Annotated in this window: 47 protein-coding genes, 2 tRNA genes and 2 riboswitches (2 of these 51 running past the window's edge); of the genes, 14 read left to right on the top strand and 35 right to left on the bottom strand. The window is 61.4% G+C overall.

The genetic code is table 11. The features are described 5' to 3' along the window. From FMF02_RS07160 to FMF02_RS07220, 13 genes are all read right to left on the bottom strand, one after another. Positions 1–1,119 carry the 5' portion of a hypothetical protein gene (locus tag FMF02_RS07160; RefSeq protein WP_141412637.1) on the bottom strand. 567 nt of this gene lie to the left of the window's left edge, so only the first 1,119 of its 1,686 coding nucleotides appear in the window; its start codon is at positions 1,117–1,119; its stop codon lies off the left edge, out of view. A 28-nt stretch (positions 1,120–1,147) separates the two neighbouring features. Further along, on the bottom strand, positions 1,148–2,728 hold the full coding sequence (locus FMF02_RS07165; protein ID WP_141412638.1) for a calcineurin-like phosphoesterase C-terminal domain-containing protein: 1,581 nt from the start codon (positions 2,726–2,728) through the stop codon (positions 1,148–1,150). A gap of 19 nt (positions 2,729–2,747) precedes the next feature. After that, entirely contained in the window at positions 2,748–4,550 is a 1,803-nt protein-coding gene (locus tag FMF02_RS07170) for a RagB/SusD family nutrient uptake outer membrane protein (protein ID WP_019130459.1), read from the bottom strand. Between the two features lie 14 nt (positions 4,551–4,564). Beyond that, positions 4,565–7,654 carry a SusC/RagA family TonB-linked outer membrane protein gene (locus tag FMF02_RS07175; protein WP_141412639.1) on the bottom strand — a complete coding sequence of 1,030 codons (3,090 nt, stop codon included), beginning with the start codon at positions 7,652–7,654 and terminating at the stop codon, positions 4,565–4,567. 628 nt (positions 7,655–8,282) lie between these two features. Next, positions 8,283–9,470: a PHP domain-containing protein gene (locus FMF02_RS07180; protein ID WP_141412640.1), complete on the bottom strand. Its 1,188-nt coding sequence runs from the start codon at positions 9,468–9,470 to the stop codon at positions 8,283–8,285. A 394-nt stretch (positions 9,471–9,864) separates the two neighbouring features. Then, the gene (gene tpiA, locus FMF02_RS07185; RefSeq protein WP_141412641.1) at positions 9,865–10,623 is read right to left on the bottom strand and encodes a triose-phosphate isomerase; all 759 of its coding nucleotides are present in this window, start codon (positions 10,621–10,623) and stop codon (positions 9,865–9,867) included. Then, positions 10,620–11,000, bottom strand: coding sequence for a hypothetical protein (locus tag FMF02_RS07190; RefSeq protein WP_019130454.1), 381 nt, complete (start codon positions 10,998–11,000; stop codon positions 10,620–10,622). Before FMF02_RS07190 ends, tpiA begins: the two co-directional genes overlap by 4 nt. A 15-nt stretch (positions 11,001–11,015) precedes the next feature. After that, on the bottom strand, positions 11,016–12,746 hold the full coding sequence (gene lysS / locus FMF02_RS07195; protein ID WP_019130453.1) for a lysine--tRNA ligase: 1,731 nt from the start codon (positions 12,744–12,746) through the stop codon (positions 11,016–11,018). A gap of 117 nt (positions 12,747–12,863) precedes the next feature. Continuing rightward, entirely contained in the window at positions 12,864–13,544 is a 681-nt protein-coding gene (locus FMF02_RS07200; RefSeq protein ID WP_141412642.1) for a phosphatase PAP2 family protein, read from the bottom strand. Positions 13,545–13,551: 7 nt separating this feature from the next. Next, complete coding sequence (locus FMF02_RS07205; RefSeq protein WP_141412643.1) at positions 13,552–15,051, bottom strand: MBOAT family O-acyltransferase; 1,500 nt, start codon at positions 15,049–15,051, stop codon at positions 13,552–13,554. A gap of 4 nt (positions 15,052–15,055) precedes the next feature. Then, positions 15,056–16,672 carry a GDSL-type esterase/lipase family protein gene (locus FMF02_RS07210; protein ID WP_141412644.1) on the bottom strand — a complete coding sequence of 539 codons (1,617 nt, stop codon included), beginning with the start codon at positions 16,670–16,672 and terminating at the stop codon, positions 15,056–15,058. After that, positions 16,673–17,443: a zinc metallopeptidase gene (locus tag FMF02_RS07215; RefSeq protein WP_019130448.1), complete on the bottom strand. Its 771-nt coding sequence runs from the start codon at positions 17,441–17,443 to the stop codon at positions 16,673–16,675. Between the two features lie 13 nt (positions 17,444–17,456). Further along, the gene (locus tag FMF02_RS07220; protein ID WP_141412645.1) at positions 17,457–18,203 is read right to left on the bottom strand and encodes an SDR family NAD(P)-dependent oxidoreductase; all 747 of its coding nucleotides are present in this window, start codon (positions 18,201–18,203) and stop codon (positions 17,457–17,459) included. A 78-nt stretch (positions 18,204–18,281) separates the two neighbouring features. Between FMF02_RS07220 and FMF02_RS07225 the strand changes: the two genes are divergently transcribed. From FMF02_RS07225 to FMF02_RS07245, 5 genes are all read left to right on the top strand, one after another. Further along, positions 18,282–19,523 carry an FtsX-like permease family protein gene (locus tag FMF02_RS07225; protein ID WP_141413599.1) on the top strand — a complete coding sequence of 414 codons (1,242 nt, stop codon included), beginning with the start codon at positions 18,282–18,284 and terminating at the stop codon, positions 19,521–19,523. Positions 19,524–19,525: 2 nt separating this feature from the next. Beyond that, a complete protein-coding gene (ubiE, locus tag FMF02_RS07230) occupies positions 19,526–20,245 on the top strand; it encodes a bifunctional demethylmenaquinone methyltransferase/2-methoxy-6-polyprenyl-1,4-benzoquinol methylase UbiE (RefSeq protein ID WP_019130445.1) in 720 nt (239 codons plus the stop codon). Further along, positions 20,239–20,736, top strand: coding sequence for a hypothetical protein (locus tag FMF02_RS07235; protein WP_141412646.1), 498 nt, complete (start codon positions 20,239–20,241; stop codon positions 20,734–20,736). The genes ubiE and FMF02_RS07235 overlap by 7 nt, the downstream gene beginning before the upstream one ends. Further along, on the top strand, positions 20,733–21,269 hold the full coding sequence (locus FMF02_RS07240) for a hypothetical protein (protein WP_179952754.1): 537 nt from the start codon (positions 20,733–20,735) through the stop codon (positions 21,267–21,269). The genes FMF02_RS07235 and FMF02_RS07240 overlap by 4 nt, the downstream gene beginning before the upstream one ends. 545 nt (positions 21,270–21,814) lie before the next feature. Further along, positions 21,815–22,030, top strand: coding sequence for a hypothetical protein (locus FMF02_RS07245; protein ID WP_141412647.1), 216 nt, complete (start codon positions 21,815–21,817; stop codon positions 22,028–22,030). Between the two features lie 206 nt (positions 22,031–22,236). Here the strand turns inward: FMF02_RS07245 and ribH are convergent, their stop codons facing one another. Further along, positions 22,237–22,761: a 6,7-dimethyl-8-ribityllumazine synthase gene (gene ribH, locus FMF02_RS07250; RefSeq protein WP_019130441.1), complete on the bottom strand. Its 525-nt coding sequence runs from the start codon at positions 22,759–22,761 to the stop codon at positions 22,237–22,239. 6 nt (positions 22,762–22,767) lie between these two features. After that, positions 22,768–23,457, bottom strand: a complete 690-nt coding sequence (locus FMF02_RS07255) for a tetratricopeptide repeat protein (RefSeq protein WP_019130440.1) — start codon at positions 23,455–23,457, stop codon at positions 22,768–22,770. A 178-nt stretch (positions 23,458–23,635) separates the two neighbouring features. Here FMF02_RS07255 and recF point away from each other — a divergent pair, with 178 nt between their 5' ends. Together recF and FMF02_RS07265 are read left to right on the top strand one after the other, a co-directional pair. Beyond that, positions 23,636–24,724: a DNA replication/repair protein RecF gene (gene recF / locus FMF02_RS07260; protein ID WP_141412648.1), complete on the top strand. Its 1,089-nt coding sequence runs from the start codon at positions 23,636–23,638 to the stop codon at positions 24,722–24,724. Between the two features lie 342 nt (positions 24,725–25,066). Next, positions 25,067–25,357, top strand: a complete 291-nt coding sequence (locus tag FMF02_RS07265; protein ID WP_244611548.1) for a DciA family protein — start codon at positions 25,067–25,069, stop codon at positions 25,355–25,357. Positions 25,358–25,595: 238 nt separating this feature from the next. On the opposite strand, the gene FMF02_RS14010 is transcribed toward FMF02_RS07265, so the two are convergent. The 3 genes from FMF02_RS14010 to FMF02_RS07280 form a co-directional block, all read right to left on the bottom strand. Further along, positions 25,596–26,810, bottom strand: a complete 1,215-nt coding sequence (locus tag FMF02_RS14010) for an OmpA family protein (RefSeq protein ID WP_270480701.1) — start codon at positions 26,808–26,810, stop codon at positions 25,596–25,598. A 473-nt stretch (positions 26,811–27,283) separates the two neighbouring features. After that, positions 27,284–29,836, bottom strand: coding sequence for an adenosylcobalamin-dependent ribonucleoside-diphosphate reductase (locus FMF02_RS07275; protein ID WP_141412649.1), 2,553 nt, complete (start codon positions 29,834–29,836; stop codon positions 27,284–27,286). A gap of 193 nt (positions 29,837–30,029) precedes the next feature. Then, the gene (locus FMF02_RS07280; RefSeq protein ID WP_162502283.1) at positions 30,030–30,494 is read right to left on the bottom strand and encodes an META domain-containing protein; all 465 of its coding nucleotides are present in this window, start codon (positions 30,492–30,494) and stop codon (positions 30,030–30,032) included. Positions 30,495–30,765: 271 nt separating this feature from the next. On the opposite strand from FMF02_RS07280, the gene FMF02_RS07285 reads away from it, so the two are divergent. The 3 genes from FMF02_RS07285 to FMF02_RS07295 all read left to right on the top strand — a co-directional run bounded on the left by FMF02_RS07285 (position 30,766) and on the right by FMF02_RS07295 (position 34,463). Further along, a complete protein-coding gene (locus FMF02_RS07285) occupies positions 30,766–31,146 on the top strand; it encodes a RidA family protein (protein ID WP_141412651.1) in 381 nt (126 codons plus the stop codon). A 267-nt stretch (positions 31,147–31,413) separates the two neighbouring features. Beyond that, complete coding sequence (locus tag FMF02_RS07290) at positions 31,414–33,075, top strand: sulfatase (RefSeq protein WP_162851448.1); 1,662 nt, start codon at positions 31,414–31,416, stop codon at positions 33,073–33,075. 121 nt (positions 33,076–33,196) lie between these two features. Next, positions 33,197–33,421: riboswitch (cobalamin riboswitch) on the top strand. A 652-nt stretch (positions 33,422–34,073) separates the two neighbouring features. Beyond that, a complete protein-coding gene (locus tag FMF02_RS07295; protein ID WP_141412652.1) occupies positions 34,074–34,463 on the top strand; it encodes a DUF4186 domain-containing protein in 390 nt (129 codons plus the stop codon). Between the two features lie 262 nt (positions 34,464–34,725). Here FMF02_RS07295 and FMF02_RS13950 read toward each other — a convergent pair whose 3' ends face one another. The 6 genes from FMF02_RS13950 to FMF02_RS07320 form a co-directional block, all read right to left on the bottom strand. Further along, a complete protein-coding gene (locus FMF02_RS13950; RefSeq protein ID WP_019130430.1) occupies positions 34,726–34,860 on the bottom strand; it encodes a hypothetical protein in 135 nt (44 codons plus the stop codon). A 66-nt stretch (positions 34,861–34,926) separates the two neighbouring features. Further along, positions 34,927–35,511 (bottom strand): RNA polymerase sigma factor, encoded by a 585-nt coding sequence (locus FMF02_RS07300; RefSeq protein ID WP_141412653.1) that lies wholly within the window; start codon positions 35,509–35,511, stop codon positions 34,927–34,929. A gap of 396 nt (positions 35,512–35,907) precedes the next feature. Beyond that, the gene (locus FMF02_RS07305; protein WP_019130428.1) at positions 35,908–36,831 is read right to left on the bottom strand and encodes a cation diffusion facilitator family transporter; all 924 of its coding nucleotides are present in this window, start codon (positions 36,829–36,831) and stop codon (positions 35,908–35,910) included. Positions 36,832–36,922: 91 nt separating this feature from the next. Continuing rightward, a complete protein-coding gene (proS, locus tag FMF02_RS07310) occupies positions 36,923–38,407 on the bottom strand; it encodes a proline--tRNA ligase (protein WP_141412654.1) in 1,485 nt (494 codons plus the stop codon). A 307-nt stretch (positions 38,408–38,714) separates the two neighbouring features. Then, positions 38,715–40,409: an OmpP1/FadL family transporter gene (locus FMF02_RS07315; RefSeq protein WP_141412655.1), complete on the bottom strand. Its 1,695-nt coding sequence runs from the start codon at positions 40,407–40,409 to the stop codon at positions 38,715–38,717. Between the two features lie 30 nt (positions 40,410–40,439). Next, positions 40,440–41,561: a hypothetical protein gene (locus FMF02_RS07320; protein WP_141412656.1), complete on the bottom strand. Its 1,122-nt coding sequence runs from the start codon at positions 41,559–41,561 to the stop codon at positions 40,440–40,442. 314 nt (positions 41,562–41,875) lie between these two features. On the opposite strand from FMF02_RS07320, the gene FMF02_RS07325 reads away from it, so the two are divergent. Continuing rightward, a tRNA-Ser gene (locus tag FMF02_RS07325) sits at positions 41,876–41,962 on the top strand. A 45-nt stretch (positions 41,963–42,007) separates the two neighbouring features. Further along, positions 42,008–42,095, top strand: a tRNA-Ser gene (locus FMF02_RS07330). Positions 42,096–42,161: 66 nt separating this feature from the next. Here FMF02_RS07330 and FMF02_RS07335 read toward each other — a convergent pair. The 3 genes from FMF02_RS07335 to FMF02_RS07345 form a co-directional block, all read right to left on the bottom strand. Continuing rightward, positions 42,162–42,374: a hypothetical protein gene (locus FMF02_RS07335; RefSeq protein WP_141412657.1), complete on the bottom strand. Its 213-nt coding sequence runs from the start codon at positions 42,372–42,374 to the stop codon at positions 42,162–42,164. After that, complete coding sequence (locus FMF02_RS07340; protein WP_141412658.1) at positions 42,371–42,730, bottom strand: DUF488 domain-containing protein; 360 nt, start codon at positions 42,728–42,730, stop codon at positions 42,371–42,373. The genes FMF02_RS07335 and FMF02_RS07340 overlap by 4 nt, the downstream gene beginning before the upstream one ends. A gap of 91 nt (positions 42,731–42,821) precedes the next feature. Further along, positions 42,822–44,174, bottom strand: a complete 1,353-nt coding sequence (locus FMF02_RS07345) for a mechanosensitive ion channel family protein (protein WP_141412659.1) — start codon at positions 44,172–44,174, stop codon at positions 42,822–42,824. Positions 44,175–44,379: 205 nt separating this feature from the next. Between FMF02_RS07345 and FMF02_RS07350 the strand changes: the two genes are divergently transcribed. After that, a complete protein-coding gene (locus FMF02_RS07350) occupies positions 44,380–44,976 on the top strand; it encodes a flavin reductase family protein (RefSeq protein WP_141412660.1) in 597 nt (198 codons plus the stop codon). A 178-nt stretch (positions 44,977–45,154) separates the two neighbouring features. Here the strand turns inward: FMF02_RS07350 and FMF02_RS07355 are convergent, their stop codons facing one another. The 8 genes from FMF02_RS07355 to FMF02_RS07390 all read right to left on the bottom strand — a co-directional run bounded on the left by FMF02_RS07355 (position 45,155) and on the right by FMF02_RS07390 (position 55,557). Beyond that, positions 45,155–46,300, bottom strand: a complete 1,146-nt coding sequence (locus tag FMF02_RS07355) for a cytochrome d ubiquinol oxidase subunit II (protein WP_141412661.1) — start codon at positions 46,298–46,300, stop codon at positions 45,155–45,157. 5 nt (positions 46,301–46,305) lie between these two features. After that, positions 46,306–47,868: a cytochrome ubiquinol oxidase subunit I gene (locus tag FMF02_RS07360; RefSeq protein ID WP_141412662.1), complete on the bottom strand. Its 1,563-nt coding sequence runs from the start codon at positions 47,866–47,868 to the stop codon at positions 46,306–46,308. 7 nt (positions 47,869–47,875) lie between these two features. Beyond that, positions 47,876–48,115 carry a DUF4492 domain-containing protein gene (locus FMF02_RS07365; protein WP_162851449.1) on the bottom strand — a complete coding sequence of 80 codons (240 nt, stop codon included), beginning with the start codon at positions 48,113–48,115 and terminating at the stop codon, positions 47,876–47,878. Between the two features lie 147 nt (positions 48,116–48,262). Continuing rightward, a complete protein-coding gene (locus FMF02_RS07370; protein ID WP_141412664.1) occupies positions 48,263–49,402 on the bottom strand; it encodes an ABC transporter substrate-binding protein in 1,140 nt (379 codons plus the stop codon). After that, positions 49,399–51,441, bottom strand: a complete 2,043-nt coding sequence (locus FMF02_RS07375; RefSeq protein WP_141412665.1) for a TonB-dependent receptor — start codon at positions 51,439–51,441, stop codon at positions 49,399–49,401. Before FMF02_RS07375 ends, FMF02_RS07370 begins: the two co-directional genes overlap by 4 nt. 3 nt (positions 51,442–51,444) lie before the next feature. Beyond that, the gene (locus FMF02_RS07380; protein WP_141412666.1) at positions 51,445–53,148 is read right to left on the bottom strand and encodes a PKD-like domain-containing protein; all 1,704 of its coding nucleotides are present in this window, start codon (positions 53,146–53,148) and stop codon (positions 51,445–51,447) included. Between the two features lie 9 nt (positions 53,149–53,157). Then, positions 53,158–54,279: a DUF5074 domain-containing protein gene (locus FMF02_RS07385; RefSeq protein ID WP_232044745.1), complete on the bottom strand. Its 1,122-nt coding sequence runs from the start codon at positions 54,277–54,279 to the stop codon at positions 53,158–53,160. Between the two features lie 128 nt (positions 54,280–54,407). Next, positions 54,408–54,628: riboswitch (cobalamin riboswitch) on the bottom strand. A 104-nt stretch (positions 54,629–54,732) separates the two neighbouring features. Continuing rightward, entirely contained in the window at positions 54,733–55,557 is an 825-nt protein-coding gene (locus tag FMF02_RS07390; protein ID WP_141412667.1) for a DUF134 domain-containing protein, read from the bottom strand. Positions 55,558–55,766: 209 nt separating this feature from the next. Between FMF02_RS07390 and FMF02_RS07395 the strand changes: the two genes are divergently transcribed. Further along, positions 55,767–57,671, top strand: the 5' portion of a protein-coding gene (locus FMF02_RS07395) for a triple tyrosine motif-containing protein (RefSeq protein WP_141412668.1). Its footprint extends 945 nt past the window's final position; only the first 1,905 of its 2,850 coding nucleotides appear in the window; it begins with the start codon at positions 55,767–55,769; its stop codon lies beyond the right edge, outside the window.

A 57,671-nucleotide genomic window follows, 5' to 3' on the forward strand; every position in this document is an offset into this window, starting at 1 on the left:
ACCGTCGATCAGAGCCGTGTCGGTCGATTGCCCCATACGACCGCTTTTGGCGTTCTTGCCGGCCTGGATCCAGTCGCCGCCGTAGACCATCAGGTCGAAATATTGGGCCAGTATCAACGCGGGATCATCGGCTTCGACGAGTTGCAGGTCGTAGCGGAACGGATCCTGCGTGCAGTCGATGCGCAGGTCGATTCGGGCGTCGGCCGTCAGATTGATCCAGAACTTGTTGAGCGGATCGGAGGCCATGCGGCCCAGGCTGCGGCGAACGTAGTATTCGGCTGCGGGATAGGTGTAGAAGGGGACGCATGCCCGATCGTTGTTGACCGTACCCACGCCGCCGTTGCCGCTGTACGACAGGAAGCCGTAGGGAACGTTCTCGACGAGTATCTCGAACGAATCGGCGGCGCTGACGGAGACCGTCCCCGTGTAGATCTTCGCTTCGCTTTCGGTCAGTTCGAACAGTTCGCCGTTGCTCTTGCGAACCCAGACGCCCTCCGAGGTGTCGACGAGCTGGAAGGTGAGGCTTACCGGTTCCGAATCATTCGAGTCGGGCAGTTGTCCGACGGCGTACATCGTGAAGCGGATCGGCTCTTCGGCGCTGAGACCCTTCTGCGTGACGGAGAGCACGTCGGCGCCGACCTCTGTGAACGATGCGGCTTCGCCGAACTTGTAGGCGTAGCCCGCAGCGCCCTTGACGGCCGGCCACGAGACGACGACGCTGCCGATCTCGTCGCCCTTGACGTAGGTGGGCGCGGGTTGCGGAAGCGTGGGATCGATCTCGAAGTCGATCGTCCGCTCGGCCGAATCGGTCGTGTGGTCGAGATCGCCGACGGCTTTGAGTCGGAAGGTGTGGCCGCCCTCCGCAAGTGCAGTAAGCGTTACGGTGGTCGTGGCTGCGTCGACCGAAGTATAGTCCGCGGCGCCGTCCAGTGCATAGGCGTAGCCGGCGGTCTTCGCGACGGCGTCCCACGTGACGGTCGCCGTCGCCAGTTCGGTGGTGACTTTCAGTTTCGGGCTGGCCAGTTCGATGACTCCCCATCCGTCGTCATCGCTGGAAGAACATCCCCCTCCTGCCAGAAATGCCGCGGCGAGGAGCGTAAGAAACAGATACTTTTTCATAGGTGTGTAGGTTTCGTCGGTTTGAATGTTAGAAATCGGCATGGAAATCGCCGGGGTGCTCCGCCGGATCGGTGAAGACCGTCTGTTCGTACTTGTTGCCGAAGCGGTCGATCGCCTCGACGCGCACGGCCGCAGCGGGGTTTTTGAGCGTGTAGTGGAACATGTGGTCGGACGACTTGCGGTAGCTGTCCGTGTTGTTCAGCAACCCGATATGGTAGGCTACGGTCCATGCGTCGATGTCGGAGTTGCGTGTCATCTGGCCGCTCAGTACGTCGTTTTCGTAGACGTTGACCGTCCACGAGGGATCCCAGTTCCAGATGTTGGCTACGATCTGGTCGGCGCCCGTCTGTTTGAAACGGTATTTGGCACCGCCGACGAAGGTGTCGGAGGCGCGGTAGAGGCGGATCTGGAACTGTTCGTCGTGACGAACCGAACGGTAGGCCCACTCCTCCATGCGGTTGCCGTCGATCCGGTAGAGGCCGAATCCGATGGGCGTACCCTCGGTGCAGACGGTCGAACGCCACCATGCGCCGCATGTGGTGCCCGTGACATGCTCGAAGATCTCCTTGCCGTTCTTTCGGTGGATGTAGTTGATGTTCGAGTGGGTGTGGGCCGACATGATCGCCGCATATTCGTACTGCGACAGCAGATCCAGCACCTCGTCGTAGTATTTGTCCGCATCGGCGTGCGCGCTGTTCGTGCCCCAGCCGCCGCGGAACGGAATATGTACGCAGAGGATCACCATCTTGTCCTTCGGCACGAAACTCAGATCCTGTTTGAGCCACGCGTACTGTGCGGCGGTGAATCCGCCTTCGTAGTCGGCGCTGGCCTTGCAGCTGTGGATGACGTTGTCCATCGAGACCACGTGTACGTCGCCGCGGTTGAACGAGTAGTCGACCGGCCCGAAATAACTCTCGTATTTCGCCCGTGCCGCCTTTTCGTCGGCCGTCGGGAATTCGTGGTCGTGGTTTCCGATCGTGGCGAAGACGGGCACTCCCGTCTGCTCCGGTTGCAGGGCGACGACCATGTTGGTGAACAGCGTCCATTTGTTGTTGACGTGGTCGCCCAGCGTGATGCCGTAGCAGGGAACGCCGGCCGAGGCCGCATATTCGCGGATCTCTCTTCCGGCCTCCTCCTTGAAACGCACGGCATGCGACGCCTCGTTGATCTGGGGATCGCCGATGCAGATCAGGTCGAACCGCTTTTCGGGTGCGGCGAGCGCTTCGAGCGTGAAGTCGTAGCGCGCCGTTCCGGCTTGGAGCCGGGCGAAGAAGCGGGGGAGTTTGTAGGTCTTGTCGACGCTCACCTTGTAAGCCGACGGCAGCGAATAGAAGACGAAGCCCGCGTCGGCGTTGCGCGTGAGTGCGTAACGCCCTTCGGCGTCGGTGGCCGTACAGGAGTATCCGTCGCTTACGACCACCCCTTCGACGGAATTGCCGTTCGTATCCTTGATGTAGCCGTAGGTGTCGCCGTCGGCGGGCGTTTCGGTATTGCCGTCGTCGCCATTGCCGTTCGATTCGTTTCCGCCCTCGTTGTCTGAGCAGGCGGCGAAAGCGGCGAGCAGCAGCACGAGCAATGCGCGGTTCAGGTATTTCAGTATCGAAGTCATATCAGCATGTTTGAATCGGTTATTCCGCTGCGAAACCCGCGTAGCCGGGGTTTTGCGTGATCTGCGGCAGGGCGATGCGCTCGCTTTCGGGAATCGGCCACAGGTAGTCCTTCATCGGGTCGAAGGCCATGTCGATGAATTTGCGCAGGTTGATCTTCTTTCCGTCGAAGGTATCGCCCTTGTAGGTCACGTGCCAGTTTTCGTCGATCGTAGGAATGGCGTTCGACATCGAACCGTCCGATGCCGGAGCGTAGAGCGTTCCCGAAATCACCTCTTCGGCAATGCCCCAGCGTCGGATGTCGAACCAGCGGAATCCTTCGTTGCACAACTCGACCATGCGCTCGTAACGCAGTGCCGAACGCAGCCCGTTGCGGTCCGATACCGTCAGTACGGGCATGTGGGCGCGGCCGCGGATGGTCTCGATGTCGGCTTTGGCGACGCCCAGATCGCCGCCCGCCCATTCGATGTTGGCCTCGGCGCGGATCAGGTACAATTCGGCCAGACGCATGAGCGGATAGCTCAGCGTGCAGACCGACTTGGTGCCGAATCCGTTGTTGGTCCTGTACTCCTCGATGTCGAGGTATTTGCGCCACAGATAGCCGCAGGGGCCCTTCGATCCGTTGGCGCCGTACTCCGACTTGGTGCCGTAGGCCTCCGAATTGGCCACCAGCACACCCTCCTCCTTGTCGTTGTAGTTCATGATCTTCTGAACCGAGGGGTTGGTTTCGAACTGCATTCCCAGCACGCGCGAACCCGGCCGCACGCAGAAGAGGTCGAGACGGGGATCGCGGTTTTTCCAGGGCTCCTTGTAGTCGAACAGCGGCGATTCGGCGATCGATTTGCCGTCGGTGCACTGGATCGCGTCGATGAACATCTGCGTGGGGCTGAAATAAGAGCAGCCTCCGGCGATGCGCGGTGCGGCGTAGTATCCGGCGTTGTGCTGGTTGCCCGATATCATGGCGTTGTACTGCAAGGCCCAGATCCATTCGTCGCTGTTGGCGTGGCCGCTCAGGCCGAAGAGGTTCGTCGCACTGGGTTCGCCCTTGGTGTAGTCTTCGCCGCAGAAGCGCGTATCGTAGGGTTCGAGGGCGTAGCCGGCATCCTTGGCCAGCGTGAGCGCCTTGTCGGCATATTTGGCGGCCTCTTCGAAGAATCCCCAGTTCAGGCAGATGCGGGCTTTGAGTCCGTAGGCGCCCACGCGGCCCAGACGGGTCGAGCCGTAGGTCGCCTTGTTGTGCCGCAGCGGCAGGAAGTCGAGCATCTCGTCTTTGAGATCCTCGTTGAGAATCTTGTCGATGACTTCGGCGCGCGGCGTGCGGGTATAGCTGTCGCCCAGCCCCAGCACGTGATCGATGTAGGGAATGTCGCCGTAGAGCTGGCAGCCCCATTCGTAGACGTAGGCGCGCGTGAGCAGCAGTTCGGCCTTGTACATGTTGTACTCCTGTTCGCTCATCAGATCGCGCACCTTGTCGATGCCGTCGAGCACGAGGTTGGCGCGGGCCGCGGTCTTGTAGATGTTGTTGTAGACCTTTTCGACCCATGCGTTGTCGGTGGGAAGTTTCGACTGCTGCTGGTAGTTGTAGTTGGCGGCGTTGAGACGCGATGCGCCGATGTCGCTGGCGTTGTCCTGGATGCCGGGGAAGGGCGTCGAGGAGGCGTCGATCAGCGTCAGACCCTTGTAGGCGGCGAATACGCCCGCCTCCACCTCCGCTTTGGATGCGGGGAAGGTCAATGCGTTCGGGCCGTTGAGATAGCTCTTGTCGAGCGAGCAGCCTGCGGCGAGGAGTCCGCACAGCGCTGCACCTAATATGATCTTTTTCATGGTTGGTTTCCGCATTAGAATTTGAGATCGAGTCCGATCGTGACGAGTTTTACCTGGGGATAGTTGTTCGCCGAACCGAGTTTGACGAGGTCGAAATCGCCGCTGGCGTCGCCGTCGTAACCCACTTCGGGATCGTAACCGTCCCAGAAATTGGTAGCCGTGAAGAGGTTCTGCGCGTTGACGTAGACGTAGGCCGATTTGAGTCCGATCTTGCGCATCCAGCTTTTGGGCAGGTCGTAGCCGAGCTGGATGTTTTTCAGACGCAGGTAGGCGGCGCTCTTCATCCAGAACGACGAGTCGTACCAGTTGTTCTTGTTGGCGCTCGTCAGACGGGGCGTCACGCCGCCGGGATTCGCGGCGCAGGCGAAGTCGATGTGCTCCTTGCGGAACGTACCGCCCTGGTTGCTCGGCATGACGTAGTAGGTGTTCAGATAACCGTCCGTCTTGCCGACGCCCTGGAACAGCATGCTCAGGCGAAGCCCCTTCCAGCCGAAGTCGAGATTGAGACTGTACGTGTAGCGGGGGATCGTGCTGCCGACGATGGTCTTGTCGTTTTCGTCGATCGTGTTGCTGCCGTCGATGTCGGCATAACGGATGTCGCCGATCTGAACCGTCTCCTTGAATTGCGGGCAGTTGGCGTTAACCCAGTCGGCCTCCTCCTGCGTGCGGATGATACCGAGGCTTTCGAGGGCGTAGATGCTGCCGATCGAATAGCCCTCCTGATTGCGCAGTACGCCGCTGGTCGAGGTTTTGCCGCGCATGTCGACGATCTCGTTCTTGACGTCCGAGACGTTGGCCTGTACGCCGAAGGTGAAGTCGCGCCAGCGGTTGTTGTACCCGATGCTGAGTTCCCAGCCGGTGTTGCGTACCTTGCCGGCGTTCTGGTAGGGGGCGTTCAGACCCACGCCGGCCGGAATGTCGAGTTTCATCAGGATGTCGTCGGTGTTCTTGCGGTACCAGTCGGCCGTGATGTTGAGTTTCGAGAAGAGCGTGACGTCGACGCCCACGTCGAGCATCGTCGTGGTCTCCCACTTGATGTCGGGGTTGGCCAGCGTGTTGAGCGTTACGAGCGACGCCGGCGTGCCGTTCATCGAAATATGCCCCAGCGCGAGGTTCGGCGTGGTGGGATAGTAGCTGGCCGCATCGCCGCCGGCGAGGTTCTGGTTACCCAGCGTTCCGTAGGATGCACGGATTTTCAACCCGTCGAGGATGTGCTTGGCGTTCTCCATGAACGGCTCCTCCGAGATGCGCCAGGCGCCCGATACCGACGGGAAGTAGCCCCAGCGGTTGGATTTGCTGAAACGCGACGAACCGTCGATACGCAGGTTGGCTTCGAGCAGGTAGCGCTCCTTGAAGTTGTAGTTCAGACGGCCGAAGTAGGATTGGATGGCCCATTCGTAGCGGTGGCCGCTGTTGTCCATGTTCTCGATCTCGCCCACGTCGATCTGATCGTAGTCGGGGTAGTTGAAGACCTGTCGGTAGGCCGAAAGGTACTTGTAGTCGTAGGTGTTGCGTTCGGCGCCGAGGATGAGTTTCAGGTCATGGCCGCTGAAATTCTTCTTGAAGGTCATCAGGAAGTTGTAGTTGCCGTAGAAGGCGCGCGATCCCGATTCGGTGAGCGTGGCGTAGGGAGTGGAGGTGAGCGTGGCCGTACCCTCCATGTCCTGATAGGTCGTGACGGGCTTCTTCCAGTTGTGTTTGTTGGTGGTCGCGTAGCGCGGCGCCAGCATTCCTTGCAGCGAGAGCCATTCGACCGGTTCGTAGGTCAGCGTGATCGCCCCCGACAGACGCAGTGTATTGTTCTTGTTCTGGCCGCCTTCGAGCATCAGCGCTACGGGGTTGTTGCCTTGCAGGCCCAGGCCGTTGTAGAGTCCCGTCGAGAACTGGTTGGGGATGTCGGCCGAACGGGTGTTCATGTAGTTGAAGATCGTTCCCTGGTAGGGCGACGAGCGGCGGTCGCCGTTCGAGAACGAGAGATCGAGTTTCATCGACAGCTTGTCGTTGAACTTGACGTCGGCGTTGTTGCGGAACGTGTAGCGCTGGAAATCGGTAGTCTCGATGATACCGTTCTGATCGACATAGCCCAGCGTGGTGAGCATCCGCACGCGTTCGCTGCCGATGCCGAGCGAAACGGTGTGGCTGTGCGAGAGGCCCGAGCCGGTGAGGACGGCATCCTGCCAGTCGGTATTGGGATAGAGGTCGGGATCCTTGCCCATGTTCTTGCGGTAAAGCGCCATCGACTCGTCGTCGTAGGTCGGGGCGTTGCCGTCTTGCAGGTTCATGGCGTTGGTCAGCTCGCGGTATTCGAGTGCGTTGACCGTTTCGGGCAGGTCGGTAGGCGACTGCCAGCCGACGGTTCCCTTGTAGGTGACGGTGAAGCGTTCGGTCGAGCTGCGTTTGGTCGTCACCAGAATGACGCCGTTGGCCGCGCGCGAACCGTAGATCGACGACGACGCTGCGTCTTTGAGGATGGAGATGGATTCGATGAGTACGGGATCGACGCTGTCCAGACTGCCCTCGATCCCGTCGATGAGCACCAGCGGGGCGGTCGAGCTGCCGCCGAACGAATTGATACCGCGGATGCGGATGGCACCACCGTCGGCACCCGGGGCGCCCGACGGCGTGGTGACGGTCACGCCCGGAGCCATACCCTGCAAGGCGACCGATGCCGAAACGACCGGACGCTTTTCGAAGGTCGAGGCATCGATCGTCGATACCGAACCCGTGACGTTGACTTTTTTCTGGGTGCCGTAACCGACGACGACGACATCGTCGATCTGTTCGCTGTCGCTTTGAAGAGCGATCTCGTAAAAGGTTTTCGAGGTGACCTCTACGGTCGCTTCCCGATACCCGATGTAGGAAACCGCCAGTTGTTGGCCTTGGGAGGCGTTTACGGTAAATTTACCTTCGGTGTTGGTCGTAGTTCCCCCCCCCTCGGGCCGGGCATTCTGCATGACGATTACGGTCGCTCCGACCAGCGGCGCCCCTTCCGCATCGGTGACGATTCCGTTCACGGCGGTCTTTTGGGCGAATGCGACTACACTGAATGCAGAGAGACCGACTGCCAGCAGCAGTCTCGTTAACGGGTGTAGCAGTTTTTTCATTGGTGTAAGGTTAAATGGTAAGTGTTTAAGTTGGATTTCTTTCGTCCGTTTCTCGCCATGGCATAGCTCGCGCAAGCGCGGCTCTGCCCATTCGGCTTAGCGAAAACGTTGAATTTCTTTCGTCCATTTCTCGCCTCGGCAATTCGAGCAGGCTCGATTGCACTCGGCTTAACGAAATGGTTGGGTTGTCGTTCGAACAAGTGGGTCGAGAAGCGATCCGGCCGGGCTGCCCGACCCTCGGATCAGAGATTCATGCGGTGGTTCATTCGTCGGGTTTCGTTTTTTTGAAAGTTTTAGGTTTGGTTGTCTACGGCCGTTTTTCCGCCTCGGCATAGCCCGAATTTCACTTGGTTTTGCGTTCGGCTTAACGAAAACGTCGTTAATGTTAACAAAAATAAATAAAGAATTTGTTTGTTGCAATACTTATCGAAAGAAAAAGATCATTTTCTATCTTTTTCGGAGTCGGGTATTTGGTTTTGATCGGAAACGGAATTCGTCCGGAGCGGCACGAGCCGTGGCGGGAAATGCGGAAAAATGAATAATGAAATCAGGGTTGCGAGCAGCCGGAAAGAACACGGGCGGCGAGGTGTCGCCGCGCCGCCCGCTTTGCCGCCGTCGGACAGACGGATTACAGCGTCAGCTCGATCTGCGGATGGTCCTGTTCGGAGTACCACATGTTCTCGACGGTCAGGCGCAGCGGCCTGTTCTGCGCAACGGTGGTCGTGACGGTCGAGAAGGGGTTGAGGATAAACGGATTCTGGCCCGGAAGCCGCAGAACGTACTGCACCGAGCTGTTGTTCGTCAGGCTCACCGTGCGGCGTCCCTTCGCATCGGTGTGGAGCACGCTCGTGCGCACCGATGCCGTGAAGAGGTCTTTCAGCAGTTGTTCGTCGCCGGCGATCGTACCGAACGAGTAGGCCAGCGTGCGGCGCGCCTCGATGGCTTCGCGCAGCGCTTCGAGCGTGTTCTCCTTGGCGAAGATCAGCGTCATGTTGCGGCGGTGTCCCTGTGCGCGATAGGTTTCGGTCGCCGAGTCGTGGATGTCGGTGTTGGCCGAGACGAAGAGGTTTTTGGCGTGCGCCCGCGAAATGGCCTTGGGGTAGAACTCGCCGCCGTTCATGATCTCGATGCCGTCGATCAGCCCTTCGCCGTAGGCCGCGACCTCGAATTCGGGGTGTTCGAGACTTTTGCGGCGCCAGCCCGGGTGGTTGTGCATCACCAGCGCCCCCTGCGCCTTGGCGTTGCGCAACGATTGCAGGGCGTCGGCGGCGTAGATCGCGTTGTTGTCGGTGGTGAAAAGCGCGTTGTAGTGGCCGTAGGCGATCGGTTCGCGGGTGATTTCCGCGCCCGGAATGATCGTGATGCCGTACTTCGCGGCCGTCTCCTGCGCCAGCTTTACCGGGAAGTTCAGGTCGGACCGGATTCCCTGCTCGTCGGCCGGTTTGGCGATGATGTTGTAATTGACAGGTTCGGTGCCTTCCGGAACGTAACCTTTGAGGAAGTTGAGCATCTTGCCCTCGTGGCGGCGGTACTCCACGTGTTCGGTGATGGCCAGCACGTCCAGACCGTCGTACCACGCTTCGCGGACGCGGAATTCGGGCGTGCAGTCGCCGTCCGAGTAGATCGAATGGGTGTGCAGGTCGGCCTTGTAGACGGTGTAGCCGCCTACTTCGGGCAGTACGAACTCGACGCGCTGCGGGGCGATGCGCAGCGAGTGGCGCGTGATGTCGGGATTGGCGGAGTCGGTGTAATAGTGTTGTCCGGTCGCGGTGAACGTCGCCGTCAGGGCAGCGCAGAAGAAGAGAAGTTTTTTCATGGCATAGTAGTTATGGGTTGTTCTTTGCAAAGATAAGAAAAAATTCGAAACGATCCGGATTCCGGATCGTTTCGAATGGGAATGAGAAAGGTCTCTCTGCGATTTCCGTCTTTTCGTCCCCTATCCGCAGGGCGGCGGTTCATCGCCGTGTACGGCGGAACGCATCTCTTCGAGACGTGTACGGCGGCTCCGGCCGGCGGCGGGTCGCGGGCCGGGGCGAATCGTTGGAACCATTTCGTTAAACCGAGCGCAGAACTGAACGCAGTTCGGGCTATGGCGAGGCGAGAAATGGACGAAAAAAATTCAAGGATATTCGTCTCCGGTGGGATTCATGAAACAGGGGAGTATCCGCGTCGCGGATACTCCCCTGTTTTTGCGTATTCGGGGCTCGGAACTACTTCGCGAAGCCCTTGCCGATGGCCAGAAAATCTTCGGCTTTGAGCGCTGCGCCGCCGATCAGACCTCCGTCGACGTCCTCCTTGGCGAAGATCTCGGCTGCGTTGGACGGTTTGCACGACCCGCCGTAGAGGATCGGGCACTCCTCGGCCGCTGCGCCGAACTTGGCGGCCAGCACCTTGCGGATGTAGGCGTGGATCTCCTGCGCCTGCTCGGCCGTCGCGGTCTTGCCCGTGCCGATGGCCCATACGGGTTCGTAGGCGATGACCAGCTTGCCGAACTGTTCCGGCGTGAGGTTGTAAACCACCTCTTCGATCTGCGCCTTCACCACGTCGAAATGTTTGCCGGCCTCGCGTTCGTCGAGGTTCTCGCCTACGCAGTAGATCGGAACGAGGTTGTTGGCATAGGCCTGCTCCATCTTGCGGTTGAGCGTCCCGGAGGTCTCTCCGTAGTACTGGCGGCGCTCCGAGTGGCCCAGGATCACGTACTTGCAGCCCAGCGCCGCGATCATCGACGCGGCTACTTCGCCCGTGTAGGCCCCTTTGGCCTCGGCGGCGCAGTTCTGGGCGCCGACGGCGATTCCCGTCCCTTCGAGCGTCTTGCTCACCTCCGACAGGTGCGTGAAGGGAGGACATACGATGAACGACACGCAGTCGCATACGGTGTGCTTGCCTGCTGCGACCTGCTTGGCCAGTTCTACGCCTTCGGCAGGCAGGGTATTCATTTTCCAGTTGCCTGCTACGATCTTCTTTCTCATTGCTGTGATTTTTTAAGTTTATGATTGTAACGGATGATTGTCAGGTATCCCGCCAGCGCCGAGACGACGATGAAGAGCAGCAGCGATCCCCACACCCGCCGTTCGAACGGCGCGCCGTACCAGAGCAGGACGGCGCCGGTCACGGCCGGCAGGATCGGGAAGCTGTTGACCCACCATGTCACGGCGAAGGCGTTGAGCACCTTCGTGCGCTTGATGACGTCGACGGGCAGGACGATGAAGCGGACCCAGTACCACCCCAGCAGTGCCAGCAGCACCCAGCGTGCCGTCGCCGGTGCGATCCAGCCCCGCAGGGCCAGCAGCGTGGCGGCGACCGCCGCGGCGGCCAGTGCGAGCAGGAGTTTGCGTGTACGGTCCATCGTCGGCTCGCGCGGTTATTCTGCGGCGGGGGCGCACCAAGCCTTCACCTCCTCGATCGAGGGGGCTTTCAGTCCCAGTTTGTTCTTTTTGTTGAAGCCGCACAGATCGTTGAAAAACTTCCCTGCCGGCAGCTTGCGCAGCGCGTCGACGGTCAGGTAGCCCATCTTCTGAATGACGGGAATCCACTCGGCCGGCACGCCGATGGCGGCGTAGGCTTCGTCGGGGTCGCGCTGCACCTTCTTTTCGGGGCGCATCTGCGGGAAGAAGAGCACGTCCTGAATCGACGACTGTCCGGTGAGGAACATCGTCAGGCGATCGATTCCGATGCCCATGCCCGAACACGACGGCATACCGTATTCCAGAGCGCGCACGAAATCCATGTCGATGAACATCGCCTCGTCGTCGCCCTTCTCCAACAGCCGCAGCTGTTCCTGAAAACGTTCCAGCTGGTCGATCGGATCGTTCAGCTCCGAGTAGGCGTTGCACAGCTCCTTGCCGTTGACGAAGAGTTCGAACCGCTCCGTCAGATCGGGGTTGTCGCGGTGGCGCTTGCACAGGGGCGACATCTCGATCGGATAGTCGCAGACGAACGTCGGCTGGATGAGCTCCTCCTCGCAGTACTGGCCGAAGATGGCGTCGATGAGCTTGCCTTTGCCCATCGTCTCGTCGACTTCGACGCCCAGCCGCCTGCACGCTTCGCGCAGCTGCTCCTCGGACTGGCCGGTGATGTCGTAGCCGGTCTTTTCGCGGATGGCTTCGGTCATCGTCACGCGGCGGAACGGCGCCTTGAACGAGACGGCCTTGCCGTCGATCGTAAGGTCGGTCGTCCCGTTGGCGGCCAGCGCCACATGTTCGAGCATCTGCTCGGTGAACTCCATCATCCACAGGTAGTCCTTGTAGGCGACGTAGATCTCCATGCAGGTGAATTCGGGGTTGTGCGTGCGGTCCATGCCCTCGTTGCGGAAGTTCTTGCCGAACTCGTAGACCCCTTCGAAACCGCCCACGATGAGTTTTTTGAGGTAGAGCTCCGTGGCGATGCGAAGGTAGAGGTCGACGTCGAGCGAGTTGTGGTGCGTGATGAACGGCCGCGCCGAGGCGCCGCCCGGAATGGGTTGCAGAATCGGCGTTTCGACTTCGAGATACCCCTTCGCGTTGAAGAACTCGCGCATGGCCGCCATGATCTTCGAGCGCTTGACGAAGACTTCGCGCACCTGCGGGTTGACCGCCAGATCGACATAACGCTGGCGGTAGCGCACTTCGGGATCGGTGAAGGCGTCGAACGTCTGCCCGTCCTTCTCCTTGACTACCGGCAGCGGCCGCAGCGACTTGGAGATGACGGTCAGCCGCCGGCAGTGTACCGACGTTTCGCCCGTCTTGGTGACGAAGGCGAAGCCCTCGATCCCCACGAAATCGCCGATGTCGAGCAGTTTCTTGAAGACGGTGTTGTAGAGCGTCGGGTCGCCCTCGGGGCAGATGTCGTCGCGGCGGATGTAAACCTGGATGCGGCCCGTGTGATCCTGCAATTCGAAGAACGAGACGCTGCCCATGATGCGGCGCGACATGATGCGGCCGGCGATGCGCACGTCGGCGAAATTCCCCTTCGCCTCGTCGTATCCGTCGAGAATTTCCCGTGCCGTGGCCGTGACGTCGAAGCGTGCGGCGGGGTAGGGGTCGATGCCCAGTTCCCGCAGTGCGGCCAGCGACTGGCGGCGCAGTTGCTCCTGTTCGCTGAGTTCGATTGCCATATTCTGTTTCGATTTTGTTTTACCTGTATTAAATACCCTACAAAGTTACGAAAAATATTCGGAATTGTTCCGTTCCGCGTCGCAGGGGTTTCGGTCCTCGGTTCCGTGCGGCGGCTTTTATGCCCGCCTCCGCCTCTTTTCCGGGAGGGGCGGCCGGCGGATCCGCCCGATGCAGCGGTATACCCGCAGCATCGCCCAGCCGGTGAGCGCCCCTACGGCCGCTCCCAGCAGCAGGTCGACGGGGAAGTGCTTGGCCAGATAGATGCGCGAATAACAGATCAGCAGCGTCGCCGCGACCATCAGGAACGTGAACCACCGTCGGCGGATCTCCGCTGCCGAAAGCACCAGCAGTGCCACGACGGTGGCGGCGTGCGACGACACGGTGCCGAATTTCCCGCCCAGCGCCCCTTCGGGGACGTGGACGATGCCGGGCGTCGCATGGCCTTCGAAACGCCAGCGCATCAGTGTGTCGGGTGCGATCTCCAACCCTTCGAGCGAGGGGGTGAACATCGGCCGCCAGCGGGGCGGGAAATCGGCCCACAGCCCTTTGAGCGGGCCGGAATGCTTGAAGATGCCGGCCGCCATGTCCGCCAGCACGATCGCCAGCACGATCGCCGCGGCGAAGAGCAGCGTGCGGCGCCACCCTTCCCGCCGCCAGACGAGCCAGAGAATCAACGCATAGAGCGGCAGCCACATCGCGGTGCCCGAAACGAGGGTCATCAGACGGTCCATCACGGGGCCGCCGTCGAAATTGAGCGCCAGGAAGAGCGCGTGGTCGAAGGTGTAGAGCGGAATCATCGCAGGATCAGAATTGGAAGTAGATGAAGGGTTGGATGCTGCTCGACTGGATCTGCATGACGCCCCATGCCACGGAGGCGAGCAGCAACACCTGCACCCAGAAGGGCGAGGCGACCACCGCGCGGCGTGCCGCGGCGTCGGCGCGGCCGGGGAGCATGTGCAGCAGATAACCCAGCCCCACGAGGGCGAAGACGCCGCCGTAACCGGCGAGCATCTGGGGCAGCAGCTGCAAGTGGAAATTGTCGGTGATCTGATGCAGCATCAGCTGCACGGTGCGCATCGAATCGGCGCGGAAGAGCAGCCAGCCGAAGCAGACCAGGTGGAAAGTCACGAGGATACCGGCTAGTCGGCTGAGCGGGTGCATCTGGTATCCCGAGACTTTGGCGCCGGGGACGACCGAGAGCCAGAGCTTGTGCAGCGCCAGCGCTACGCCGTGCAGCGTCCCCCACAGTACGAAACGGATCGCCGCGCCGTGCCACAGCCCGCCGAGAACCATGGTGACGAGCAGGTTGAAATAGGTGCGCAGGCGCCCCTTGCGGTTGCCGCCCAGCGAGATGTAGAGATAGTCGCGGAGCCACATCGAGAGCGAGATGTGCCACCGCCGCCAGAATTCGGTGATCGTGGCCGAGTGGTAGGGGGCGTCGAAGTTCTTCGGGAAGCGGAAGCCCAGCAGCAGTGCCAGGCCGATGGCCATGTCCGAATAACCCGAGAAGTCGCAGTAGATTTGAAGGGCATAGCCGTAGACGGCTGCCAGACACTCCATGCCCGAATAGAGCGCAGGGTCGTCGAAGATGCGGTCGACGAAGTTGAGCGAGATATAGTCCGAGATGACGGCCTTCTTGAACAGACCGATGGCGATGAGATAGATGCCCGTGCCGAACATCTCGCGCGAGACGGTGATCGGGTTCTGACGGATCTGCACCAGAAAGTCGCGGGCGCGGACGATCGGGCCTGCGACCAGCTGCGGAAAGAACGAGAGGTAGAAGAGGTAGTCGCCCCAGCGGTCGACGGGTTTGAGCGAACCGCGGTAGATGTCGATCGTGTAGCTGAGCGACTGGAACAGGAAGAACGAGATGCCGACGGGCAGGAAGATGTTCTGGAATTCGAGGAATCCCGCGCCGAAGAGGTCGCGGGTGATCTCGATGAAGAAATTGGTGTACTTGAAGTAACCCAGCACGGCCAGATCGGCCGCGATGCTCAGCGCCACGAGCGCCCGTTGGGCGTGCCGCGAGCTCACGTGCGCGATAGCCCGCCCGATCCAGAAATCGCTGACGGAGACCCCGACGAGCAGCAGCAGGTAGATGCCGCTCGACTTGTAGTAGAAGTAGAGCGAGAAGGCGATGACGTACCAGATGCGCAGCGCCGGCGTACGCCGCATGAAGCCGTAGAAGAAGGCGAACGCGGAGAAGAGAAAGAGGAAGAGCCCGCTGCTGAAAAGCATCGGAGCCTGCGGATCGTAGCTCAGCAGCGGCAGGACGCGGTCGATTATCTCGCGGAGGCTCTCCATCGGTTCAACGGGGTTCGATCGGTTGCGGGCGGAGGTTCATCGTCTCGTCGAGCGCTGCGATTTTCGAGCTGTCGAGCACCGGTTCGGGCAGTGCGGCCTGTTGCCGCTGGCGCAGGATCGCGGCTACGCGGGCATCCAGCGCATCGACCAGCGCATAGGCCACCTGACGGCCGCCGGCGTAGTTGATATGGGTATAGTCCTTGCCCGCCCAGCCGTTGGCGACGAAACGTTCCATGCCGCCCTGCGCCCGCATGGCGTCGTAGACCGACCAGAAAGCGGCGCCTGTGGCACGGGCTGCGCGGCGTTGCCAGTCGACCATCGCCGGCGCCGACGACATCGGGGCGAATCCCGTGTCGGACTTCACCGAACGGTCGCTGGTCGAGAGCACCAGCACCGCCGCCTCGGGGAAACAGCTGCGCACGAAGGCGATCATCTTCTCCACGCGGGCGGCGTAGGCCGAGTAGTTGGTGACCCCCTCCTGCATGATGTTCAGTCCGTATTGCAGGATGACCAGATCGTACTCCGCGAAGGCGTCGATCTGGGCGTTGACCGAGGGGTTTGTGCCGAAAAGCGCCTGTCCGTTGTTGCTGCGGATCGAGTAGTTGTCGACCGTCACGCCCGCCGCGTCCTCGAACTGTACGCCGTAACCGGTGAATCCAGCTCCGCCCCGTACGACGCGGAGGGCGAGCGATGCGACCGGCGCCCGTACGACGATCTGACGGAGGGCTTCCGACGCCGGTATGTCGAAGGTGCGGTGCAGCGAATCGTTGAGCGTGAGTTCCAGCCGGCTCGGCTCTCGGCTGATGAAGAGCAGCCGCGCCACGCCGCAACGGTCGAGGCGGCGGCGGAAGTCGCTGCCCGTCCAGCGCACCGTCGCACCGTCGGCGGGGCGGCAGAGCCAGCCCGAAACGGAGTAGTCGCCGCGCAGCGCCTCGGGCGTAGTGCGGCGCTGCATGATGTTGTAGGAGTTCCATCCCGCCGAACGGGTGCCTACCGTGCGGCGGTAGCCTGTCAGGGGCGAGGACATCGGCGCGAAACCGCAGCCGCGGCCGCCGTAGCGCAGTTGCAGCTGTTCGCGCAGGTCGGCCGTGAGGATGTCGCCCTCGATGAACGAGTCGCCCAGTACGGCGATGCGCACGGGTGTGCGGCGGGCGGTGTCGGCCAGTCGCGCGCAGAAGCGGTACAGGGGGCCGTCGGCGAGCGTATCGAAATCTTCGATCGGGGTGAGCGTCGTCAATAACCGTGCGGTATCGCCCGTAGGAGGCTCCGTCGGCGGTTCGCTGTCGGCGGGCGTCCATTCGAAAGCGAGCTGCGGTGCGGCGGACAGCGTGTCGGCGGCAGGCGGCTCCGCTGCGATCGAATCGGCCGGCAGGGGCGCTTCGCCGGCGTCGAGCTGCCCCGCGAAGCGGTGGAAGTCGCCCGAGAACTCGTCGTCGAGCTCCGGCAACGTCTCGTCCACTGCTTCCTTGTCGTCGAAACGGAGGACGTCCGAGAGGATGTTGGCCCGGCGGAGCGGAATGCCGCAGATCGTCTGCGGCGGGATGAAGGCGACGCAGACGAGCACTGCGATCAGTGCGGCGGCCGCCTGGAAACTGCGTCGGGTGTAATCCTGCGGGGCCATTCAGTCGCGGTTGTTGCCTCGTCCGAGAATCAGCATGGCGTAGTAGAGCACCGTGGCGATGGCGCTCAGCGCGGCGACGAGATAGGTGCGTGCCGCCCACGTCAGCGCTTCGCGCGCCTGCGCCAGTTCCGCGCCCTGCATCGTGCGGCTCGATTCGAGCCATGCCAGCGCACGCTCCGAAGCGTTGTACTCGACCGGAAGCGTCACGATCGAGAAGAGCGCCGATACGGCGATCAGTCCCACGCCGATCCAGCAGACCCACGCATTGTCGGTCGTGGCGAGCAGGATCATGCCCGCGATGAGGACGAACGTCGCGGCGCGGGCCGAGAAGTTGACGATCGGAACCAGTTGCGAACGCAGTTCGAGCGGAGCGTATCCCCGCGCATGCTGCACGGCGTGGCCGCATTCGTGGGCCGCGACGGCCGCCGCCGCGACGCTGCGCGAGGCGTAGACCGAGTCGCTCAGATTGACGGTCATCGTCTGCGGATTGAAATGGTCGGTCAGGTGACCCGCCACATGGGTGACCTTCACGTTGCGGATACCGTTGTCGCGCAACATCTTTTCGGCTACCTCGGCGCCCGTCAGCCCGCCCGGGAAGGGCACCCGGGCGTATTTGGCGAAGACCGACTGCAAACGGGCCTGTACGATCCAGCCCACGATGCCGATCACGATAATGAGAATCCACGAACCCATCGTTCCGGCCGACATGCCGTAGAAGAATCCGCTCGGGTGGCCGTAGTATCCGGCCTGGATAAGGTGTGCGAGTAACATTTTTTTCGGTTTTTTAGGATTTGCGATGAACGTAGTACTGGCACGCCTGCTGCGAGGGCATCAGTACGATTTCATTAACGTTCATATGCGCCGGTAATTGTGCGATCCATGCGATCGCTTCGGCTATGTCGTCGCCCGTGAGGGGCTCGACGCCCCGATAGACGTTGTCGGCAGCCGTGCGGTCGCCGTGGAAGCGCACCACCGAGAATTCGGTCTCGACCATGCCGGGACGCACTTCGCTCACCTTGATGCCGTGCGAGAGCAGGTCGGCGCGCATCGACTGCGAAATGGCGTGCACGGCGTGCTTGGTGGCGCAGTAGACGGCGCCGTTCTCGTAGGGTTCGGTGCCGGCGATCGAGCCGATGTTGACGATGTGCCCGCCGCCCGCGGCGATCATCTTGCGCGCGACGATCTGCGAGACGTAGAGCAGCCCCTTGACGTTGGTGTCGATCATGGCGTTCCAGTCGGCCGTCGACCCGCGGTCGAGGTGCTCGAATCCGGCGGCCAGACCGGCGTTGTTGACCAGCAGGTCGATCCGCTCCAACCCGTCGAGCGCCGCATGGCACGCCGCTTCGTCGCGGATGTCGAACGCGAGCGTGCGGCACCCGCCGCCCGCCGCCTCGATTTCGCGGCGCAGCGCGTCGAGCCGTTCGGCGCGGCGGCCGGTGGCCGCGACGTCCCACCCGTCGGCCGAAAGCCGCAGGGCCGTGGCGCGTCCGATGCCCGAAGTCGCGCCCGTGATGAGTGCCTGTTTTTTCATATAACGCGGTATGTTGCTGCAAAAATAGGAAAAATTGTGTTACTTTGCATGAAATTTAACCGTGAAGATCGCTGTCGTTTGAACCTCGAATTTTTCATAGCGCGCCGCACCGCCCGCACCTCACCGGAGAACCGGCCCGGGGTGATGTCGCGCATCGCCGTGGTTTCGGTGGCCGTATCGGTGGCCGTGATGCTCGTGGCGCTGGCCGTGATCCTCGGTTTCAAACGCGAAGTGACGGCCCGCATGGTGGGCTTTTCGGCGCCGGTCGAGGTGATCGACGGCGCCGGGATCTACGCCGCGGAGTCGCGGCCCGTCGCGGCGACTGCTCGGTTCGAAGCGTTGCTGCGCGCCGTCGACGGCGTGCAGCGGGCGACGCCCTATGCCGTCAAGAGCGGGATCGTGCGCACGCGCGATGCCATGGAGGGCGTGGCGCTCAAAGGGGTGGACGGCTCCTACGACTGGTCGTTTTTCGCCGGCCGGCTCACCGAAGGGAGGCTGCCGCGCGTAGGCGATTCGCTGCGTACGAAGGAGCTGCTGCTTTCCGCACGCACGGCGCGCCTGCTGGGCGTACATGCGGGCGACAAGGTGGAGATGCTCTTCGTCGCCGGCGACGAGAGGCCCCGCCGCGACCGGTTCAAGGTGTCGGGACTCTATTCGACGGGGATGGAGGAGTTGGAGCGCACGGCGCTGACCGACCTGCGCAACGTGCAGCGGTTGTCGGGGTGGTCGTCCGGCGAGGTTTCGGGATACGACCTCTTCCTCGGCGACGTGCGGCAGGCAGACCGGCTGGCCGAAGCGGTCAACGACGCCCTGCTGCGTTCGGATCTGCCGGAGACCGACGGCGTCGTGGCCGTGAGCGTCGGCGAACGCTATCCGGCGGTCTTCGACTGGTTGAAGGCGCACGACGTCAATGCGGCGGTCGTCATCGCGGTGATGGTGGCCGTGGCGTTTTTCAACATGGCTTCGGCGCTGCTGATCCTGGTGCTGGAGCGCACGCGGATGATCGGGCTGTTGAAGGCCATGGGGATGGAGAACCGCCGCATCCGCCGCATTTTCCTCTACCGCGCGGCCTTCATCGTGGGGCGCGGCCTGTTGTGGGGCAATCTGGCGGCGGGTTTGCTGTGCTGGCTCCAGGCGCGTTTCCACCTGCTCCGGCTCGATCCGGCGGGATACATGCTCTCGGAGGTTCCCGTGGCGGTGAGCGCGGGATGGTGGCTGGCAGTCGACGTCGCGGCGGCGGGAGCGATTCTCGCGCTGTTGCTCGTCCCCGCTGCGTTCGTGGCCCGTATCCGCCCCGACGAAGCGATCAAAACCGATTGATTATGAAACCGTACGATACCGAACTGAGTAAAAAGGAGGAGGTGCGGGCGATGTTCGACAACATCGCACCGGCCTACGACCGCCTGAACCATACCCTTTCGCTGAGCGTCGACCGCATCTGGCGGCGGCGCGTGGTGCGCATCGTCGGGCGGCTGCATCCGCGCCGCGTGCTCGACATGGCCACCGGTACGGGCGATCTGGCGGTGATGATGGCGCGCAGCATTCCGGAGGCCCATATCAAGGGCGTCGACCTGTCGGAGGGGATGCTCGACGTGGCGCGCCGCAAGGTCGCCGCGCGGGGATTGGAAGAGCGCGTGACGCTCGAAGCGGGCGACGCCGAGACGGCGGTGGCGGCGGCCGGATCGGTCGATGTGGTGACCGTGGCCTTCGGCGTGCGCAACTTCGGGGATCTCGGGCGGGGGCTCGCCGAGCTGTCGCGGGCGCTGCGGCCGGGCGGGCGGATCGTCATTCTGGAGTTTTCGACGCCCACGATGCCGGTTTTCGGACGGCTCTACGACTGGTATTCGCATCGGGTGCTGCCCCGTATCGGGGGCTGGCTGTCGCACGACCGGCAGGCTTACGACTACCTGCCCCGTTCGGTGGACGAATTTCCGCAGCCGGAGGAGTTCCTGACGATTCTCGCCGCAGCGGGGTTCCGCGATTGCCGTGCCCGGAGCCAGAGTTTCGGCATCGCACAGATTTATACCGCCGAGAAGTGTTGAAGCGGCTGCATATCCTCTGCCTGGCGCTGCTGGCCGCCGCGACGCTCAGCGGCTGCCATCGTTATCTGGCGCGCGAGGTCAGAATCGTGCCGAAGGATATCGAGACCTACGGTTCGGCCGGTGCGGACGTGACGCTGCATGTCGCCAATCGAGGCGGTCGTCCGCTGCGGTTCGAAGCGGCGGCGCTGTCGCTCGCCTACGACGGCGGCGAAGTGTTGCGCGCCACGTTGCGCGATACGGTGACGGTGGCGTCCGGCTGGGAGGGCGACGTGCGGATGCGTTGCCGGCTGCGTGTTCCCGACCGTGCGGCGCTCTATGCCGTGCAGCGGAAGTTGCAGCGTGCCGAGACGCAGCGCATGACGGTCTCCTTCGCGCTGCGGCTGCGCGTGGGCGACGCCGTGAAAAAAATCGGTCGGCGCCGGATGCCGTTGTCGGATTTTTTGAATACCTTTGGCCTGAGACCCGAAGATTTACTAACGGATTCCGAATGATGAAAACAATTTTTTCGATCTTGCTTCTTTCGCTGGCGGCGGCGACGGCCGCAGAGGCCCAGTCGCTCGAAGCGTTCAAACAGCGGCTTGTCGAGCCGGACAGCGGCGCCCGCGTCGAGATTCACGAGGCGCCCGACGCGGCGGCGGCATTCTCGGCAGCCTCGCGCAGCGCCGCCGAAAAACGGCATAGCGGCTGGCGCATCAATCTCTACACCAGCAACGGGCAGAATGCCCGCTTCGAAGCCGAGGAGGTGAAGAAGAGCTTCGAGGAGTCGTTTCCGGGCGTGAGTGTCGACATGGTTTACGATATTCCCTATTTCAAGGTTTCGGCGGGCCGATGCGTCACCTCCGAGGAGGCGATCATGCTGCTCGAACGTGTGCGCGCGAAGTTCCCCAAAGCCTTTCTGATGCGCGAGACGCTGACGGCGGCCGATCTGCTCGAAGAGAATCCGGAGGCTGCGGCGCCGCAGAGTCCCGACGGGACGGAGGACGTTCCGGCGGCCGAACCTGCCGCCGCGACGCCCGACGAATGAAATTCGAGGCTTTTTGTAACCGGCTCGTATCCGATTCCTGCGTTTTTCGCGGTTGGCGGGCGAAGGCGAAACGGGTCGGGCAGCAAAACGAACCTCGCATCTCCATCGTGAAGCCCCTCTTCGGAGGGGATTTTCGTCTCTTTGCATTCGGCCGGACGGGTTGCACCGGTGTTGATGCGTGAAGTTCGCGTTTTGGAGAGTGTCCCGTTGCCCGCCTCCGGCAGGAATCGTACGAGCTCCGGCAGAAAAGGGTGTCCCGCCGCATACGGCGGAGTGGATTGCCGGCATCGTCGGTCGGGGTCGGGTCCGCAGCGGGGCCGAACGGGAAGGGAGAGGCTTGCGGCGGAGAGCCGTTTGCGACGGCGGACGGTTCCGGTTCGTTCATAGAGGGTGGAAGGTTGGCGGTAATGAGTTTGTTACCAATATATTGCAATTCTGGAAACCGCCGGTTTCGCGTGAAAATAAGATTTTTAATTTTTTCTTTTGATTATCTCCGGCTATTGGATATATTTGCAGCGATTAACCATCTTTAATTCATTCTTATCATGAAAAAAATCTATGCTTTCATCGTTGTAGTCGCTGCCGCTGCGATGGTATCGTGCGCAGGTAACGCGAACAAGCAGGCTGCCGCCGAGGCAGGGACCGTCGAGGTCGCTGTCGAGGAGGTTTCGGAGAGCTGCGGCGAGTGCGCGGATTCGGTCAAGGCCGATTCCTGCTGCAAGGCCGAGGCTGCTGTCGAAGTCGTTGAAGCTGCAAAATAATTATTCCGGAGAGGTTGAATTTTTTCTTCCATTTCTCGCCTCGGCATTCGAGCAAGCTCGATTGCGCTCGGCTTAACGGAATGATTAGTTATTAGTGCAGAGTTGCGGGGCGGATGAAATCCGTCCCGCTTTTTTATGCGGCTGCCGATGAAAAAGCGGAGTTTCAATCTTTTGAAACTCCGCTTCGGGTATCGGTGCCGAATCCGTCAGTTGATGGCCTTGCGGTCGAGCGCGTTCTCTTCGGTATCCATTTCGTCCTGCAAATGTACCATCTGGATAGCCGCCGCCGCCGCTTCGTCGCCCTTGTTTCCCAGCCGGCCGCCCGAACGGTCGAGCGCCTGTTGCAGGTCGTTGGTCGTGAGCACGCCGAAGGCGATGGGCATGTTCCATTGCAACTGCAACTGCATCACGCCCTGCGTCACGCCCTGGCAGACGAAATCGAAATGGCGCGTATCTCCCTGAATGACGCATCCGAGTACGATCACGGCGTCCACGTCGGTGTATTCCGCGAAAAACTGGGCCCCCAGCGACAGTTCGAACGTCCCCGGAACATACTTGATCTGGATGTTGTGTTCGGGGCATCCGGCGCTGCGCAGCGTATGCACGGCGCCGCTGAGCAGTCCTTCGGTCACTTCGGGATTCCACTCGGCCACGACGATACCGAATTTCATCTCTTCGGCCGACGGCAGCGGGGAGTTGAGTTGCGACAGGTTGCGGTGCTTGGTTGCCATCGTTCGTTAGAGACTGTTGATGTATTTTTCGATGTCGCGCGCTTCGAAGGAGCTCGGATAGGCGGTCGCGATACGCTCGAAGCACTCCTTCGCCTTGGCGGTGTCGCCCAGCGCCTTGTAGGCGCGGCCGGCCTTCATCAGGAAGATCGGAGCCGTCGCGTTGTTGTCGGCGGCCTCGACGGCCTTCTCGAAGAACTTCACGGCCTCCTTGTAGTTGCCTTCGTCGACGGCGATGTCGCCCTGCAAACCGTAGTTCTGCGCATTGACGACGGATCCCGGAATGCCCTTCACCGGCGTGTATTTGGCCAGATAGGCTGCGGCGTTCTTCAAATCGCCCTCTTTGAGGTAGCAGATGCCGGCATAGTGCTTGGCCAGATTACCTGCGGGGGTCGAGCCATAGCGCTCGATCACTTCGAGAAAGCCTGCGCCGTTGTCGTCGCCGTTGAGCGCAACCGTATAGTCGGCGTCATCGGCTTCGAATTTGTTCTGCGCCTGTGCGAGCAGTTCGGCGGCCTTCTCGTGACGCGGTTTGCTGACGAGATTGCGGTAGCCGACCCAGAGGCCGCCCAGCAATACCAGTACAATCAGCCCCAGCGTGAGCGCCTTTCCGTTTTTCTCGAAAAAAAGTTCGGTGCGGCTCATTGCGATGCCGATGCTCTCCTCGGTCGAATTCGCTGCATTCTGAATTTTTGCCATAGTCGTTATCTTAGTTTTTATTTTTCTGCGATTCAAAGCACAAAAATACATTTTTTTGTCCAATATCCACACCTTATGCTGGTATTTTTTTCGATTTTTCGTACCTTTGGAGGCGAACCGCCTTCCCGCGCACGCGACGTGCCGTGCGCGATCGGGATTCGGCGGGAAGGCCGCAGCTATGTATCTCAAACGATTGTCGCTCATCAATTTCAAGAATATCGGTCAGGAGGAGTTTCCGCTGACCCCGGGGATCAATTGTTTCGTGGGCGACAACGGGGCGGGCAAGACCAATTTCATCGACGCGATCCACTACCTGTCGATGTGCAAGTCGGCCTTCTCGATGACCGATACGCAGAGCGTGCGTCACGGCGAGGAGTTTTTCCTGCTCGAAGGGAGTTACGAACGGTCGGACGGACGCGGCGAACAGATCGTCTGCTCGTTCGCCCGTCGGGGCGGCAAGACGCTCAAACGCAACGGCAAGGAGTACGACCGCCTGTCGGATCATGTAGGGCTGGTGCCCGTCGTGATCGTCTCGCCCGCCGATACGGCGCTCGTGAGCGATGCCGCCGACGAACGGCGCCGCTATCTCAACGGGTGCATTTCGCAGCTCGACCGGGGGTATCTTTCGGCCGTGATGCGTTACAACGCCGTGCTGTCGGAACGGAACCGCTATCTCAAAGTCGGCTCCGACGAGGATATGCTCTCGATCTACGACCGGCAGTTGGCCGAACACGGGCAGGCGATCTATGAGAAGCGGAAAGCGTTCGCCGAACGGCTGCAACCCCTCGTCGGCGAGTACTACGCCCTGTTGTCGGGTCGGCGCGAACAGGTGGAGCTGACCTACCGTTCGGAGCTGGCCGAAGCCCCTTTCACGGAGTTGTTGCAGCGTGCGCGGCAGCGCGATCTGGCGAACCAGTTCACCACCGCGGGCATCCACCGCGACGACCTGGTGCTGCGCATCGACGGCTATCCGCTGCGCAAGTACGGTTCTCAGGGGCAGCAGAAGTCGTTCCTCGTGGCATTGAAACTGGCGCAGTACCGCATCGTCGGTGCCGACAAGGGGGAGAAGCCCATCCTGCTGCTCGACGATCTGTTCGACAAGCTGGACATGGGGCGTGTCGAACAACTCATCAAACTGGTGTCGGGGGAGGAGTTCGGGCAGATCGTTATTACCGACTGCAACAAGGTACGGTTGGAGACCATTCTCGGGCGGCAGGGCGGCAACTATCGCCTCTACGTGGTGGCGAACGGGGAGATTGCGAAATAAGACCTGCGACCGTGCGGATATGTTTCTGCGGGAAGAGGTTCCGGCCGTGCGGCGCCATGCTCCGGTCGTGTGCAGGATGTCGCACGGGAGGTGGACGGCATGAATTTGAGGTACTTCGAGCGCAGAACCGAAGTTGTTCGGGCTTATGTCCGGGCGGAAAACGGCTGCGAGGAGACAAACCATTTCGTTAAACCGAGTGCAATCGAACTTGCTCGAATTGCCGAGGCGAGAAATGGACGAAAGAAATTCGACGTTTTCGTTAAGCCAAATGGGCAGAGCCGCGCTTGCGCGAGCTATGCCATGGCGAGAAAACGACTGTTGAGAACGAACGGATAACAGACGATGAGACGGACCAAAGCGATGTTGATGGGCGACCTGCTCGAAGAGTTTTTTGCGCGTCCCTATGTGGCGGCGAAGGTCGCCGAAGGGCGGTTGCCCGATACGTGGCGCGAGGTAGTGGGCGACGCCGTGGCGAATCTCACGACCGATTTGCGGTTGGAGAATCGGATTCTCTATGTCCGGTTGCAGTCGAGCGTCGTAGGGCAGGAGTTGTTCTATCAGCGCGAGGCGCTGCGCGACCGTATCAACGAGGTTTCGAAGGTGCGGCTGGTCAATGCCGTCATCGTCAAGTAAGGCGGGATGCGTCCGCAGAGAAAACGGTCGGGAGCGTGCACATGCCGCTCCCGACCGCTTTTTGTTCGGCCGGATTTCGATCTTTCGGGCGAACGATCCGTTCGCCGAGGTTTGCTCCGGACTCCGGATTCCGCTTCCGCGGAAGTCCGTCCTGCCTCCTGCAAGACGGCATCCATAGGGAAAACAGAAAGACCGCACTGCGAAGTGCGGCCTTTCTGTTTGTAAGGAAGCGTGTCGCTTATTTGATTACGACGACGCGGTTGTTCTCGATGTTGCCGCTGAAAGGCTGAACCGTTGCACCGTAGCCCTTGACGATCAGGCGGTCGGCCTTCACGCCCTTGCTTTCGAGGTACTCGGCTACGGCTTGGGCACGCTCCTCGGAGAGCTTCTGGTTGTAGGCTGCGCTACCCGTCTCCTTGTCGGCGTAACCCGAAACGGTGAAGGTCTTGTCGGCCGGGCTTGCGTTGATCTCATCGGCTACGAGATCGAGCAGGATCTTGTTACGCTGCGACAGTGCGGCGCTGTTGATCTTGAAGAATGCGGGACATGCTCCGTTGACGAAGACCTCCTTCTTGCCCTTCGCATCCTGCAATGCCTTGTTGGCTGCGGCCAGCTGGTCTGCCAGCGACTTCTCGTTGTTGCGGGCTGCGGCCAGCGAACCTTCGAGCGCTGCGATAGCGGCCGTGTAGGCTGCGATGTCGGCGTCCGTATACTTCTGCGGCATCTGACGCTTCCAGTTGCGGTCGTTGAAGCGGTGCGTGAAACCCGCCGTCGCACTGTAAGCTACGGCATAGGCGCCGCCGCTGTTCAACGAGGCGGGCAGATCCTTCTCGCCGAAGAGCATACCTTTGAGTTCGATGTCGAGATCCCAGCCCTTGGCGATGCGGAACTTGTTCAGCAAACCGGCCGTAAAGGCGAGCTCCTGGTTGGTGCCGTAGCCCAGATCGTGCGCGCGGTCCGTGAAATCCATGGCCATGTAACCGAAGCCGACGAACGGAACGGCGTAGTAGGCGCGGTCTGCACGGTAGCCGCCCGCCCAGTTCGAGAAGTTGATCATCAGGTCGGTGTGCACGAACATATAGGGCGTGCGCTGCGTATTGCCGCCTAACTGCGAGATGTTACGGAAACGACCGCCGGCCAATTGCAGACGGGCACCGAATACAGGGTGGAACCACTTCGTGGCGGCGACGTTCACTTCGAAGCCGAGGCGGTCGCCGAAGCTGCCGGGCATGTCCTTGAAGACGAGGTTCGAGGTGCTCATCATCGACAGACCGCCGCCGAACGAGAGCTCCCAGTTATCCCAAAAACCGTTCGAAACGAACCCTCTGACGCTGGGGTACTTCGAAACCGACTGAACATCTTGAACTTCCATGACAACGACCTCTTCGCTGGTCTGGGCGTAACTGCCAGCAGCGAACAGTGCGGATACACACAAAAGGAATAATTTTTTCATAGTAATGAATATTTAAGTTAAACTCGATTCTCTCAAAGTTCGTGCAAATCGTGTGTGTGTTGTCTACGAAGTCACAGACTTTCTTGTACATTCATATTCTATGCAAAAATAGGTATTTTTATTTAAAAAAAGAATTTATTGCATTTTTTTGATCTGATAATAAGCGACAAAACGGAAGATATGGGGCGGAAGCGGAACTATCGGATAGCGTATCGGTCTTTTTGATCGGAATTCGTCCGTGCTTCGGATTCTTGCGGGAGAGTCCCCGTTCCGACCGGCGGTCGGGCCGGCGGAACCCTTCTGCCGGAATCGGGCCGGCGGGCGGAGGAGTTCGGCGGCAAGGTGGTGCGGGCCTTGCCGTCTGCGGGCTTCCGTCCGGTCGTCGCGGGCGCGGAAAGGAGCGGAAAACGGATTCCCCCGTCCGGGCCGTATCGGCTCAGGCGGGGGAATCCGTTTCGTTCCGGCGCGGGGAATCAACCGCACTTCGAATAGCCGCACGAGACGCACGTGAGACAGCCGTTCTGGTAGACGAGCGTCTCCTGTCCGCAGCTCGGGCACTTCTCCTTGGATTTGGTGCCGTCGACGATATACTGTTTCAGCGCTCGCTCCACGCCGTTCTTCCACGTGTTGATCGTCTCGCTGTTAAGATGCAGCGACTCGATGAGCGATACCACGTTGTCGATGGGCATACCGTGCCGCAGCACGCCGGAGATGAGCTTGGCGTAGTTCCAGAACTCCTCGTCGAACAGACGCGAAATGCCTCCCACGGTATTCGTGTAGCCGTAGCGGTCGGTGTATTGGAAATCGTAGCGCTTCTTGCCGTCGGCCTCGCGCACCTTGATGATGTTGCCTTTGGTGATCTTGCGCGGGATGTAGAGGGCGTCCTCTTCGAGTTTACCGGTGAAGATCTCGTAGGGACGGCCGTCCATCAGGCCCACGAAGGCGATCCACTCCTCCTGTCCGTTCTTGAACCGCACGATGTCCGCAGGCAGTGACTTCGGACGTTTGAGCGATCCGTCGGCAGCGCCTTTGTCGCCCCCTTTCTTCTTCTGTTTCTTGTCCAGCAGCACGCCTTCGCGGCAGCCGTCGCGGTAGACCGTGACGCCCTTGCAGCCGCATTCCCAGGCCGTGCGGTAGACGTCGGCCACCAACTCCTCGCTCACCTCGTTGGGAAGGTTGACCGTCACCGAGATCGAGTGGTCGACCCACTTCTGGATCGCGCCCTGCATCTTGACCTTGGCCACCCAGTCGATGTCGTTGGCCGTCGCCTTGTGGTAGGGCGACGCGGCGACGAGTTTCTCCAGCTCGGCGTCGGAGATCGTAGCGAGCGTCGAGGTATCGTGGCCGTTCACGCGCGCCCATTCCACGAAGTTGTGGTGGAAGACGTAGAACTCTTCGAACCGCTCGCCCGTGTCGTCCACGAAGGCGACCTTGACGTTGTGATCCGACGGGTTGATCTTGCGGCGGCGTTTGTAGACGGGACGGAAGACCGGTTCGATGCCCGACGTCGTCTGGCTCATGAGCGACGTGGTACCCGTGGGGGCGATCGTCAGCATGGCGATGTTGCGGCGTCCCGACTTGACCATCCGCTCGTAGAGCGCCGGATCGGCCTCGCGGATGCGGGCGATCATCGGGTTGTCGAGCTCGCGCGCGGCGTCGTAGAGCGGGAAGGCCCCGCGTTCTTCGGCCATCTCGACCGATGCGCCGTAGGCAGCCAGGGCCAGGGTTTTGTGCACCTCGACGGCGAATGCGACCGCTTTGTCCGAACCGTAGCGCATCCCCAGCGCGGCGATCATGTCGCCTTCGGCGGTGATGCCCAGGCCGGTGCGGCGGCCTTTGAGTGCCATTTCGCGCACTTTTTTCCAGAGGTTGCTCTCCACGTAGCGGATATCGGCCTCTTCGGGGTCGGCGTCGATCTTGGCGATGATCTGCTCGACCTTTTCCAGTTCCAGGTCGATGATGTCGTCCATCATGCGCATGGCCTTGCCCACGTGGTCGCGGAATTTTGAGAAATCGAACGACGCCTCCGCGGTGAAGGGTTTGTCGACGTAGCTGTAAAGATTCAGCGCCAGCAGACGGCACGAGTCGTAGGGGCAGAGCGGAATTTCGCCGCACGGATTGGTCGAGACGGTGTTGAACCCTTCGTCGGCATAGCAGTCGGGGATGCTTTCGCGCAGGATCGTATCCCAGAACAGTACGCCCGGTTCGGCCGATTTCCATGCGTTGTGGATGATCTTCTTCCACAGCGCTCGGGCGTCTATATCCTGCTCGTACATCGGTTTCTCGGCGTCGATGGGGAACTGCTGGTGGTAGGGTTTGCCGGCGATGGCCGCGCGCATGAACTCGTCGTCGATCTTGACCGAGACGTTGGCGCCCGTCACCTTCGACGTGTCCACCTTGGCGTCGATGAAGCGCTCGGCGTCGGGGTGCTTGATCGAGATGGTCAGCATCAGCGCACCGCGGCGGCCGTCCTGCGCCACCTCGCGCGTCGAGTTGGAGTAACGCTCCATGAAGGGGACGATACCCGTCGACGTGAGCGCCGAGTTGAGCACGGGACTGCCCGTGGGGCGCAGGTGCGAGAGATCGTGTCCCACGCCGCCGCGCCGTTTCATGATCTGCACCTGCTCCTCGTCCATGCGGATGATGCCGCCGTAGGAGTCGGCGGGCTTCTTGTGGCCGATGACGAAGCAGTTCGACAGCGAAGCGATTTGCAGATTGTTGCCGATACCGGTCATCGGGCCGCCCTGCGGGATGACGTAGCGGAAGTGGTCGAGCAGCGCGAAGATCTCGTCGCGCGACAGAGGGTTGGGATAGTTCTTCTCGATGCGTTCGATCTCGGCGGCGATACGGTGGTGCATATCTTCGGGCGAGCTTTCGTAAATATGGCCGAACGAATCTTTGAGGGCGTATTTCGAAACCCATACCGTCGCCGCCAGTTCGTCGCCGCCGAAGTACTCCTTCGATCGTGCCACGGCATCGTTATAGGTTACCTCTTTGAGCCCTTTCGGGGTGGTTTTTGCTGACATACCTTATATTATTGTTATTTTTTCGGACTCCGGTCCGGTGCAGGGAAGACGCACCTTTACAAAGGTCTTCTTTTTTTCTGAAAAAAAGTGCCTCGCTTCGGCGAAACTTATCCACAAATTATCTACAAAAAACGAAAATGTGCGCGGGAGGCTTTTCCGCCGCATGTCGCCGGTTGGCGAGTTGCCGGATGGATCAGTTAATCTTTTGATTTTTAGTGTTCTGATCCTCTTCTGCGGCCTGGAATACCGCACGGACGCCGATGCTGTCGCTCAGTATGAGCATCTTGGCGTCCAGCTCGTAGCGCACGGCGCTGCGCAGCATGGCGAAGAAGGCCCGTTCGCGCTGCGCTTCGGGGCAGGTCATCCGTGTCGAGGCGATCGGGCCGACGCGCAGATGTCCGCCCGCCTCCGTGTCGCACGAGGCCGAGTAGCGGTTGCAGCCGCCTCGTCCGCTCAATCGTTTGGCGTCTTCGAAGCGGAGCGAGAAGCGTCCGTCGGAATTGGCGACCTCCTCGCCGTCGAGCTGGATGAGCAGCCAGCGAGTACCGACGAGCGGCGCGCCGTAGAGTTTCTGGTATTTGCGGCAGGGGCAGCAGGCCGAAGCTGCGGCCAGCAGCAGGAGCAGACAAAGCGGACGGAAGCGGTTGCGGGTTTGCATACGGGACAACGGATGAGTTTTTTGTTTTCGGTCGACAAATATACGCAATTAATCTGTTATCTTTGCATACGGGCGCCTTCCGTTTTCGGCCTGCGGCGGCGGAAAGCCGTTTCGCACAGCCGCCGGACGCGGAAAACGCTTGTTGAAGCCCCTCCCCTCGGCGAATCGATCCCCTCGGCGGGTTCCGATTCCGGCGGATGCGGTCCGGAGGGCCGAGGTCTCGTTTGCGCACGGAAGTTGTTCGTTGTATGTAATTTTGAACCGAATCGATATGCAGAAAAAAGTCATTGCTTCGCCGCTGGCCCCCAAGGCCGTCGGCCCCTATTCGCAGGCGATTGCCGCGGGTACCACATTGTATGTATCGGGACAGTTGCCCATCGACGCCGCGACGGGCCTGATGGCCGAGGGCATCGAGGCGCAGACGCAGCGGGCGCTCGAGAACATTTCGGCCATTCTCGCCGAGGCGGGGTATGCGCTGTCGGATGTGGTGAAGACCACCGTCCTGTTGCAGGACATCGGGGATTTCGCCGCGATGAACGGCGTTTACGCCACCTATTTCACCGGCGCGCTGCCGGCGCGCGTCTGTTACGAGGTGGCGCGTCTGCCGATGGGTGCGCGCGTCGAGATCGACGCCGTGGCGGTCAAGGCTTGACGAGTCGGGGCTGTCCGGGCGGGGAGACTCCGCTTTGCGGCCCCTCGTTCGACGGCGCCGCACGGGGGGATGTATCGTCTGCCGGCGGCGTGCGGGACGGTTCATCTTCGGTTTGGAGGGGTTGCCTGTTCCGATTCCGAAGAGAGATTCGTCGATTCGTTTCGGGAGTTATTCCGGTTTGAGCGTCCGGTTTTGCGGTTTCTCGCTTTTTTCTTAACTTTACCGCAAAAGGTAATTCCATTTACGAAACCAATCTGAATCGAAAAGATGAAACCTGTCCGAAAATCATTGGTGGGCCTGTCGCTGCTGGCCCCTGCCGCTGTCTTGGCGAAAGACGACAAACCCAACATCGTCTTTTTTCTCGTGGACGATATGGGCTGGGTGGACAGCTCGGTCGCTTACGGCGAGGAGGTCTATCCGAACAATCTGCGGTTCCATACGCCCAACATGGATCGGCTGGCTCGCGAGGGCGTTATCCTGACCAGCGCCTATGCCTGTCCGGTCTCGACGCCGACGCGCACCAGCCTGCTCACGGGCATGAACGCCGCCCATACGGGCATCACCAACTGGACGTCGACGATGCGCGACACGCCCAGCGACGCTACGGGCGGCGCCGTAGCGATGGAGACGGGACAGATCGAGGAGAATACGGGGGACAGACTGATCCGTCCGGAATGGAACATCAACGGCATGAGTCCCGCTCCGGGCGTGGCGCATACGCAGTACGCCACACCGCTGCCGCAGCTGCTCAAGGATGCGGGCTATTTCACCATTCACGTGGGCAAGGCGCACTGGGCGTCGGCCGGTACGCCGGGAGCCAGTCCCTACAACATGGGCTTCGTCGTCAACGTTTCGGGCAACGTGGCCGGAATGCCGCGCAGTTACCAGAGCGAGGAGAATTACGGCAATACGCCCGAAAAGTGGAACATGCTGGCCGTGCAGAACATGACCGAGTATTACGGTACGGGCGTGCACCTGACCGAAGCGCTCACGCGCGAGGCGCTCAAAACGCTCGAATATCCCATCCGGCACGGCGAGCCCTTCTTCCTCTATATGGCGCACTATGCCACCCATACGCCGATCCAGCCCGACAAACGCTTCATACAGAAGTATCTCGATGCGGGCATGGACAAGGGGCAGGCGCGTTATGCCTCGATGGTCGAAGGTGTGGACAAGAGCCTCGGCGACCTGCTCGACTATCTGAAAGAGATGGGGGTCGAGAAGAATACGGTCGTCGTCTTCATGACCGACAACGGCGGCAACAGCGAAAACAAGCAGAAGGGCGGCGTGCTGCACACGCAGAACAAACCGCTGCGCGAAGGCAAGGGGTCGTGCTACGAGGGAGGCGTCCGCGTGCCGCTCATGTTCCGCTGGCCGGGCCGCGTCGCACCGAACACGCGCGTGAATACGCCCGTGATCGTCGAAGACCTCTTCCCGACGCTCCTCGAAGTGGCCGGCGTGCGCAATCCGCGCGTCGTGCAGGCGGTGGACGGCGAGAGTCTGGTGAAACTGGTCACGAAGGGTTCCGAGATCGCGGCGAAGGCTGCGGCCCGGGGCGAGATCGCATCGCAGGCGGAGGCCAACCGGCTGGTGATCCCCGCCGAGGTGTCGGGCCTCGATCCCGAACGGGTGCTGGTGCTGCACTATCCCCACAAGTGGAAGCCCTACGATCTGGCGGACATCGACTACCTGAGCGCCGTGCGCAAGGGGGACTGGAAACTCGTCTACCGGATGCAGACCGGCGAACTGGAACTTTACGACCTGTCGACCGATCTGGGCGAGCAGCGCAACCTCGCTGCCGAACATCCCGAAAAGGTGAAGGAGCTGGCTGCCGAGCTCGGCAGCAGGCTGCGCGGCTGGAAGGCGCCGATGCCCACGGTGCGCCGCACGGGCAAGCCCGTCGCAATGCCCGATGAATTGACGAATTAGCGCACGGCGAGGCGGCGGAATCGCCGCCGGCCGTGGGGCTGGAAGGAGGCTGCCGGTTGTCGGCGGCCTCCTTTTTCTGTCAAAAAAATAGGGGAATCGGCTGCGTGTTTCGAAAAAATCGTTATCTTTGCTCTGCAACGGTTCTCCGAAGCCCGCCGCAAGGCGCCGACCGAGGGGATCAAATGGGAATCGGGTGTGAATCCCGAACAGTTCCCGCTGCTGTATGTTCCTGCTTCCCTCTTCGGGGGAGCGAACGTGTGCGACACTCTCTTGCCACTGACTTCCGGGTCGGGAAGGCGTCGCAGACGGAACGAGTCAGAAGACCTGCCGTTGCGATTGAACTTTGTTCTTCCATTTCTCGCCTCGGCAATTCGAGTAAACTCGGTTGCGCTCGGCTTGACGAAATGGTTGAATTTTTCTTCCATTTCTCGCCTCGGCAATTCGAGCAAACTCGATTGCGCTCGGCTTGACGAAATGGTTGGGAATTTGCGCCTGCGGGTAACGGGCGAAAGTCGCAAACGACTTCTCGGCAGCAACAGAATCGAACGGGAAGCGTCTCCGGCGAATGTACGGGGCGGGACGAAGAGACTTTCGACGATACGATACTCCGGCAGCGAATTCCGCGGCCGGATTTTTCGTTTCGGAATATCCGGCCCTCGTGGAGAGAGAACGGAAACGTATTTGCCAACACGTTTGTCGGGAGAGCGCCGTCGAGATTAGGACACTGACGGGCGCTCTCCGCTTTTTTCGTGCGTGGACGAGGTGGAAAATAACTTATCCGCAAAAGTGCCTCTTGATCTATTTGACGGACGTTGCGTGCGAAGATGCCGTTCGCCGACGGCGGATCTGCACGAACTTCGACGAATAGCAGGCGGCGGAGCGAACTTCCGACACGGGACATTGCAGGGATATTTGGCGGAGAAGCATGAATAAAATTCCGCCGCCGCTGTCCGGAAGCGGTCGTTCGGCGTTATCTTTGTCCCGTCGAGTGAAACGATATGGACCAAAACCGTAAGGAGTATCTGATGCAGGCATCTCCGTTCGAGGCGCTTTTCGCGCGGTTGGCGCAGTCCGATTTCCGCAGCCGGTTCCGTCTGGGGTCCGAAGAGGTCGCCTGTATCGAACGCAGGGGAATGGCGGTCATCCGCCGTCATGCCGAAGATTTCGTGCGTCGGCGGCTCGCGCCGGCGTTTATTCCCAACGACGGCAGGCAGACGCCCATGCGGGGGCACCCCGTTTTCATCGCTCAGCATGCCACAGCCTGCTGCTGCCGCGGTTGTCTGGCTAAGTGGCATGCGATCCCTGCCGGTCGGGAGCTGACCGCACGGGAACAGCGATATGTCGTGGAGGTCTTGATGGCATGGATCGAACGGCAGTCGGCGCGGTGAGCGGGGACGTCCGTCGGGATCGGCGAGGGGGCCGTCCGCTGCCGCTTTTTTCGGAGGTTCCGCTTCGGCGGTTGCGAGGGGACGTGCCGAACCTGCGTGCCGGCGAGGCGGGTGCGCAGGCGTTGCGGCGAAAATAAGGGAAAAATAGGGGGGCGAAGAGTGCCGCCGCCGTAAAAGTCCGTGGCGAGGCGTCGGCCGGCAGCGAAAAAAACAGGAGCCGACCTTTCGGCCGGCTCCCTCCTCCATCAAAAATTAACCCTCTCTATCTCTTCTGAAGGATGTCTCGGAGGTAAGCGTCGAGGAAAAACAGGTCCGAGTCTTCCCCTATCACCTCCTTCATTAGCAAATCGTCATCGTCGGCGATGCCGTTCGCGTTTTCTGTGTCCAGTTCTTTCATAGGCTGTCGGTGTTATGAAATTCACATATCATAAACGCGACCATCCCGTGACTTATTGTGCCTCTTCTAACTTAAAATCAGGTTTTTTTCCTTGATCATTTTCCGAAGATTGATCAGCGCGTACCGCATACGCCCCAGCGCCGTGTTGATGCTGACACCGGTCTGTTCGGCGATCTCCTTGAAACTTAGGCCCGAATAGTAGCGCATCATCACCACCTCGCGCTGCTCGTCGGGCAGCAGCTCCACCATGCGGCGGACATCGCTGGCGATCTGCTCGCAGACGATTTCGTCTTCGACGGTGCGTTCCGCCAGCCGCAACGTACCCAATACGTCGTAACCGGCTTCGGCCTCGTTGAGCTGCCGGTTCTGTTTCTGGGCGCGGAAGTGGTCGATCACCTGGTTGTGCGCGATGCGCAGAATCCACGAGAGAAACCGCCCGTTGTCGGTATAGCGGCCCTCGTCGATGACGCGCACGGCTTTGATAAAGGTCTCTTGGAAAATATCGTCTGCGACATCGCCGTCCTTGACCATCATCTGGATATAGTCGCGGACACGACGGCTGTGGCGTTCGATCAATTGGGAAATAGCATTCCGGTCGCCCGAAAGGTAGCAATTAAGCAATTTCTGATCACTTACTACTTGAACGTTCATACTCTTCTCCTTATTTAGCAATTATAAAGAGTAGAATTTTTCGATAGGCAATCCGCTTTTAATAGTTAAATTCTATGTGTCTCTCCCCGTCCGGCATCCGGAAGTCGGTTGTTTTCAACTCTTCGAACCCTTTCGGAGGGGATTCTACGGTGGCAAGATAATCACTTTTTTGCAAATTTCCAAATTTTTTAGCAATTCGCATACTGCAACCGCCTTTCCGACCGTTACGGTGCGTACGCAAGAATCGGGCCGGAGGAAGTCTCGACGTGCATTTTGTCGCGGAGAAATCGAAAAACGGGACATGCGGGCCGGAAAATAGCGCGAGAAGACATACTCACGTTCGATTTTCCGGACGTTCGGAAAACCGAACGCCGAACCTGACAATTTGACGGTCTCTTACTTCGATTCGTTGAGCGGCGGCTGTTTGCGGGGTTCGACATGGATCGAGACGATCGTCCCTTCCCCGTAGGCGTCGCGCAGCCGCCGCTCGATGTCGACGGTGAGCCGGTGCGATTCGGTGACCGTCATCGCGCCGTCGACGCGGATATGCACCTCGACGGCGATGTTCTGCCCGATACGCCGCGTGCGCAGGTTATGCGGCGACGCGACGGCCGGATCGGCCGCGATCAACGACAGGATGTGTTCCTCCTGCTCGCGGGGCAGCGATTTTTCGAGCAGTTCGTCCATCCCCATTTTCATCAGCTGCCACGCCACGCGCAGGATCAGCAGCGCCACGACGATCGCCGCCGCGGGGTCTGCCAGCCGCCAGCCGCCGCCCAGGAAATAGGCGCAGCCGATTCCGACGAGCGTGCCTACCGACGAGAGCGCGTCGCTGCGGTGATGCCATGCGTTGGCCACGACCGAGGGGCTGTTGACCCTTCGGCCGACGCGCGCCGTGTAGCGATAGAGCGCTTCTTTGGCGACGATCGATACGACGGCCGCCCACAGCGCCACGACGCCCGGCTGTGTCGGAAGGAGGCCTCGCGTGAAGTCGCGGATCGCTGTGCCTCCGCTCCACAACAGCTTGATTCCCACGCCTGCAAGCGCTACGCCGATGATGAGCGTGGCCAGCGTTTCGTATTTCCCGTGGCCGTAGTCGTGGTCGTCGTCGCGCGGTTTGGCCGAAACGCGCACGAAGAGCAGCACCACCAGATCGGTGGCGAAGTCCGACACCGAATGGATGGCGTCGGCCACCATGGCCGCGCTGTGTCCCCAGATACCTGCGGCAAGTTTCCCGGCGCTCAGTACCAGATTGACTGCGAAACCGATCCATGTGACGCGGTAGATGGCCTGTTCGCGGCCGAGGGTTCGTTCTGTCATAGCGGGTCGTATGTGAAATTAGAAAAGCGGCGGCGGATTGTTCCCGCCGTCGCTTTGCATTCGATTCGGTCGATTGCGCCGGCCTGTCCGGTCAATAGCTCCGAGCGAAGAGCACGCGCTGGTGCGACGGCTTGCCCGAATAGATGCAGGCGCCCTCTTCGTCGACGGCGTCGAGCGGGATGCAGCGGATCGTGGCTTTGGTCGCCTCCTTGATCGCCACCTCGGTCTCGACGGTACCGTCCCAGTGCGCCGCCACGAAGCCGCCTTTGGTGTCGAGCGTGCGGACGAACTCCTCCCACGTATCGACGGGCGTAATCATCGAATCGCGGAACGACCTGGCCTTGTCGAAGATGCCTTGCTGGATTTCGTCCATCAGCGCTGCCACGCGGTCGATCAGCCCCTCCTGCGGTACGACCTCCTTTTCGAGCGTGTCGCGGCGCATCAGTTCGATCGTGCCGTTTTCCAGATCGCGCGGGCCGAGCGCCAGCCGTACCGGCACGCCTTTGAGTTCGTATTCGGCGAACTTGAAGCCCGAACGGACATTGTCGCGTGCGTCGACCTTGACGCTCAGTCCGCGTGCGCGGAGTTCGGCGGCGATCGCGTCGAGCTTGGCGACGATCGTCTTCATCTGCTCCTCGCCCTTGTAGATCGGGACGAGCACCGCCTGGATCGGCGCGAGCGCCGGCGGCAGCACCAACCCGTTGTTGTCCGAATGGGCCATGATGAGCGCTCCCATCAGGCGGGTCGAGACGCCCCACGACGTGGCCCACACGTATTCGAGCTTGCCCTCCTTGTTGGTGAACTGCACGTCGAACGCCTTGGCGAAATTCTGCCCCAGAAAGTGCGACGTACCGCTCTGCAACGCCTTGCCGTCCTGCATCAGCGCCTCGATCGTGAGCGTGTCCTCGGCGCCTGCGAACCGTTCGTTGGGCGACTTGTGGCCCACGATCACGGGCAGGGCCATGTATCGCTCGGCGAACTCCTTGTAGACGTTTATCATCTTCGTGGCCTCGGCGATCGCCTCCTCGCGCGTCTCGTGGGCGGTGTGCCCCTCCTGCCACAGGAATTCGGCCGTGCGGAGGAACAGGCGCGTGCGCATCTCCCAGCGCACGACGTTGGCCCACTGGTTGCACAGGATCGGCAGGTCGCGGTAGGAGTGGATCCAGTTCTTATAGGTATTCCAGATGATCGTCTCCGACGTAGGGCGCACGATCAGTTCCTCTTCGAGCCTGGCGTCGGGATCGACCACCACGCCCTTGCCTTCGGGATCGTTTTTCAGCCGGTAGTGCGTCACTACGGCGCACTCCTTGGCGAAGCCTTCGACGTGGTGCGCCTCCTTCGAGAAGAAGGACTTGGGGATGAAGAGCGGGAAGTAGGCGTTCTCGTGGCCCGTCTGCTTGAACATCCGGTCCAGAATGGCCTGCATCTTCTCCCAGATGGCATAACCGTAGGGTTTGATGACCATGCAGCCGCGGACGGCCGAGTTCTCGGCCAGGCCGGCCTTCACGACCAGATCGTTGTACCATTGCGAGTAGTTCTCCTCGGATTTGGTCAAATCTTTGAGTTCTTTTGCCATATGCTTGCTTTTCGGTATTTTCCGAGCGACAAAATTAGCAAAATAAATCGGGAATCGCGAATGATCGGCTGAGAATTAACCGTTGCGCGGAGTGCTTCTTTCGACGATACGATGCGGAATTCGGGCGTTCGCATCTGCGTCCGCCGTGTTTCCGTCTGCGGTGCATCGCGGAATTTGTCGTACGTTCCGTGCGACCGTGACTTTTTTTTGTGTCCGTTGCGGCAGACCGGAGGCTTTGTCCTTGCGGGCTGCAAAAGAGACGGACGGCTCCGCGAAGCCGTCCGTCGTGCGATCTGCGATTTGGTAATTAGAATCGGAAAATCAGCGACATGGCCACATTGTGCCGTTTCGACTTGGTGTCGAACAACCCCGTGGTGGTGAAGAAATCGCCCGTCGCATTCTCGATGCTGTAAAAGAGCCGATACTTCGTCTGTTTGTCGGTGACGTTCTGGTAGGCCAGATCGAGCGTCACGTAGCGCGAAAGGTTGAACCCGACGCCGGCGGTGATGTAGCGGGTCTCGTACGTGAGCGGCGAGTCGTAGTAATGCTCCCTGTTTTTGAACATCGAGTCGGTGTAGCCCGCGCCTACGCGCAGCGCTATCGTCGGCAGCGGCTTGAACTCGACGCCGGCGCGGATCGTGTTCGTACCCTGGAAAGCCTGTTTGAATTCGGCCTTGTACTCTTCGGGGTAGGGCTCGAAGCCGTCGGGTGTATTCTTCACGCGGATGCCGTTGTACCAGTCGCGTTCGTAGTCGACCGTAATCAGGCCGAAGTTCCCGAAGGTGTAGGAGATGCCGAACAGCAGGCGCGCCGGCGAGGTGAAGCACCACGAGTTGCTGCCCATATCGTCCTGATAGGGCGTACCGTCCTGATTGATCTCTGTCTTTTCGGTGGCGTTGTTGTACATCTGTGTCGTGATGTCGCCGTAGTAGCTGCGTTCGAGCGAATAGTAGGTCGGCGTATGGAATGCCACGCCGATGCGCAGGCTTTCGATCGGCCGGACGGTTACGCCCAGTTTGAAATTGACGCCCGAACCGTCGAGCACCGATTTCTGGTAGAGGTCGGCGTAGTCCAGCTGCGTTTCGAGCTCCTCGCCGGCTGAATTAATTGCCTGGCCGTGGTCGTAGCGGTAATCCTCGCCGTAGTAGACGCCCGTGGCCTTGTGTACGCTCTGGATGCCGATCGTGGCGCCGATATAGACGATGTTGTTCAGATTGGCGCCCGCCGAGATGGTGAACTCGTTGATCGAACCCGAATTGACGACGTCCATGTAATGGAGGATCGACGCGTTGCTACCGATGCAGTCGGGAACATAGGTGGGCTTTTCCTCCTGTGTCTCGGGATCGGTATAGAAGTGGCGGCTGATCATAAAACCGTTGTAACCCAGCACTGCCGGCCAGTAATAGGGATTGACATTATAGCCCAATTCGTCGTTGCCGTTGGGAAAGATGCCGGCCTGTCCGAGCTGCTGCCCGAAGATGTCGGCGATCGTCGGCGCCCATACCGAACCTCCGGCATAGGGCGTATCGGTCTTGTAGGAGTAGCGGCTGTTGAAATCCGCGATGCGGTTCAGCCCGATGCCCACCGTGAAGCTGGTGAGCGTGCCCGTCCCTTCGTAGGCGTTGAGCGCCGCGCCGAAGTTGGCCATCGAAAAGCGGTTCTTGCCGTTCTTGGCATAGGACATCGTGCCGGGCGTCTCCGACGACTGGAAGGTCATCATCGGCGTCAGCGCGATTTCGTTGCGGCGGTACATGCCCAGCCCCGCCGGATTGATCGACATCGAAGCCAAGTCGGCTCCCAGCGAGGTGAAGGCTCCGCCGAGCGCCATCGAGCGGGCCGTGCCCAATGCCTGCGGCTGCGACATCTGCGCCATTTCGCCGGCCAATACGCCGTCCTGGTTCAGTACGGCGCCGCCGAAGGCCAGTGTCCCGCGCTGCTGCGCCTGCAACGATCCTGTCGCAACCAGTGCGGCCGCCCATATTGCAATCTGTAACTTTCTCATAATCCGATGCTGTTTAACTCGGTTGAACATTTAACGCCCCCGGAATCCGCGGCTGCCGCCCGACGAGGTGCCGCCTCCGCTTCCGCCGCGCGAACCGCCCCCGCTGTTGTAGCTTCCGCTGCGGCTTCCGCCGCGCGAGCCGCTGTTGAACGAACTGCCCGAATTGTTGCGGTAGGTGCTGTTGCTGCGGTAGCTGTTCTCGCGTTCGTTGTAGCTGTTATTGTTGTACGTGTTCCCGTTGCCGCGGTAGACATTGCTGCTGTTGTTGCTGCGGCCGCCGCTGTTGTAGTAGACGCCGCCGCTGTTGTTGCGGTTGCTGTTGTAGCTTCCGCCGCGCGATCCGCTCCCCGACGTGCCGTAGTTGCGGTAGCTGCCGTTGCGCGACGGCGTACCGTAGCTGCGGTAGTTGCGCGGGATCGATCCGTTGTTGTTGAGCCGGTAGTTGGGACGCGGGCGATAGTAATGCGGGTGTCCCCAGTGCGGATGCCCCCAGTACGGATAGTAGCCTCCGTACCAATAGCTGTGGTTCCACCACGGATTGTACCAGCCTCCCCAGCCCCAATAGGGGCCGTACCCCCAGCCGTAATAGGGCCAGCCGTAGCCCCAACTGCTGTACCAGCTGCCGTAGATGCCGGCCATATACCCCGCCGCGAAGCCGGTGGCCAGTCCCCACGTGCCGAACATCGAAGTGATGTATTTGGGTTCTACCCACACTTCGTCGCCCATGACGATGATGTTGTAGAAGGCCGGATCGTAGGCCGTCAGGTAGTTGAACGTTCCGCTGTAACGGAGGTTCCAGTAGCTCGACGGCATCTTGTAGGTGGGCGATTCGAAGCCCCGCAGCCGTCGTTCGTAGGCGCTTTCGTAGTCGTCCACCACCAGATCGTCGAAGTCGTTCGAGCCGTAGTAGCGGTTTTCGGCGTCGTCGGCCTGCGCCTGCGCCATGAGGGCCTCCCATTTGGCGCGGCGTGCCTCCGCTTCGGCTTTTTCTGCCTCGGCCTTGGCCTTTTCGCGTTGTGCGATCTTCGTCTTATTGTGGATGCCGTAGAGGTCGTCGCCCGCGTATCCCTCCGATTGGTAGTACGCAGAGGAACAGCCTGTCGTCAGCAGTGCCAGCAACAGTAGTCCGATCCCTGTTTTCATTGTTTTCATGGTGCGTACGTTTTGAGTAGTTTGTCTGTGTGTTTAACGAAAACCGTACCGGGTTTAGTATCGAAACGGTTTCCTAACAAAGGTAGGAATTATTTTCGATAACCGTCCGGTTTCATTCATATAAACGCGTGCGGGGCGCGGATACTGCACGGATCGGTGGGTACGAGGCGCGAATTTCCGCTTTCGGACAACTTTTTTATCGTGAAAAAGAACAATCTGAGAAATTTTGTTTATATTTGCAGCCCCGAAAGGATGATAAACGTCGCTCCCGACGGGGCCGGAAGGCGGGGCTTCCCCCGTTTCGCGGCGATTTTGGAGAGATGCCGGAGTGGTCGATCGGGCCGCACTCGAAATGCGGTGTACGGGCAACTGTACCGGGGGTTCGAATCCCTCTCTCTCCGCAAAGAATCAACCGGTCGGATGGTTGGTTCTTTTTTTTGATTCGGGGAAAGGTGCAGGAGTGGTTGAACTGGCCCGCCTGGAAAGCGAGTAAACCCCTAAAGGGTTTCAGGGGTTCGAATCCCCTCCTTTCCGCAAGCCGGTAGGCGAAAAGTCCGTGAACGAAGTTCGCGGACTTTTTTATTTGACGCGCAACCGAATTTATTCGGAATTGCGCGTCAAATAAAAAGTTCGCCGTTGCCGGCGACTTTTTGCCTGCCGGCGGCGGCAGGGCAAGCCGGCAGGCAGGGGAAAGGCGCCGCGCCCGCAGGTGCGCAGGCCGATCTCCGTGAATATCGCCTGCATCTCCGGTTCTGGCCGCAAAATTCTGTTCGCAAAGACTCCGTCCGCATTTTCCTGCAACGGATATGTCATCCCGACTCCCGTTCGAGATACTCCCGTAACACGCGCGCGTGGTTCTCCTCCGCATTTTTGGAGGCGTAGAGAAGCGTCGCGCACGGTTCCTTTTCGATCTTTGCGACGAACGCCCTCACGGCGGGCGACGCCGCCAGTTCGTGCAGATACCGTCTGCGGAACTCTTCCCAACGGCCTTGCGGGTCGGCATGGAACCATCTCCGGAGGGGAGCGGAGGGCGCGATCTCCTTCGCCCACAGGTCGTAGTGCAACGCCTCCTTGCGGATGCCGCGCGGCCAGAGTTTGTCGACCAGCACCCGCAGTCCGTCCGTGTCCGTTGCGGGTTCGTAGACCCGCTTGATTGCGATTCGTGTCATGTCCTGTCTGTGATTTCGATATACGGTTTCGGACAAGAAATATACCTCTTTTTTCGGATGCGCCCGTTTTCTGTCGCGAACGGGCTGAATCTCAGGTTCCCTGCTTTTCCGAAGGGTCCGTATGCAGGGGAGCGGTCTCCATCGTCGCCAGGTCGGCTTTTCCGGAAGCGGCGATGCCGTTGAGGAGGACGTCGCGGGCGCCCGTGCGCTGGAATGCATAGAGTTCGAAGGCCGGTAATACGGCGACGAAGTGCTCCATAATCTCAGCTTGAATGGATTCGTAGCTCGGCCAGTTCTTGTCGGAGGAGAAGCAGTAGATCTGGACCGGCAGTCCGTTCTCCGTCGCGGGCAGCGTCCGGACCATCAGCAGCAGGTCGCGGCTGACGAAGGGGTGCCGGCGCAGGTACAACGCCATGTAGGCCCGTAGCAGACCGAGATTCGTCTCGATTGTCCCGTTGACCAGTCCGTCGGGATTCTCCGTGTTGGCGACCTTGCCCTCGGCCGCCTGCCGCTGTTTTTCGGCGATGAATTGCGCCAGTTCTTCGTCGAAAGCCTTCATCCGTTCCAGAAATTCGGGCGTGCAGGGTTTGATGCAGTCGAGTTTGAGTGTGTATTCGCGCATGATGCGGCGTCCGCCCGAATCGCTCATGCCCCGCCAGTTGACGAACGATCCGGAGACCAGCGAGTACGGAGGTACGGTGACGATCGTATTGTCGAAATTCTGGACTTTGATGACCGTCAGCGAGATGTCGGTCACGGTGCCGTTGATGCCGTTCTGGGGCATCTCGATCCAGTCGCCGATGCGCAGCATGTCGTTCTCGGAGATCATCACGCCCGCGACCAGCCCCAGGATAGGGTCCTTGAATACCAGCATCAGGACGGCCGTGAAGGCGCCCAGCCCCGTAATCAGGTTGACCGGCGACTTGTCGATCAGGATCGAGACGACGACGATGACCACGACGCAGGAGAAGATCACCTGAAAGATCTGGATGAATCCCTTGATCGGACGGTTTTTCAACTGTCCGTCGTTTTTCAGCGTGTCGCCCACGGTGTTCAGGATCGCGTTGACGGAGATCATCAGCACGATGAAGAAGTAGATCCACGTGACCCGTTCGCTTACGGTGAACCATGCGGAGTCGGTGGCGAAGGCGAAGGGCAGCAGCGCGGAGACGATCAGGGGCGGAATGAGCGCCGTCGATTTGCGGAAGACGCTGTACCGGAACAGCGAATCGAAGAAATCGAGGTGTTTGCGTTTGAGGATTTTCCTGGCCGCGCGGACGAGCAGGAGGTGGACGACGGCCGCCACGACGAACGCGATCGTGACGATGCACACGAGAAACAGGATCTCGTCCAGTTTGTCGAGCAGGTGGCGCGGAATGCCTATCCATGAAAGGAGGTTTTTGATGCCGAGCAACAGGGTTCGGGCGAATTCGTTCGTATTCATATCGGTTCGGTAAGCGGCACGTCTTTCGGCGGGCGGCGGGGCGTTTTCCCTGCCGGAACGCAAAGAATATGCCTTACCCGAAACGGGATCGCAGCCGAAACGCTCCGGCGGATTTTCAGGCGGTACCACCGCCTGCGGGATACGAGTTTCGGTTGAAAAGCGTATCTTTGCCGTGCGGCCGCTCACATGCGGCGCCCGACGGACGATGAAAGAGAGTTGGAAACCCGGCACGATGATCTATCCGCTGCCGGCCGTGCTGGTGGGGTGCGGCGATGCGCCCGACAACTGGAACCTGCTGACTGTGGCGTGGACGGGGACGGTCTGCACCGCACCGCCGATGTGTTACGTCTCGGTGCGTCCCGAACGCCACTCCCATGCATTGATCGCGCGCACGGGCGAGTTCACGATCAACCTCACCACGGCTGCCATGGCGCGTGCCGTCGACTGGTGCGGCGTCCGTTCGGGTCGCGACTACGATAAATTCCGCGAGACGGGACTCACGCCCCTGCGCGGCGCGGTCGTGGCGGCTCCGGCGTTGGAGGAGTCGCCCGTCGTCGTCGAGTGCCGCGTGCGGCAGATCCTGCCGCTCGGGTCGCACGACATGTTTCTGGCGGAGGTCGTCAACGTGCTGGTCGACGACCGCTACATCGATTCCGCCACGGGGCGTTTCGATCTGGAACGAGCGGGGCTGGTGGCCTATTCGCACGGCGAATATTTCCGGCTGGGCGAGCTGATCGGCCATTTCGGCTGGTCGGTGCGGCGCCGCAAGATCATCGTCCGCGAACGAAAAGGCCGTCGCTGAACGACGGCCTTCCCGAGCGGCTGCCGGCGGTCACGGTTCGATTCCGTAGAGGCGCGACCGTTCGCTCTCCGGGTGGTAACGTTCGCCCATCGGCTTTGGAAATAGACGGTGAACCGTTCGACCTCCTGCGGCGATTCCCGCAGCGAAACGATCTCCATAAGCGGTATTCCCTTCCCGATCAGTATTTGTGTTCCGCCTCCTCGACCTCGCGTTCCGAGATCGGGCGGGTCAACGCCCTCCACGCATACCAGATGTAGGCCGCGACGAAGGGGATCAGCAGCGAGACGACGCTCATCACTTTGAGTGTGAAGAGACTCGACGAACTGTTGGTGATCGCCAGCGAAGACTGCATGTCCGTCAGCGACGGGTAGTAGCAGGTATCGTTCCAGCCCGCCAGCAGCAGCAGTGCCAGCACCGTGAGGATCGTTCCCGCGCCGCTGAACCAGATCGCCCGCCGGCTGCCGTTGCGCCCGCCGCTCCAAAGTCCCCACAGCACCGCAGCGACGCCTGCGAGCAGCACGATAGCGACAGCCGGCATCGCCAGCAGATTGTGCAGGTATTTGTAAGGTTCGATGCTCACCGTGCCGGAGGCAGGGTCGATCGCCCGACCGTCGGAGCAGAGCAGCCACCCGAAGAAGGCGAGGAACGCGGCCAGAAAGAGCAGCGAATAGCCGCACGACAGGCGTCGCGCACGCAGCCGCAGCGTCTCGTCGTCGAGATTGTTGAGGAAAAAGTGGAACGCCAGCACCCGCGAAAGGGCGAAGACGGCTACTCCCAGCAGCAGATTGCGTGCGTCCGTCAGCGCTTCGAGACCGTGCCACGGCGTCGCCCATTGCGATATGGCCGTGTCGCCGCCCACGGCGGCCATGTTCATGCGGTTGACGGTGAACTCCGCGCCGGTGAAGAATGTGCCCACGGCGACGCCCAGCAGCAGCGGCCCCGCCACGCCGTTGAGTACCAGAAAGGCCTCGTAGGTGCGTTGGCCGAGTACGTTGGACGGTTTGCGGCGGTATTCGTAGGAGACGGCCTGCACGACGAAGACCAGCAGAATGGCCATCCAGACGTAGAATGCGCCGCCGAACGATGTCGAGTAGAATAACGGGAAGGAGGCGAAGAACGCGCCGCCGAAGGTGACGAGCGTCGTGAAGGTGAACTCCCATTTGCGGCCGAGCGCGTTGACGACCAGGTCGCGTTCGGCTTCGGTGCGCCCCATCGTGTAGAGCAATCCCTGACCGCCCTGTACGAAGAGCAGGAAGACCAGCAACGCCCCCAGCAGGGAGATGAGGAACCACCAATAGTGTTGCAGAAAGAGCAGTGTGTCCATAGTCGTTATTCGTTAGGTCCGATCTTGATCTGGCGCAGCATGATGGCCAGTTCGGCCGCCAGCAGCACCGTGAAGAGCGCGAGGAAGATGAAGAATGTGACGGCCACGGGCGTGGCGGCGATGTGCGACCCCGACACGCAGGCAGGCAGCAGGTTCTGGATCGTCCACGGCTGGCGTCCCACTTCGGCGACGATCCAGCCCGCCTGCGAGGCGAGGTAGGCCAGCGGGATCGACAGGATCATCACCCGCAGCAGCCAGCGTTTGCCTGCGAGCCGGTCGCGGCGGTTGAGCCACCACACGACGGCACAGAGCAGGATGAAGAAACAGCCTGCACCGACCATGACGCGGAACGAATAGAAGACCAGCGGCACGTTGGGCACCGTCTCCTGGGGCGAGCGGAGATAACCGTAGCCGAAGTAGGCGTAGTAGTCGCGCAGGAAGGCCGCCCCTTCGGGCGTCGAGGCGTCGAAAAGCCGTTCGACCTCGTGCATCGCGGCTTCGTCGCCCTTTTCGCGCGCTTCGTGATAGCGGCCCAGCTGGTCGATCGCATGGCGTCCGCGCGACATTTTCTCGGCCGTGGAGAGGATGCCCCGCTCCTCGTTGCCGTAAACCAGATCGTTGATCCCCGGCACGAAGGCGTCGGCCGAGCGGAAACTCATCAGCGAGAGGAGCTTGGGGATGCCGATCTTGAAGTAGAAGGCGTTGTCGTCGCAGGTGCGCTGCCCTTCGGGGCGCAGCAGGCCCACCACCGTCAGCGGCGCCCCCTCCTCGCCGTCGTAGAGCGCCTCCATGGCCGCCAGCTTCATCGGCTGCACGCGCGCCACGATCGCACCCGAGCGGTCGCCCGAAAAGGCCGCCACGAGGGCGAAGACCAGTCCGAAGACCGACGCCAGCGCGATGCTGCTGCGCGCCATGCGGCGGTGGCGTCCGCGCAGCAGGTACCACGCGCTCACGCCCATGACGAAGATCGCCGCCAGGAGGAACGACGAGGTGACCGTATGCGAGAACTTGTTGATCGCCACGGGCGAGAAGAGTACGTCCCAGAACGAATCCATCTCGTTGCGCACCGTGGCGATGTTGAACGAACATCCGACGGGATACTGCATCCAGCTGTTGGCCACCAGAATCCACAGCGCCGAAAGGTTGGCGCCGATGGCCGTGAGCCACGTAGCCGAGAGGTGGAAGCCGCGGCTCACCTTGTCCCAGCCGAAGAACATCACCGCCACGAAGGTCGATTCGAGGAAGAAGGCCATGATCCCCTCGATGGCCAGCGGCGCACCGAAGATGTCGCCCACGAAGTTGGAGTAGTTCGACCAGTTGGTGCCGAACTCGAATTCGAGAATCAGTCCCGTGGCTACGCCGATGGCGAAGTTGATGCCGAACAGCCGCATCCAGAACTTCGTCGTGCTGCGCCAGAAGGGGTCGCCCGTGCGGTAGTAGCGGGTCTCCATCAGCGCGCACAGGACGCTCAGACCGAGCGTCAGCGGGACGAAGAGCCAATGGTAAATGGCCGTCAGGGCGAACTGCGCCCGCGACCACTCCACGCTTTGTAGCATTTCCGAAACCATACGCTTTTCAGTTTTGCGTTTCCAATCCGTGCTTTATCAGTTCGTTGCGCACGATTTCGCCGCGCTCTTCGGCGCTCTTGCCGCCCAGGACGTCGGGGAAAAAGAGCAGCCGCAGGACGACGAACAGGATGAAGAGTTTGATGAGGATAATCGCCCACAGCGTCCGTCCGAGCGTCATCTCCCGGAATCCGTCGTAGTAGAAACGGAAGATGCGGACGGGCAGCGGTCGGCGGTCGGCGTTTTTCATCGGGCGCAACATACTGAGTCTTACGAAACGAAAGATACTGATTATTTTCGAACCGTCAAAAAATTTGCCGAAAAAGAGCGGTGCGGCCGTCTTCGGCGGGAAAACCGAAGGAGCGGTCGGATGCGGCGCAGCGGGGCGGCTTCCGCGTTATTCCAGCTGCCGGTAATAGTACAGTTCGTCCGTTTCGGAGAGTTCGGGGTGGAAGATGTGCACCAGATCCGCCAGCACGCGGTCGGGACGCAGTACGCCCGATTCCCAGAAATCGCTGCCGCCCGCCGCGTTGCGGCGGCGGTTGTTGTCGTAGACGCGCCCCTCGCGCACGGGAGGCGTGTCGGCCAGCCGGGGATTCTGCCGGCGCACTTCGTCGAGGGTGTTGCAGCCGCTCACGTTGAGCCAGAAATCGGACTTGCTCGTGAGGTAGTAGGCCTGCTCGATGTCGATCGGCAGCGTCTGCGTGGCCGTGTTCTCCTCGAAGACGTACCGTGCGCCGGCATCTTCGAGGAGCCGCACCATGTAGCTGTTGCGCGCCGGCATGAACCAGGTGTCGCGGTAGGGGGTGTTGAGCATCACGCGCGGCCGTGCGGCGGTCTGCTGGGCGAGGGCACGCAGCCGTTCGTAGCGTTCGGGAATGGCGGCGAAGAGGCGGGAACCCTCCGTGCGGAGTCCTGCGATCTCGGCGGCGACGACCACCCATTCGCTCTTGCCCAGCGGCGACTCCTCGCAGTGCTCGCCCATGTAGAGGTAGGGGATGCCCAGCTCGCGCAGTTTTCCCGTGAGCGCCGTGTCGGCCCCGCCGATGCCGAAGAGCATTACCAGGTCGGGGCGCAGCGCCATGAGCCGTTCGAAATCGACGTTGCTGTCGAATCCCACGTCGGCGGCCTCCCCGCGGGCGATGCGGCGGCGGAGCGTTTCGTTGATCAGGTATTGCGCTCCGGAGACGCCCACCACGCGGTCGGCCGCTCCGAGGGCGTCGAGCATGGCGATGTAGGATCCCGACATGCAGACCACGCGCCGCGTCTCGTCGCGCAGCACCTGCCCCTCGAAACCTGCGGGGGCCGGTTCGCCGTCGCGGGCGATGAAGAGGTACTGGTCGGTAACCTCGTCGCCGTACCACGGGTTGTGGACGGTGACGAGCGTGCTGCGGCTTCCGGCAGCGCCCGTGATCTCGAATCCCGAGGCGTAGCGGGGCGTGTAGACCGGCAGCGTGAAGTCGCCGATCGGGCGGGCGGCGCGCTGACCGCAGGCGGCCAGCAGCAGGCCGCAGAGCAGGGGGAGGAGGCGTCTCATCGTTTGCGGGTGTGGAATTTGGGTCGGATGTCCAGAAAGATTTCGTAGTTGAGGCGGGGCATGGGGCGCGAGAGCACGGTGACGTACTCGACGTTGAAGAGGTTGCGCACCACCCCTTTGAGCGACAGATCGGCCCATCGCAGCGCGAAGGAGCGTTCGAGCGAGAGGTCGCTCATGTAGTAGGGTTCGAGCCGGCCGGTGCGGAGCGACGTGTCGTTGCTCGTGGTGGTATAGCGTTCACTGTAATAGTTCCATTTGTAGACGAGTGTCCAGCGGCGCCAGCCCAGCGTCGCCGTGGCGGCCGCGGCGTATTCGGGGACGTAGACCAGCTGTTTGCCGTAGGAGGCGTCGGCGTCGTTGACCGGTTCGCCGTAGTTGATCGAGGGGGTCCATGCGAAGTGGGCGTCGAGGCCGAGCCGCCAGTCGGGCGAGAGGCGCACCGAGGCGTCGACCTTCGTCTCGGCGCCGTAGTTGTGGACTTTGCGGACGTTGCGGGGCGTCCAGTAGCCGCGCCGTGCCTGCACCCAGAGAATCCAGTCGTCGATGTGCGAGTCGAAGAGCGTCGCCTCGCCCCGCAGCGTGTAGCCCTCCGCTTCGCCGCCCAGTGCGAACGATATGCCGCCGTCGTAGGTGAAGCCGTGTTCGGGGCGCAGGTCGGGGTTGCCGCCCGGCTGGTAGTAGCGGTCGTTGAGCGTCGGGTAGCGGTAGTTGCGCGCCACGGAGGCTTTGAGTACCACGTTGCCGCGTTCGGAGACGACCCAGTCGAAGAAAAAGGCGGGGATCAGCGGCACGGCATGGCGGTCGTAGAGTTCGCCGCGCAGGTTGACCGCCAGCCCGATGCGTTCGGTCGGCCGCCATTTGGCCGAGAGGTGCCCCGACAGCTCCACGCGGTAACGGTCGTAGACGTCGCCCTCGTGGTAGGGGCTCTTGTCGCTGCAATCGACCATCGGAACGTGTAGCGCGACGTTGCCCGTGAAGAGCCAGCGCCGGCCGACGTAGTATTCGGCATCGAACTGTCCGTAGGGAGTATGCAGATAGCTGCGGCTCAGCGTCAGGTCGCTCTGCGCTCCCTGTGCGTTGCGTTGCCGGAAGTCGTAGGCCGAGGCGGTGTAGGCGTAGCCGAGTTTCGCTCCCAGTTTGAGCCGCTCGCGCAGCCGTTCCCACGAGGCCACGGCGCGCAGCGTCTGTTCGCGTTGTTCGTTGAGGATCGTCACGTCGTCGCGGTAGTCGGTCGAGAGGAAGGGCAGCCCGCGTTTCGAGCGGAGATACCACGCCGAAAGGCCGTAGCGCGTGCCGTCGCCGCGATTGTAGTAGAGTTCCTGCAACAGGTGCAGGTCGCGGAAGTAGCCGCTGCGGTTGCGCTCGACGGGGTGGTAGGTGTCGACCACCGCGCCGTCGGGGCCGTAGACGAGCTCCATCTTGTCGTAGTTGGTGTAGCGGAAGTCGTTGTCCGAGGTGGAGTAGACTGCGCGCGTCGAGGCGCTCCACCGCTGGCCGCCGTAGCTTACGCGCAGGTATTGGTCGAAGGTCGAGAACGACCCGACGCCCTGCACGTATTGCGTTTGCCAGCCCCGCTGCGCGGACGGGCGGGTGCCGAGCACGACGGCGCCGCCCAGTGCGCCGCCCGTGACGCCGATCGAAGAGGCGCCGTGCAGCAGCGTCGCGGCGTCGATGAAGAACGCGGGGATCATCGAGAAGTCGACCGTGCCGAGCATCGGCGAGTTGATCCGCATCCCGTTCCACGTCACCTGCGTGTGCGAGGGCGACGTGCCGCGGAATTCGGCCGTCGCGAGCGTGGCACGGCCGTAGCTCTTGATGAAGAGGTTGGCGTTCTGCGTCAGCACGTCGGCCATCGAGAGCGAGATGTTGTCGTGCAGCACGGTCGAATCCAGCTGCGTGCGCTGCACGCCGATCTCCTTCATCGTGCGGCGGGTCACCACCGGCACCTCCTCGATCGGGAGCGACCACGCGGGGCGCTCCTCCTGCGCGGCGGCGAGCAGCGGGAGAATGAGCAGCGGAAGGAGCGTGAGGCGGCGCATGGGTTATTCGGTTTCTCGGTCGATAAGGTGGTAGTCGACGATGTGGTGCACCTCGGTGGAGGTTTCGCCCAGCAGTGCGGTCTTGCCCATCTGGCCGGTCTGTATCTTCACGAAGTCGATGTATTTCAGGTCGGCGGGCCGGCCGTCGAAGGTGCGGGCGTTGCTCAGGCGGAAAAGGCAGAACTGCCCGTCGTAGTCGCTTTTGCCCGCGTTGTCGGCATAACCCCAGTCGTAGGGAGGAACGACGGTCTGCCCCGAAGCGTCAACGTACGAGCGGTCCAGCAGGCGCGTGCCGTAGAAGGTGCACTCTCCTTCGGGCAGCCACGGCTGATAGTAGCTGTCCGAAGGGTTCCAGTAGGCGTTGTGGTCGATCGTGCCCCCGCCGCCGCGGTTGTCGCGCCAGACGACGGCGGCCTGCGCGCGCGTAGGCTGATAGTAGGTGACCGAATAGTCGTAGATCGTTTCAGCGCTGTCGTACTCCGAACCGGCCAGTTCGTACCACGTGTCGTTGGGTTCCCCGTCGCCGTTCTCGTCCTGTGCGACCCAGACGACGCCTGGCTCCGACTGGTAGGAGTAGGGATTGCCGCGGATGGCCAGGTCGACTCCGCCGCCGCTGTTGTCGACGCTGTGGTCGAAGCCTGCGACGACGTAGCCGCCCCACGCTCCCAGCGAGATCATGTAGTTGATGTCGAAGCGCGATTGCACGTGGGCGCACGCTTCGGCCATCGTCGTGGCGGTGAAGAGCGGGCCGTACATGTAGCCGCTCACCCACAGTCCGGGCGCGGGCAGGTACTCGAAGACGCGGACGGTCGACGCCCGGCTCGCGGCGTCGGCGGGCCGGTAATAGGTGCCTTCGGCAGCACAGACGTTGACCGACAGTGTTTGCGAGCGGGTCGCATAGCTGTTGCGCATGGTGACCGTCACTTCGTGCGGTCCTTCTTCGAGGGCTTCGAAGCGGTATTCGAGCTGCGCTCCGCGTTGTCGCTCCGTGCCGTCGACCTCCCAGATGTATTCGGCGTCGAAGGCGTTGACGGGGTTCCACCCTTTCAGGCGGATCGTGCGTCCCCGCGCGACGTTATAGGCCGTCTGGGGAAATTCCCACGAGAAGGGCATCTGCTCCGGAGACAATACTTTTACAGTGAACGAGACCGAGTCCTCGCCGTCGTCGTTCGCGGCGCTGAACGTCACTTCGTAGTCGCCGCATTCGTGCCGCCGGAAAAGGTACTCCGCCGCTTCGCCGACCATTTCTCCGTCGATCGTCCATCGGAAGCGCGCCGTCTGGCCGTTCTCGACGGTGGGAGCGATCGTCAGTTCGGCATCGGCCGCGACGGTGAACCCTCCGACGGGTTCGATGAGCGTGATGCAGGGCGCTTCGAGCGCGTCGACCCGCACGCGCAGTTCGTCTTCGGCGGCGCCGTAGTCATTTTCGACGCGCAGCGAGAGGTAGTAGATGCCGGCCTTGTCGCGCCGGAAGACGTAGGAGGCTTCGCGGCAGACCACCTCGTCGTCGCACGTCCAGGTGAAGCGCGCCCCTTCGGCGTTAGTATAGCTCGGGGCGATGAGCAGTTCGCGCCCCGCCTTCACGCGGTAGCGGGCGTTGGCCTCCTGCTGCGTAATGGTGGGTTGCAGTGCCGAGGTGTCGGTTTGTTCGTCCCCGCCGCAGGCGACGGCGAGCAGTGCGGCGAGCAGGGAGAGCGTCTTTCTCATGGCGGTTTCCTATTTGAATGCGAAGGCGCTGGGTAGCATTCCCACGCCGAACGAGTCGACCAGTTCGGCGCTCTGACCGGTGTCGCGGTAGCGGTAGACCACGCCCGGCTGTTCGAAATCGATCGCGTCGCCCACGTAGATCTCCCCGCTCGTGGGATCGACCGCCAGACCGTAGATCTGGTGCCGCCGCTCGTTGGGGATCAACGGCCTGACGGGAGCGTGCGCGGCCGTGACCGACATCTTGCAGATGCCGTCGTTGATGAAGTAGAGCACGTCGCCCGCACCGTTGATGCAGAGCTCCGAGGGGTACTCCTCCTTTTCGAAGACGAATTCCTGTTCGACGCGCCAGGTTGCAGCGTCGATGCGGTAGAGACAGGGTTCGGTCTGCCCGTATTCGCTGCCGGCGTAGCCGCCGTCGGTCAGCGCCCACAGTTTGCCGTTGCGGTCGACGACCAGCGAATTGGGCTGGATGCTCCGCAGTTCGATTTCGTGCACCACCTTGTCCTGCTCGGAGTCGATGACCAGGATCTTGTTGCTGTACGACCAGCAGTTGACGAAGACCCACTTGTCGTACTGCGCCATCTGTTCCGTGGAGTTGTAGCTGCCCGTCGACGGTGCCTGACCGGTGTGGATGGCGCCCGTTATCTTGCAGGTGCGGGGGTCGAAGACGGTGATGTAGGGGCTGAACAAGTCGGTCACGTAGGCCTTCGTGTCGCTCAGGAAGTGGATGTAGCGCGGCGCGACGATGTGGTTGTTCTCGTCGGGGTGCTGGCTGCTCGCCGCTTCGAGCTTCCCCTCGACGCGGAAGGTGTCGGCGTCGATGGCCCAGATTACGCCCGAATTGTCCATCGGGATGAAGACGCGCCCTTCGCGCAGGAAGATCGATTGCGCCACGTCGCCCAGTTTGGCGCCGTTGGCACGGTAGAAGACTTCGTTCTGCACCGTGCGTGCGGCGGGGTCGTAGTAGGAGAGCGAGGCGTTGCCGGCGTTCATGTTGCCTTCGCAGAGGCAGAAGACCCCCGCGCTGCCGCCCGTGTCGAAATCCTCTTTTTCAGCCGGCCCCGAACTTTCGCAGGCTGCCAGCAGCAATACGGCGCACCATGCGGCCGCTATCGTTCCGAATCGTATCATAGTCGTCGAACTTTGTCGTATCGGACGGGATCACGGCGGCGGGAGAGAGGGGAGGGATCGGTCTGGCAGCAGGTCGCGCAAGCAGTGTGCGCATTCGGCTTCCGGCCCGTACCCCGCAGGCGTGAATCCGTCTTTTCGGGCCGAAAGCAGGTCTTCTGACTTTTCCTTCTGCGACGCCTTCCCGATCGAAATCAGTGGCCTGAACGTGTCGCGGAGTACATCCGTCGCTCGGGACGGATGCCGGAATTTACAGCAGCGGGAACTGTTCGGGAGTTACACCCGATTCCCTTTTCATCCGGGCGCAGCGAGGCTTCGCCGCGCCGTTGGAACTCTCGGCGAGGCAAAAATACGAAGAATTTTCCAGAAAGCGGCTTTTTACGGAAAAATAGCGGCGACCTCTCGAAAAGATCGCCGCAGAAGGGTTGCGGATCGTGCCGTCGGCACCGGTTTCCGTCATTCGGCGAGGTGCCAGCCTGTCGTCCCGTGGTGTTCGGGGCAGCCGCCTTCGTGATGGTGTGCGCAGGCGTCGCCCGAATCGGCGATCCGGCCGGCCAGATAGGCCGCGACGACCTCCTCGACAGGCCCGTGGCAGCCGCGGATGACGGCGATACCGTTGCGTTGGAGGACGTTTTTCGCCCCGTCGCCCATGTTGCCGGCAAGCATCACGTCGACGCCCATGGCGTGCAGGCGGGGGGCGATGTCGGATTTACAGCCGCAGCCTTCGGCGGCGGGTAGCGTCTGGCGGCCGGCGATGCGGCGGTCGGCGTCGAGCGTGAAGATCGTGTAGCATTCGCAGTGGCCGAAGTGGTCGTCGACCGCGCCGTTGCGGGTCGGAAGTGCGATTTTTTCCATGATGACAGTGTTAACAGGATTATATGTTGTATTCGGTTGTCCGAGTATCTCGGAGTCTTCATTGCGGCGGCAGGCCGGACAGCGGGGTGTTCCGGTGTGGATGCGCCGGCAGTGCGGGCAGCGGTACCAGCGTTCGGAGTGGCAGACCTTTCCGCCTTCGATGCGCAGCGGCCGCCCTTCGACGAGCGCGGCGGCGAGCGTGTGGCGGGCACGGTCGTAGAGACGCGTGCAGGTGGGGCGGGAAATGCCCATGCGCTCGGCCGCCGCGGCCTGTGTCAATCCCTGGTGGTCGATCAGGCGGATCGCTTCGTATTCGTCGTACCGAAGCGTGACGGCTTCGGGAGCGACGCTATCTCCGCCGACGGGACGCATTCCCGCGACGGCGGGCGGTTGGGCGATGTAACAGCATTTGCGGGGACGCGGCATGACAAAAAACTCGTTTCCGCAAAGTTATTAATTATGAACATAAGTTCAAAATAAATGATGGAAAATATGCTATGTTACCATTTGTCCGAAGGTGCAGGGGAGCTTCGATCGTGCGAAAATCCGGTTCGCTGCGGGGCGTTTCTTCGGGCGAAGGTTTGGATATTTCGTAAAAAAGGCCTATTTTTATCTCCTAATCCGTGAAGACTTTTATGCCGATCAAGTTCTTGTACAGCCTGTTTTGTCTCCTGACCGGAGTGCTTTCGGCGATGTCGTCGCGTGCCGCCGGTCCCGGTGTCATCAACCTGCTGCCGTCCGATTATCGGGCGGCCAACAAGAACTGGGCGGTGGCCGAAGACGATGCGGGAACGCTCTATGCCGGCAACGACAAGGGGCTGCTCGAATTCGACGGCCTGCAATGGCGGTTGTACGAACTGCCCCGCGCCTCGATCGTGCGTTCGGTGGCCCCGCTGTCGCACGACGTGATCTTCACGGGCGGGTTCGAGGAGTTCGGGCGCTGGGATCGCGACGCTTCGGGTGCGCTGCGCTATACGTCGCTCGTTCCGGCTCAGCGCAATCCCCGCTTTTCGGACAGCGATTTCTGGAAAATCTACATCACGCCGCAGGGGGTGTTGTTTCAATCGTTCCACGGCATCTACCTTTATGATTACGAGCGCGTCCGCCGCCTGACGGGCGAGATGAACATGCTCTTTCTTCTGCGTGCGGGCGACGAGTTCTGGGTGCAGGAGATGGGCGGCCCGCTCTATCGGATGCGGCAGGAGTCCTTCGAGCGGCTGCCCGACAGCGAACGCTTCTCGACGACGACCGTGCGGGTGCTGCTGCCCGGGCCGCACGAGGGCGAATGGATCGTGGGGACGGGTACCGACGGATTGTGGCGCTACGACGGCGAACGGTTCACGCCGTGGAGTCCGGCGCTGTCGGAGCGGTTGCGGCGCGACGAACTCAACTGCGGCATCCGAACCTCGCGCGGCACCTATCTCTTCGGGACGCTTTTCGGAGGATTGTACGAGGCCGGTGCCGACGGACGGCTGCTCGCGGTTCTTTCGACCGAAAACCGGCTGCTCAACAACAGTGTGATGGCGCTTGCGGAGGATGCGCAACAAAATGTCTGGGCGGCGCTCGACCGGGGACTTTCGTTGCTGCTGTTCTGCGAAGGGGTGGATTACCATACCTACAACAAGTGGGCGGCCGGTTCGCTCTACGACGCCTGCCGCTGGCAGGGGAAGTTGCTGCTGGCTACCAACCAGGGGGTCTTCGCCGTCGACGAGAGCCGTCTGGCGACGGGCGTCGATCCCTCCGATTTCCGCCCCGTGGCCGGCCTGAGCGGTCAGGCGTGGTCGTTCGACCTGCTCGACGGGCGGCTCTACGTGAGCCACAACACGGGCGTCACCGAACTCCGTCCCGATTTTTCGCTGGTACGCCGTTCCGACATGGGCGGTTACGGGTTGCGGCGGGTGAAACTGGGCGAAAAGAGCCGCACCTACTACGCCTCCTATTACAAGTTGCGGCTGCTCGACGACGACGGTACGATGCACGAGGTCGACGGACTGGACGAATCGGTCTACCGCATCGAGGCGGATTATATGCGCAACCTCTGGCTCGAACATCCGTCGAAAGGGGTCTACCGCTGCCGCATGAGCGACGACGGCCGGCGCATCGAGGAGCGGACGCTCTACGGAGGCGGTGCGGGCGACGGACTGCCCTACAAACTCCATTTGCTGCGCGTGGGCGGCCGCGTGGCGCTCATGGGCGACGACAGGTTTTTCCGTTACAACGAATATACGGACTGCATCGAGGCGGATACGGTGCTCGATGCGGCGTTCCGCACGGTGGAGGACATCCGCCGCGTGATTCCCTATGCCGACGAATGGTTCTGGGTCATTACCGGCAGCGGCGTCTGGAAATTGCGTTACGACGGCCGGCGCAGTGCCGAATTGACGCCGTGCGCCGGCATTCCGGTCGACAACATGATCTACGGGTACGAACAGGTGGCGCGGCTCGACGATTCGACCTGTCTTTTCTGCGGGGACAACGGCTTCGAACTCGTCTCATCGCAGGCCGTCGAAATCCCCCCCCCTCCGATTCCTCCGCTACTC

The organism is Alistipes communis (assembly GCF_006542665.1).
Taxonomy (GTDB): Bacteria; Bacteroidota; Bacteroidia; order Bacteroidales; family Rikenellaceae; genus Alistipes; species Alistipes communis.

Bases quoted from the DNA above. Each gene is read 5' to 3' on its own strand.
- FMF02_RS07170 (WP_019130459.1), bottom strand. From the start codon at position 4,550: ATGAAAAAGATCATATTAGGTGCAGCGCTGTGCGGACTCCTCGCCGCA.
- ubiE (WP_019130445.1), top strand. From the start codon at position 19,526: ATGAAACCGTACGATACCGAACTGAGTAAAAAGGAGGAGGTGCGGGCG.
- FMF02_RS07340 (WP_141412658.1), bottom strand. From the start codon at position 42,730: ATGACACGAATCGCAATCAAGCGGGTCTACGAACCCGCAACGGACACG.
- FMF02_RS07375 (WP_141412665.1), bottom strand. From the start codon at position 51,441: ATGCGCCGCCTCACGCTCCTTCCGCTGCTCATTCTCCCGCTGCTCGCC.
- FMF02_RS07220 (WP_141412645.1), bottom strand. From the start codon at position 18,203: ATGAAAAAACAGGCACTCATCACGGGCGCGACTTCGGGCATCGGACGC.
- FMF02_RS07240 (WP_179952754.1), top strand. From the start codon at position 20,733: ATGATGAAAACAATTTTTTCGATCTTGCTTCTTTCGCTGGCGGCGGCG.
- FMF02_RS07335 (WP_141412657.1), bottom strand. From the start codon at position 42,374: ATGACATATCCGTTGCAGGAAAATGCGGACGGAGTCTTTGCGAACAGA.
- FMF02_RS07245 (WP_141412647.1), top strand. From the start codon at position 21,815: ATGAAAAAAATCTATGCTTTCATCGTTGTAGTCGCTGCCGCTGCGATG.
- FMF02_RS07275 (WP_141412649.1), bottom strand. From the start codon at position 29,836: ATGTCAGCAAAAACCACCCCGAAAGGGCTCAAAGAGGTAACCTATAAC.
- FMF02_RS07305 (WP_019130428.1), bottom strand. From the start codon at position 36,831: ATGACAGAACGAACCCTCGGCCGCGAACAGGCCATCTACCGCGTCACA.
- FMF02_RS07180 (WP_141412640.1), bottom strand. From the start codon at position 9,470: ATGAAAAAACTTCTCTTCTTCTGCGCTGCCCTGACGGCGACGTTCACC.
- FMF02_RS07380 (WP_141412666.1), bottom strand. From the start codon at position 53,148: ATGAGAAAGACGCTCTCCCTGCTCGCCGCACTGCTCGCCGTCGCCTGC.
- FMF02_RS07280 (WP_162502283.1), bottom strand. From the start codon at position 30,494: ATGCAAACCCGCAACCGCTTCCGTCCGCTTTGTCTGCTCCTGCTGCTG.
- proS (WP_141412654.1), bottom strand. From the start codon at position 38,407: ATGGCAAAAGAACTCAAAGATTTGACCAAATCCGAGGAGAACTACTCG.
- FMF02_RS07175 (WP_141412639.1), bottom strand. From the start codon at position 7,654: ATGAAAAAACTGCTACACCCGTTAACGAGACTGCTGCTGGCAGTCGGT.
- FMF02_RS14010 (WP_270480701.1), bottom strand. From the start codon at position 26,810: ATGAAAAAATTATTCCTTTTGTGTGTATCCGCACTGTTCGCTGCTGGC.
- FMF02_RS07210 (WP_141412644.1), bottom strand. From the start codon at position 16,672: ATGGCCCCGCAGGATTACACCCGACGCAGTTTCCAGGCGGCCGCCGCA.
- FMF02_RS07390 (WP_141412667.1), bottom strand. From the start codon at position 55,557: ATGCCGCGTCCCCGCAAATGCTGTTACATCGCCCAACCGCCCGCCGTC.
- FMF02_RS13950 (WP_019130430.1), bottom strand. From the start codon at position 34,860: ATGAAAGAACTGGACACAGAAAACGCGAACGGCATCGCCGACGATGAC.
- FMF02_RS07365 (WP_162851449.1), bottom strand. From the start codon at position 48,115: ATGAAAAACGCCGACCGCCGACCGCTGCCCGTCCGCATCTTCCGTTTC.
- FMF02_RS07315 (WP_141412655.1), bottom strand. From the start codon at position 40,409: ATGAGAAAGTTACAGATTGCAATATGGGCGGCCGCACTGGTTGCGACA.
- FMF02_RS07265 (WP_244611548.1), top strand. From the start codon at position 25,067: ATGAGACGGACCAAAGCGATGTTGATGGGCGACCTGCTCGAAGAGTTT.
- FMF02_RS07200 (WP_141412642.1), bottom strand. From the start codon at position 13,544: ATGATTCCGCTCTACACCTTCGACCACGCGCTCTTCCTGGCGCTCAAT.
- FMF02_RS07345 (WP_141412659.1), bottom strand. From the start codon at position 44,174: ATGAATACGAACGAATTCGCCCGAACCCTGTTGCTCGGCATCAAAAAC.
- recF (WP_141412648.1), top strand. From the start codon at position 23,636: ATGTATCTCAAACGATTGTCGCTCATCAATTTCAAGAATATCGGTCAG.
- FMF02_RS07355 (WP_141412661.1), bottom strand. From the start codon at position 46,300: ATGGACACACTGCTCTTTCTGCAACACTATTGGTGGTTCCTCATCTCC.
- FMF02_RS07300 (WP_141412653.1), bottom strand. From the start codon at position 35,511: ATGAACGTTCAAGTAGTAAGTGATCAGAAATTGCTTAATTGCTACCTT.
- FMF02_RS07385 (WP_232044745.1), bottom strand. From the start codon at position 54,279: ATGATACGATTCGGAACGATAGCGGCCGCATGGTGCGCCGTATTGCTG.
- FMF02_RS07285 (WP_141412651.1), top strand. From the start codon at position 30,766: ATGCAGAAAAAAGTCATTGCTTCGCCGCTGGCCCCCAAGGCCGTCGGC.
- FMF02_RS07165 (WP_141412638.1), bottom strand. From the start codon at position 2,728: ATGACTTCGATACTGAAATACCTGAACCGCGCATTGCTCGTGCTGCTG.
- FMF02_RS07295 (WP_141412652.1), top strand. From the start codon at position 34,074: ATGGACCAAAACCGTAAGGAGTATCTGATGCAGGCATCTCCGTTCGAG.
- FMF02_RS07255 (WP_019130440.1), bottom strand. From the start codon at position 23,457: ATGGCAAAAATTCAGAATGCAGCGAATTCGACCGAGGAGAGCATCGGC.
- ribH (WP_019130441.1), bottom strand. From the start codon at position 22,761: ATGGCAACCAAGCACCGCAACCTGTCGCAACTCAACTCCCCGCTGCCG.
- FMF02_RS07350 (WP_141412660.1), top strand. From the start codon at position 44,380: ATGAAAGAGAGTTGGAAACCCGGCACGATGATCTATCCGCTGCCGGCC.
- FMF02_RS07205 (WP_141412643.1), bottom strand. From the start codon at position 15,051: ATGGAGAGCCTCCGCGAGATAATCGACCGCGTCCTGCCGCTGCTGAGC.
- lysS (WP_019130453.1), bottom strand. From the start codon at position 12,746: ATGGCAATCGAACTCAGCGAACAGGAGCAACTGCGCCGCCAGTCGCTG.
- FMF02_RS07360 (WP_141412662.1), bottom strand. From the start codon at position 47,868: ATGGTTTCGGAAATGCTACAAAGCGTGGAGTGGTCGCGGGCGCAGTTC.
- FMF02_RS07370 (WP_141412664.1), bottom strand. From the start codon at position 49,402: ATGAGACGCCTCCTCCCCCTGCTCTGCGGCCTGCTGCTGGCCGCCTGC.
- FMF02_RS07320 (WP_141412656.1), bottom strand. From the start codon at position 41,561: ATGAAAACAATGAAAACAGGGATCGGACTACTGTTGCTGGCACTGCTG.
- FMF02_RS07190 (WP_019130454.1), bottom strand. From the start codon at position 11,000: ATGGACCGTACACGCAAACTCCTGCTCGCACTGGCCGCCGCGGCGGTC.
- FMF02_RS07215 (WP_019130448.1), bottom strand. From the start codon at position 17,443: ATGTTACTCGCACACCTTATCCAGGCCGGATACTACGGCCACCCGAGC.
- tpiA (WP_141412641.1), bottom strand. From the start codon at position 10,623: ATGAGAAAGAAGATCGTAGCAGGCAACTGGAAAATGAATACCCTGCCT.
- FMF02_RS07290 (WP_162851448.1), top strand. From the start codon at position 31,414: ATGAAACCTGTCCGAAAATCATTGGTGGGCCTGTCGCTGCTGGCCCCT.